The 57,223-nt window shown below is 63.0% G+C and carries 48 protein-coding genes, 1 other RNA gene and 3 pseudogenes (1 of these 52 cut by a window edge); 18 read left to right on the top strand and 34 right to left on the bottom strand.

What is annotated here, in order from left to right:
- Positions 1-137 (top strand): annotated as a pseudogene (locus tag FFY45_RS17060) (XVIPCD domain-containing protein) (its annotated part extends 163 nt beyond the left edge of the window); the annotation flags it as partial.
- A gap of 68 nt (positions 138-205) precedes the next feature.
- Here the strand turns inward: FFY45_RS17060 and FFY45_RS17055 are convergent.
- From FFY45_RS17055 to FFY45_RS17035, 5 genes and pseudogenes are all read right to left on the bottom strand, one after another.
- A pseudogene (locus FFY45_RS17055) lies at positions 206-385 on the bottom strand (SymE family type I addiction module toxin); the annotation flags it as partial.
- A 97-nt stretch (positions 386-482) separates the two neighbouring features.
- A complete protein-coding gene (locus FFY45_RS17050) occupies positions 483-893 on the bottom strand; it encodes a DUF4279 domain-containing protein (protein ID WP_176341322.1) in 411 nt (136 codons plus the stop codon).
- Between the two features lie 58 nt (positions 894-951).
- A complete protein-coding gene (locus FFY45_RS17045; RefSeq protein WP_176341321.1) occupies positions 952-1,422 on the bottom strand; it encodes a hypothetical protein in 471 nt (156 codons plus the stop codon).
- A 267-nt stretch (positions 1,423-1,689) separates the two neighbouring features.
- Positions 1,690-1,938, bottom strand: a complete 249-nt coding sequence (locus tag FFY45_RS17040) for a hypothetical protein (protein ID WP_176341320.1) — start codon at positions 1,936-1,938, stop codon at positions 1,690-1,692.
- Between the two features lie 110 nt (positions 1,939-2,048).
- The gene (locus FFY45_RS17035; protein ID WP_176341319.1) at positions 2,049-2,399 is read right to left on the bottom strand and encodes a SymE family type I addiction module toxin; all 351 of its coding nucleotides are present in this window, start codon (positions 2,397-2,399) and stop codon (positions 2,049-2,051) included.
- Positions 2,400-2,918: 519 nt separating this feature from the next.
- Here FFY45_RS17035 and FFY45_RS17030 point away from each other — a divergent pair.
- Positions 2,919-3,608: a hypothetical protein gene (locus FFY45_RS17030; RefSeq protein WP_168959226.1), complete on the top strand. Its 690-nt coding sequence runs from the start codon at positions 2,919-2,921 to the stop codon at positions 3,606-3,608.
- Positions 3,605-5,056 (top strand): XVIPCD domain-containing protein, encoded by a 1,452-nt coding sequence (locus FFY45_RS17025; RefSeq protein WP_168959225.1) that lies wholly within the window; start codon positions 3,605-3,607, stop codon positions 5,054-5,056. Before FFY45_RS17030 ends, FFY45_RS17025 begins: the two co-directional genes overlap by 4 nt.
- A gap of 296 nt (positions 5,057-5,352) precedes the next feature.
- Here FFY45_RS17025 and FFY45_RS17020 read toward each other — a convergent pair whose 3' ends face one another.
- The 12 genes from FFY45_RS17020 to FFY45_RS16965 all read right to left on the bottom strand — a co-directional run bounded on the left by FFY45_RS17020 (position 5,353) and on the right by FFY45_RS16965 (position 22,004).
- Positions 5,353-6,063, bottom strand: coding sequence for a hypothetical protein (locus FFY45_RS17020; protein ID WP_168959224.1), 711 nt, complete (start codon positions 6,061-6,063; stop codon positions 5,353-5,355).
- Positions 6,064-6,130: 67 nt separating this feature from the next.
- Positions 6,131-6,874 (bottom strand): abortive infection family protein, encoded by a 744-nt coding sequence (locus FFY45_RS17015; protein ID WP_168959223.1) that lies wholly within the window; start codon positions 6,872-6,874, stop codon positions 6,131-6,133.
- A 76-nt stretch (positions 6,875-6,950) separates the two neighbouring features.
- Positions 6,951-7,646, bottom strand: coding sequence for a toll/interleukin-1 receptor domain-containing protein (locus tag FFY45_RS17010; protein WP_176341318.1), 696 nt, complete (start codon positions 7,644-7,646; stop codon positions 6,951-6,953).
- Between the two features lie 121 nt (positions 7,647-7,767).
- Positions 7,768-8,292, bottom strand: a complete 525-nt coding sequence (locus FFY45_RS17005) for a pYEATS domain-containing protein (protein ID WP_168959222.1) — start codon at positions 8,290-8,292, stop codon at positions 7,768-7,770.
- A 347-nt stretch (positions 8,293-8,639) separates the two neighbouring features.
- Positions 8,640-8,840, bottom strand: a complete 201-nt coding sequence (locus FFY45_RS17000; protein WP_059030905.1) for a KTSC domain-containing protein — start codon at positions 8,838-8,840, stop codon at positions 8,640-8,642.
- Positions 8,841-8,893: 53 nt separating this feature from the next.
- Positions 8,894-9,277, bottom strand: coding sequence for a hypothetical protein (locus tag FFY45_RS22205; RefSeq protein ID WP_233366597.1), 384 nt, complete (start codon positions 9,275-9,277; stop codon positions 8,894-8,896).
- Between the two features lie 60 nt (positions 9,278-9,337).
- Positions 9,338-9,547, bottom strand: a complete 210-nt coding sequence (locus tag FFY45_RS16990; RefSeq protein WP_168959220.1) for a hypothetical protein — start codon at positions 9,545-9,547, stop codon at positions 9,338-9,340.
- Positions 9,548-9,734: 187 nt separating this feature from the next.
- Positions 9,735-13,598, bottom strand: coding sequence for a LamG-like jellyroll fold domain-containing protein (locus FFY45_RS16985; protein ID WP_176341361.1), 3,864 nt, complete (start codon positions 13,596-13,598; stop codon positions 9,735-9,737).
- 207 nt (positions 13,599-13,805) lie between these two features.
- Complete coding sequence (gene pelA, locus FFY45_RS16980; protein ID WP_176341317.1) at positions 13,806-14,834, bottom strand: pectate lyase; 1,029 nt, start codon at positions 14,832-14,834, stop codon at positions 13,806-13,808.
- Entirely contained in the window at positions 14,834-15,811 is a 978-nt protein-coding gene (locus FFY45_RS16975) for a pectinesterase family protein (RefSeq protein ID WP_176341316.1), read from the bottom strand. Before FFY45_RS16975 ends, pelA begins: the two co-directional genes overlap by 1 nt.
- 12 nt (positions 15,812-15,823) lie before the next feature.
- Complete coding sequence (locus FFY45_RS16970) at positions 15,824-19,024, bottom strand: TonB-dependent receptor (protein WP_176341315.1); 3,201 nt, start codon at positions 19,022-19,024, stop codon at positions 15,824-15,826.
- Between the two features lie 232 nt (positions 19,025-19,256).
- A complete protein-coding gene (locus tag FFY45_RS16965) occupies positions 19,257-22,004 on the bottom strand; it encodes a TonB-dependent receptor (RefSeq protein WP_176341314.1) in 2,748 nt (915 codons plus the stop codon).
- Between the two features lie 287 nt (positions 22,005-22,291).
- Between FFY45_RS16965 and FFY45_RS16960 the strand changes: the two genes are divergently transcribed.
- Positions 22,292-23,314, top strand: a complete 1,023-nt coding sequence (locus FFY45_RS16960; RefSeq protein ID WP_176341313.1) for a sugar kinase — start codon at positions 22,292-22,294, stop codon at positions 23,312-23,314.
- A gap of 193 nt (positions 23,315-23,507) precedes the next feature.
- Here the strand turns inward: FFY45_RS16960 and FFY45_RS16955 are convergent, their stop codons facing one another.
- Positions 23,508-23,795 carry a hypothetical protein gene (locus FFY45_RS16955; RefSeq protein ID WP_176341312.1) on the bottom strand — a complete coding sequence of 96 codons (288 nt, stop codon included), beginning with the start codon at positions 23,793-23,795 and terminating at the stop codon, positions 23,508-23,510.
- 233 nt (positions 23,796-24,028) lie between these two features.
- The gene (gene fabV / locus FFY45_RS16950; protein ID WP_176341311.1) at positions 24,029-25,237 is read right to left on the bottom strand and encodes an enoyl-ACP reductase FabV; all 1,209 of its coding nucleotides are present in this window, start codon (positions 25,235-25,237) and stop codon (positions 24,029-24,031) included.
- A 293-nt stretch (positions 25,238-25,530) separates the two neighbouring features.
- On the opposite strand from fabV, the gene FFY45_RS16945 reads away from it, so the two are divergent.
- Entirely contained in the window at positions 25,531-28,881 is a 3,351-nt protein-coding gene (locus FFY45_RS16945; RefSeq protein WP_176341310.1) for an nSTAND1 domain-containing NTPase, read from the top strand.
- Positions 28,878-29,270 (top strand): hypothetical protein, encoded by a 393-nt coding sequence (locus tag FFY45_RS16940; RefSeq protein WP_104551557.1) that lies wholly within the window; start codon positions 28,878-28,880, stop codon positions 29,268-29,270. Before FFY45_RS16945 ends, FFY45_RS16940 begins: the two co-directional genes overlap by 4 nt.
- 230 nt (positions 29,271-29,500) lie before the next feature.
- Here the strand turns inward: FFY45_RS16940 and FFY45_RS22330 are convergent, their stop codons facing one another.
- The 3 genes from FFY45_RS22330 to FFY45_RS16930 form a co-directional block, all read right to left on the bottom strand.
- Positions 29,501-29,866, bottom strand: a complete 366-nt coding sequence (locus FFY45_RS22330) for a hypothetical protein (RefSeq protein WP_306432093.1) — start codon at positions 29,864-29,866, stop codon at positions 29,501-29,503.
- A gap of 699 nt (positions 29,867-30,565) precedes the next feature.
- A complete protein-coding gene (locus tag FFY45_RS16935) occupies positions 30,566-31,198 on the bottom strand; it encodes a response regulator transcription factor (RefSeq protein WP_176341309.1) in 633 nt (210 codons plus the stop codon).
- Positions 31,195-32,421, bottom strand: coding sequence for a sensor histidine kinase (locus FFY45_RS16930; RefSeq protein ID WP_176341308.1), 1,227 nt, complete (start codon positions 32,419-32,421; stop codon positions 31,195-31,197). The genes FFY45_RS16935 and FFY45_RS16930 overlap by 4 nt, the downstream gene beginning before the upstream one ends.
- A gap of 33 nt (positions 32,422-32,454) precedes the next feature.
- Here FFY45_RS16930 and FFY45_RS16925 point away from each other — a divergent pair, with 33 nt between their 5' ends.
- The 4 genes from FFY45_RS16925 (at position 32,455) to lldD (ending at position 36,598) form a co-directional block, all read left to right on the top strand.
- A complete protein-coding gene (locus tag FFY45_RS16925) occupies positions 32,455-33,021 on the top strand; it encodes a methyltransferase family protein (RefSeq protein ID WP_176341307.1) in 567 nt (188 codons plus the stop codon).
- A 214-nt stretch (positions 33,022-33,235) separates the two neighbouring features.
- On the top strand, positions 33,236-33,658 hold the full coding sequence (locus FFY45_RS16920; RefSeq protein WP_176341306.1) for a DUF2141 domain-containing protein: 423 nt from the start codon (positions 33,236-33,238) through the stop codon (positions 33,656-33,658).
- 28 nt (positions 33,659-33,686) lie between these two features.
- On the top strand, positions 33,687-35,204 hold the full coding sequence (locus FFY45_RS16915; RefSeq protein WP_176341305.1) for a carotenoid oxygenase family protein: 1,518 nt from the start codon (positions 33,687-33,689) through the stop codon (positions 35,202-35,204).
- A gap of 233 nt (positions 35,205-35,437) precedes the next feature.
- Positions 35,438-36,598 (top strand): FMN-dependent L-lactate dehydrogenase LldD, encoded by a 1,161-nt coding sequence (gene lldD, locus FFY45_RS16910; protein WP_176341304.1) that lies wholly within the window; start codon positions 35,438-35,440, stop codon positions 36,596-36,598.
- A 420-nt stretch (positions 36,599-37,018) separates the two neighbouring features.
- Here lldD and FFY45_RS16905 read toward each other — a convergent pair whose 3' ends face one another.
- From FFY45_RS16905 to ku, 4 genes are all read right to left on the bottom strand, one after another.
- A complete protein-coding gene (locus FFY45_RS16905) occupies positions 37,019-37,942 on the bottom strand; it encodes an IS110 family RNA-guided transposase (protein WP_176341303.1) in 924 nt (307 codons plus the stop codon).
- Positions 37,943-38,411: 469 nt separating this feature from the next.
- Positions 38,412-38,488, bottom strand: a non-coding RNA gene (locus FFY45_RS16900) — sX9 sRNA.
- Between the two features lie 44 nt (positions 38,489-38,532).
- Entirely contained in the window at positions 38,533-41,292 is a 2,760-nt protein-coding gene (gene ligD, locus FFY45_RS16895; protein WP_176341302.1) for a DNA ligase D, read from the bottom strand.
- A 9-nt stretch (positions 41,293-41,301) separates the two neighbouring features.
- A complete protein-coding gene (ku, locus tag FFY45_RS16890) occupies positions 41,302-42,249 on the bottom strand; it encodes a non-homologous end joining protein Ku (protein ID WP_176341301.1) in 948 nt (315 codons plus the stop codon).
- Between the two features lie 150 nt (positions 42,250-42,399).
- On the opposite strand from ku, the gene FFY45_RS16885 reads away from it, so the two are divergent.
- On the top strand, positions 42,400-42,579 hold the full coding sequence (locus FFY45_RS16885) for a hypothetical protein (protein ID WP_176341300.1): 180 nt from the start codon (positions 42,400-42,402) through the stop codon (positions 42,577-42,579).
- A gap of 42 nt (positions 42,580-42,621) precedes the next feature.
- Here the strand turns inward: FFY45_RS16885 and FFY45_RS16880 are convergent, their stop codons facing one another.
- The 4 genes from FFY45_RS16880 to FFY45_RS16865 all read right to left on the bottom strand — a co-directional run bounded on the left by FFY45_RS16880 (position 42,622) and on the right by FFY45_RS16865 (position 44,808).
- Positions 42,622-43,026 carry a DUF779 domain-containing protein gene (locus FFY45_RS16880; protein WP_176341299.1) on the bottom strand — a complete coding sequence of 135 codons (405 nt, stop codon included), beginning with the start codon at positions 43,024-43,026 and terminating at the stop codon, positions 42,622-42,624.
- 223 nt (positions 43,027-43,249) lie between these two features.
- Positions 43,250-43,894: an NADPH-dependent F420 reductase gene (locus FFY45_RS16875; RefSeq protein WP_176341298.1), complete on the bottom strand. Its 645-nt coding sequence runs from the start codon at positions 43,892-43,894 to the stop codon at positions 43,250-43,252.
- A gap of 143 nt (positions 43,895-44,037) precedes the next feature.
- Positions 44,038-44,484 carry an Rrf2 family transcriptional regulator gene (locus tag FFY45_RS16870; protein WP_168959197.1) on the bottom strand — a complete coding sequence of 149 codons (447 nt, stop codon included), beginning with the start codon at positions 44,482-44,484 and terminating at the stop codon, positions 44,038-44,040.
- 102 nt (positions 44,485-44,586) lie between these two features.
- The gene (locus FFY45_RS16865; RefSeq protein ID WP_176341297.1) at positions 44,587-44,808 is read right to left on the bottom strand and encodes a hypothetical protein; all 222 of its coding nucleotides are present in this window, start codon (positions 44,806-44,808) and stop codon (positions 44,587-44,589) included.
- Positions 44,809-45,081: 273 nt separating this feature from the next.
- Between FFY45_RS16865 and FFY45_RS16860 the strand changes: the two genes are divergently transcribed.
- On the top strand, positions 45,082-45,498 hold the full coding sequence (locus FFY45_RS16860) for a nuclear transport factor 2 family protein (RefSeq protein WP_176341296.1): 417 nt from the start codon (positions 45,082-45,084) through the stop codon (positions 45,496-45,498).
- Between the two features lie 307 nt (positions 45,499-45,805).
- Here FFY45_RS16860 and adh read toward each other — a convergent pair whose 3' ends face one another.
- On the bottom strand, positions 45,806-47,335 hold the full coding sequence (gene adh / locus FFY45_RS16855) for an aldehyde dehydrogenase (protein ID WP_176341295.1): 1,530 nt from the start codon (positions 47,333-47,335) through the stop codon (positions 45,806-45,808).
- A gap of 371 nt (positions 47,336-47,706) precedes the next feature.
- Between adh and FFY45_RS16850 the strand changes: the two genes are divergently transcribed.
- From FFY45_RS16850 to FFY45_RS16840, 3 genes are all read left to right on the top strand, one after another.
- Positions 47,707-47,886 carry a Hint domain-containing protein gene (locus FFY45_RS16850; RefSeq protein WP_176341294.1) on the top strand — a complete coding sequence of 60 codons (180 nt, stop codon included), beginning with the start codon at positions 47,707-47,709 and terminating at the stop codon, positions 47,884-47,886.
- On the top strand, positions 47,887-48,363 hold the full coding sequence (locus FFY45_RS16845; protein ID WP_176341293.1) for a hypothetical protein: 477 nt from the start codon (positions 47,887-47,889) through the stop codon (positions 48,361-48,363).
- 346 nt (positions 48,364-48,709) lie between these two features.
- Positions 48,710-50,035 (top strand): RCC1 domain-containing protein, encoded by a 1,326-nt coding sequence (locus FFY45_RS16840; RefSeq protein WP_176341292.1) that lies wholly within the window; start codon positions 48,710-48,712, stop codon positions 50,033-50,035.
- A gap of 286 nt (positions 50,036-50,321) precedes the next feature.
- Here the strand turns inward: FFY45_RS16840 and FFY45_RS16835 are convergent, their stop codons facing one another.
- From FFY45_RS16835 to FFY45_RS16825, 3 genes and pseudogenes are all read right to left on the bottom strand, one after another.
- Complete coding sequence (locus tag FFY45_RS16835; RefSeq protein ID WP_255172014.1) at positions 50,322-50,951, bottom strand: hypothetical protein; 630 nt, start codon at positions 50,949-50,951, stop codon at positions 50,322-50,324.
- Positions 50,914-51,208: pseudogene (locus FFY45_RS16830) on the bottom strand (hypothetical protein). The gene FFY45_RS16835 and the pseudogene FFY45_RS16830 overlap by 38 nt, the downstream one beginning before the upstream one ends.
- A 149-nt stretch (positions 51,209-51,357) precedes the next feature.
- On the bottom strand, positions 51,358-53,493 hold the full coding sequence (locus FFY45_RS16825) for a TonB-dependent receptor family protein (protein ID WP_176341290.1): 2,136 nt from the start codon (positions 53,491-53,493) through the stop codon (positions 51,358-51,360).
- 156 nt (positions 53,494-53,649) lie between these two features.
- Here FFY45_RS16825 and FFY45_RS16820 point away from each other — a divergent pair, with 156 nt between their 5' ends.
- The 3 genes from FFY45_RS16820 (at position 53,650) to FFY45_RS16810 (ending at position 56,895) form a co-directional block, all read left to right on the top strand.
- Positions 53,650-54,852, top strand: a complete 1,203-nt coding sequence (locus FFY45_RS16820; protein ID WP_176341289.1) for an aromatic amino acid transaminase — start codon at positions 53,650-53,652, stop codon at positions 54,850-54,852.
- 250 nt (positions 54,853-55,102) lie between these two features.
- Positions 55,103-56,119, top strand: coding sequence for a class 1 fructose-bisphosphatase (locus FFY45_RS16815; RefSeq protein ID WP_176341288.1), 1,017 nt, complete (start codon positions 55,103-55,105; stop codon positions 56,117-56,119).
- 308 nt (positions 56,120-56,427) lie between these two features.
- The gene (locus FFY45_RS16810; RefSeq protein WP_176341360.1) at positions 56,428-56,895 is read left to right on the top strand and encodes a LuxR family transcriptional regulator; all 468 of its coding nucleotides are present in this window, start codon (positions 56,428-56,430) and stop codon (positions 56,893-56,895) included.
- Positions 56,896-57,223: the final 328 nt, after the last annotated feature.

The raw sequence follows: 57,223 nt of genomic DNA, 5'->3' as shown, positions 1-57,223 counted from the left end.
AAACAGGCGACGTCATCGCACGGCCAGTAGAGCAGTCATTGAGCCAGTTGCAGGCGCTTGGCCAGATGTACCGGCAACAGCAGGAACAGCAACAGCAACAGAAACCTTCGATTACTCCACCCCATCGAATGGTGTGAGGCCGCAGCCCCGCTCACCGGCGGCACACCAGACCAGACCCAACGAATGTGTACGCGTAGCCCACACGTTAGTCCGCGGGCGCCACACTGACGACCAGCTCGCCGTTGCGCATGCGGATGTGGAGTTTAATGCCGATGGTGAAGCCGAGTTGTTCCAGCCAGCGGCCGCGTAGGCACAGGGTGGGGATGCGTTGGTGGCTGGTGAGGTAATAGCCCTGGCCGACGGTGCAGTGTTACGGGGCACGTGGGTGAGTGGCGGCACCTTGGGGCAGATCTGGCGTTTGAGTTCAGCCGCCCCCAAGGAAGGTTTGCCTTGAAAGAATTTTTTGACGCGATATTGGATCTCTAGCGGGTTGGGTCATAGATATCCAAGCCTAAGGAAATACCTCTTTGTCCGAGCGCCAGCAGGGCTTTAGCGGAAAGTGGTAGACCATCATTCCTCCCGGCCATGAAGATGCCGCAGAACAGGTCGGGCTCATAGCGATTGCTCAAGTGGGCCCACACACTCAAGTCTTGGGTGAGCTGGTCCAGGATTTCGAAGATCTGTGCCTCAAGATCCTCAGGCTCGCGTCGCGTTGAAGTCAGTCTCCAGCTACCAGTCTTGGCAATACTCACTACGCCGCTCTTCGACTTAAGTTCTTGCCCCTTATGCTTGGAGGCTGTTGGGCTGCCCAAAAGCAACGCGCTGATCTCGTCAGGCACCAGATCGTCTCCAAAGAATCGGAGTGTTGCTACGGAATACTCGAGTGCTCCCATTGGGCTCCAATGTATGAGTTAAGCCGCACCGCGAAGCGGCGTCGGCTTGGATGAACTGTTAGGCGATGACCGCTTCATGCTTTAGCTGCCAGAACGCAATCTCGTAGTCTTCGATGCCACCGCCCGGGGCGGCCTTGTAGAACTCCACCACACATGGCGAGTTCGGGAACTGCAACGCGAGCTTGAATTGGTAGATCTCTTTTAGCGACTCACCCAGCAAGATCACCTTGTCTTCTGCGAGGTGCTCGTTGTCGTTGTAGTGAATATCGGCGATATGCAGATGGTTCATTACCCACTCAACGGACTTCCGCGTCGATCCGCTAGCGGCTTCCCAGGCGCGCAGGGACTCAATTGAGAAGCCTTCTCTAAAGATGTAACCCTCAAATTCCACGAAGCGCGGCCAGAACAGAGTCAAGTAGCCAGTAGCGAGGGCAAAATTTCCCATGCAGCCAACCCAGCTCTCCAGATCAATTCCCCGGCCGTCATTCCAGAGGCCAAGCTCGCTCTTCATGCTATCTGGAATGTTCATTGGCAGTGTCTGACCATCATTGAATCGCCTAAGCGCGGCACAACACGATCCTCGCTGAGTCGCTGAGGGCAGTCAATCGTTGCAAGCCTGTGAAACATGCTGCCTTTGCAGCAGTCCAGCTGCCCATCGCCATGTGCCATGGCCGCATCTTTGCAGCGACCTCCCCGTTACAACCAAGGACATGTGGCCTAACGATGCAAGCCGCTGGAATCTCAGAATGCCAACACTCGAAGGCAACTGGTGCGCGATCACTAGCTTCAAACCAACCTAACCGTCATCTTCGGCGGGCAGATACGACCTGCCCGGCTTTCGCTCCACCCGCTGCTCAAGCATCTCGCGCAAGGCATAGGCGGCATCGAAGATGGCTTGCCCCAACGTGGGCAGGGTCTGCGCCTCCAGGCACTCCGGTTTGCTCATGGCGATGACGTCGCCATGAGCGATGAGGGTGCGTAGCAGGCGGTCGAGCTGGTCGCGTTGGTCCAGCGTGAGATGCAAGACGACGGCGGGGTGCTCCATCTGTGTCCTCCTCTGCGCGGTGAGCGGGGAGCGCGCACGGTGTGGCGATTGGCGCGTTGCGCTCGGCGCGGGGCGTGCGGGTGCGTGCTGCACGTACGCGGCGCACCTGGTTAGTCCGTAGGTGCGACGCTGACGACCAGCTCGCCATCGCGCAGGCGGATGTGGAGTTTGCTGCCGATGGTGAAGCCCAGTTGTTCCAGCCAGCGGCCGCGTAGGCGTAGCGTGGGGATGCGTTGGTCGCTGGCGGGGTAGTAGCCGTAGCCGACGGTGCAGTGGTGCGGGGCACGCGGGTGGCCGGGACGCGGGGGGCGGGCTTCGGTGCGGGGTTGGGGGATGGGGGTGCGCTCAACGTAGGGCCGCGGCTTGATCGAGGGGTCGAGCGAGTGCCAGCCGATCTCGCGGGGTGGCGGCTCCGTGGCGCGCTTGCGTGCGGATGTGGGACGGGACGCGGGTCGACGCATGGCAAAGCCCTCCTTGACGAACAGGCCCCGCCGCCGGGTGGCGACGGGATGTCGGGAGGTTAGAAACCGAAGACAGACGGCGGGCGTATTTCCCCGAAGGGTGTTGTATTAGCCACCCTCCCGACGCAGGCAACGCGTCGGCTGCGCCCGCAGGAAGCTGCAGGCACAAAAAACCCACCGGGATTTCGGAGGTGGGTACCGCTGTCTTAGGAGTTTCTACGCTCCGTGGCCAAAAGACTGCTACGCGCTGCGTGACATGTCAACTGGCTGACGCTGGCAATCTGGAAAGCGTTGGTGGAAGATCCTTGCGTCAACGTTTGAAGCAGCAGGGTCAGAGTTGGATTGAACCTAGAGAGATTGCTACTCCAAGCGCATCCCCACCTTCCCGCAAATAGCTTTACGTTCCCTCGCTATCCATCACTATCGCGCCACTCAGATTCGGGCGCGGTAGTGCATGACACAGACGGCACGGGTGACAATTGACCAGCAGCGCGATGCCGCGTGAGTCGCAGGATCCCAATGACAAAAATTAGCTTCCGAAACCTGTTTCCCTTGCTGCTGCTTTCACTAGCGCTGCCAAGTGCATGTGCTCGCACACCCCATGAAGCAAAGCGGGATGCAGCCACGTCATCTGCTGCGACAGCGACGCCGCCCCCTCAAGAGAAGAGCAGAGGTACCGACAACGGTGCCGACATCGTCTCTGCGAATACTACTCTGCAAGAATTGCAGCGCCGGCTGCTGCGCTTCATTGATGGACTGACAGTGCCAGCGGATCTGGACTATCCCCAGATGGAGTCAGCACTTGGCATCAAGCTTGGACCACCGTCTGATCCGGCATACCCGTGGCGTGAAGTAAAGGAAGTTCCTCTGGTCGATGGCTATGAGCTCTACGCGACGCATCGCCCAACGAAAGATGGATTCTCGCGGATAGAGGTTGCAGTGACTCTACCTGACCATAGCAACCCCACGCGCGTGCCTACGTCGACCTGCATTTGGCAAGCAGAAGCACTCTCCAAAGCGCTCGAAGGGATGGGATACACGCGCGGCGGGCAGCGGCCTTTTCAGGGTGGATGGCTACGCCAGCATTGGCGCGCGATCAACGGCGGAAGTCAGATTTTTTCGGTCTCATTGCTTCTTTATCGAACCAATGAACAAGGCAGTCAACAAGAGTGCGTTTATAGCGTCAAGATCGATGGAGGCAAGCCATGAACCGGGTTGACCCACGTATCGAGCCTCTACTTGCCCAGATGGCAAAAGACCCTGCACTTCCTGCTGGTGCAGAGAACAGCATTCGCCAGACAATCGCCGAATCACCCTATCTGTCGAACCTGCTAGGTGATGCCATTGAGAAAGGTCGAATTGGCGCGATTGCTGTTTCGCATGGACAGAACAACGGCGGCCACTTCCAGGACGGCAAGGACGGCAAGGCGGGCACACTCAATATCAGTGAAGCAGCGTTCAAAGATTTCACAGGATCAGAGCGCATCGACTATCTGACTGAGGTCATGGGCCACGAAACAATGCATGGCGTGTTGGCCCAGCATCGTGCCGACGCCCTTGCCGAGTTCGGCAAGAGTATGGGTAACCGCATGCAGGAAGCCTACGACAATCGGGAGCATCAGGTCGACCTGACTGGCCCTACCCGTGTTTACCTGGATTCGACTCGCGCAGATGAAGCACTGTCGGAAATCTCGGGAATGCGTGCCCTGCATGATCGAATCAAACATCTGAACCCTGAGATGCCCGACAGTGTGGTTGAGAAGGAGTTGCTCGACCGGTCGAGTAATCGGTGTGTCGTGCGACAACCGAACGGCGCTCCGCAGTTTGCAGACGGACTGACCTACGATGCACTCACCAAGCACCCTTTTACCCGCAACGATGCGCTGACCAAATCGGTTGAGCACTGTTTTTACGACAGCAGTGGCACGCTAGGCCCACATGGCGATTCCGACTACCGCAACTACTATGGCGTCAATCCGATCAGTCACATCGCGCAAAACTACGCGCATCTGGCGCATGACCGCCAGCCTCCGGAAGTCCGCATCGATCTCAAATCCTTGGGCCTGGACCCAAGACAGCTGGAGCGCAACGGGCTGGACCTCGGGTCTGCGAAGACCTTCAACGTCGTTGACCTGGGCAAGGACGGCTATGGCATGGTCCAGCTGAAGGACACTGGCGCACGCGGCGTTATCTCTCCCAATCTTGCGACACAGAATGAGCCAAGCCGCACATTGAGCCCTGCAGAAGCGGGGCACCCGGACCATGCCATGCATCAGCAGATCCGAAGCAAAGTGGAACAGCTGGACGCCGCCAACGGCCGCACGTTTGACGCCACCAGTGAACGAATGACAGCCAGTCTGCTGACGCTAGCCAAAGACAATGGGCTAACCCGGGTGGATCACGTGCTGCTCAGCGAAAAGACCGAAGACTCGCCCGCTGCGCAGACCTTGTTTGTAGTGCAAGGCGATCCAAAGGATCCGGCCATGCTGCGCGCTCATATGCCGACGGCCGATGCAGCGCAGCGGCCTGTTCAAGAGAGCTTTACGCAATTGGAATCTGTCAACCAGCGGCTAGCGCACGAGCGCACGCAAGAAATAGCGATGGAACAGCAGCGCTCGCAGGAGCAACAACAGCGCGGCCCCGTTCCGTCGCTTTGAAGCGATGACGTGCCCGCACTTGTCATCATCAAAGGCCAGCAGCTCTTGATCAACAAGGAACGGCGCTGATTCCTAAGTGAATCTGACCCCGTTCTTCAAATTCAACTTACCTCATCTCCACTTATTAAAAAAATACTTTGATCCCTTACCTTTCTTCTCATCTGGTCGATTTATCTCAGGAAGTGAACCTGACCCCGCTTGTGCCCGACCCCACATCTAAACCCCGTTTCTGGCACTAACGTTTGAGATTAGAGGCGTCGTCCAGCTTGCCAGGCGACGTCGTCTCGATTGAACGGTTAGGCCTCAACCAGCGTGGCGATGACCTCTTGAATGAGAACTTCAAAAGCCGCTTTATATGGCTCCAACTGATTTTTTGTTGGCAAATATTCACTGCGGCGCATAACCAGATGTGTATGAAGATCGGCAATTGGACGCGCATCGTCGTTGAGGCGCGTCAGGATCGCTTTGATGCTGCGTCCTGATTGAGCAACGACCTGAGAAAATGTGTCGACACCAAATACGGTCGGAACGTGGTTGATACATGCGCGAATCAATAGTGCAGCGGAGATGAAGTTTGCTCGTGCGTAGGCATCATTGAGCTCTTCACAAATGCGCACCAACTTTGCCGGATCGAGGTTCGTGGCCGGGATTGCTTTGAGACGAAGTAGTACCTCTGGGCTTAGGAATGCACCATTCGTGGCAGCAATTGCCGAGTAGTTTGGGTCCCGCGCAGCCTCTCGAAGTGCGTCGATAGCGACGTATAGATCAGCCCGCAAGTCGTGCGCTTCCGAGATGTAGCTTGGTGAGGTGTTTAGCTCAGAGACCAAAAGTGAAAGATCTGGGTCACCGATTCGCTTCACCGCTGCAACGAACCTCTTCGCAGTATCTCGGAACGCCGCGCAGTACGCGTACTGTTTGTCTGGGTCATCGCTCGGACCGCACTCACCAAGAGGGAACTGATCGATCTGATCGGCAAGCTGGACAGCAAGTTCGAAAGCGGTAGTCATGAGGATTTCTGAGGCCTAACGCCTGAGTTAAGCCAACCCGCCAAGCGGGTTCGCCTTGGACAAATTGTTAGGCGGCCGCTTCATTGCGCGCCTCCCATGTGGCGAGAAGAAATGTTGCCATGGCACCCGAAAGGTTGACCGCCAGCTCCGCGTGCCTCGGGGCCGGCTTAGAACCTACCTTGCCCTTTCCGTGTGCATCGCTGAGACGATTTCGGAGCGAGCCAAGGCCCTCAACAACGGAAGTGCACCCTCCGAGCACTTGCTTGAAGACAGCCTCGGTATGCTGAGAAGGCGCCAGTTGGAGTGTCTCCGCCGTTAGCTTGTAAAGCTTCGGCAGATCTGTGCCATCGTCGTACGTAGTGCCAGCGGCATCAAGGATGTGCTTACACACTGACTCGATGAGTGTCCGGGCCGACGTGATAGCCCCCTCGGGGTCTGCTGCCCGCCGTTCGAGCGCCTTTGACCAGGCAGCCTGAACATGCGACGCATCAAACTTTTCTAGCTTTTCAGAAACAATTTGATCCGCTGGCGACAGCGGACCTCGCTCCAAAGTTTCAAGCAGCGGGTGGAACTCTCCCCAGATGAAGTCGCGGCGCTCGGCATAGGTCGAATACTTGAACTTTATAAACTGCCAGAATTGCGACAGGTTCCTGCAGGTTCGTATGAAACGCGGAATTAGAGGATCCAGAGCCTGGTTAGAGAGCAGCATCTGGCGCAGCCGAACAAACTCTGCATCGTCTTCGCTACCGCCTGTAGCCTGCGAGATAAGCAGGTTCTGAAGCGCTTCTGTTTGATTGAGTAGTTCGTGCACTGGTTCGGCCGCCTAACGTCTGAATTAAGCCGCGCCGCGAAGCGGCGTGGGCTTGAATGAATTGTTAGGGTGCGCCCTAGAACGTAACGAGCTCAGCGATTTTTGCAGCTACTTCGGACATCGAGTCTTCTGCAGTGTCAAGACCCGTTCTTGAAGCGAGCATTGGACTCACCTCGCGAAGCGCCCCGTATGTTGTCTTGTGAACGATAGGCACAAGTCGATTTCCAGCAAGCAGCGTTGAGAGCTCCTTGTCTGCGACACTTTCTTTTGGAAGACGTGCCAAAAGTGCCGGTGTCACAAGCACGAGGCCGACTTTGGAGTTGGCTAGGCCCTTATCAATTGCGCGCATCATAGGGACGCCAAGTCCAAGGTCCTTCTCACTGAACCAGACTTTTACCCCTGCAGCTTCGAGAAGGTCATGCAGTTCTTTCGCAGCTCCCTGACGATCATCCCAGGCGTGGCAAAGAAACACATCTCGTTTGTCTGGGTGCCGCGCGACCTGGACCTCCACAGCCTCGCGGACCGGTGTAAGTGATTGCACCTCGGTCGGTGTGTAGAGAATAGTCGATCCCGTCTTTGACCAGCGCGGCTTTGAGTTCTTGCGCCCACTGCCGCTGCTTGAGCTGGTATAGCTAGGGCTACTCGTTGACGGGTAGTAAGAACCGCCACTTCCGCTACTGTAACGCGAGCTGCTGCGGTAGCGACAGGCAGGACAAGCGGCTGCTGCCGCTGCTGAACTGTGACCACGAACTGGTGCCGTGCATCTAGCCATGAATCAGCCTTCCTTTTTTGTATAATATTCATCTACAGGACAATATTATTAAAGTCGCTCCGACACTTAATCAATCCTACATACAAATCATTTTCGGCTTGAATAAAATTTAGAGCACACCTTAGAAATTTAAGTACCGCTCAATGCGCCAGACGGTTCCGTCTTTAAAGCTTACATCGGCGAAGAGCAGGAACGACCCCCAGGCTCCCGTGTCTAATGCGAATGCTGTCAAATGATCTGAGACGACGCGAACAGGATTTTCAAAGGTCTCATGAAGGTGGTAGGTAATAGAATTAACCGTTCCTAGATCGATACCATCCGACTCGACCCAAATATTGAGTCGATAGTATATGCGACCATTTTTGTCCAGGGATTTTGCGCGGGTGTATCTGTGCAGCAAATAAATCTCATGAGGCGCGCCCGGGTCAGCTTGCGCCGGTGGGCTGGACGCAGGAAGTGCAGCAGCGGATGTGTCGGGAGGTAGTTTCGGTTGCGAAGAGCCAAGCTTTACCCCAAAAGCTTCAGCTGAGTCGCCCTTTTCCACGCGGTCGACCAAGGCGCCAAAAAGACGTGGAATATCTTTGCGCAGCCACCATAGAACAGCGCCTATGAAGACAGGCCAGATAAGTGCGGCGATGAGATCCATGGAACCTCCCTGTGCAGCCTAATGCTTGGATTAAATCACATTGCGAAACAACGTCGACTTGGATGAATTGTTAGGCACCTGATGCATCTGATACCTTTCTGTTCCAGTTAAAGCCCTCCTTTTCCTCTCCGCACTGTGTACAAACATACTCGCCGGTGTTGGAGCCAAGGCGATACTCCTTCTCAATGTGCGAGTGGTCGCAAGGCTTGTCTCCCCATGCCTGACGAAATTTTATGCGGCCAACATCTGCATACATACCCCGTCGATGCCTAACGCTGGAATTAAGCCGACTGGCGATGCCATCTCGGTGTGAATTAATTGCTAGGCCACGTCCCAAAGCCAGGCAGTTAACACTGATAGCGGTCACGGATATGATCGTTGTAGTAACTGCCTTTTGAGCCCGCATTGAGAAGCCCCTGAAACACGTGCGAGGGCACACCGCAGAAGTCGTATGTGTGGCCCTGCACGAATTGAATTTTCATACGCATACCAGCCGGGTCGTAGCCAATAGCGCTGATGGCTGACGAGGCTACGCGAATCATATCCATCGATTTTCCTATCGCTTGAATTAAGTGGGACCACATCGGGGCTGCTGTTTGAATCAATTGTCAGTACTAAGCTTCGTCATCTTGCTGCGGCGAGCTAGAAGCAACCGGAACATCAAGAGCAACGGAAACGCAAGTACAGCGGCTCGCAGGTGTAGCGTCGGCGTAACGCCCTCCTTCGGCCAGAAGCAAAGCCAGATCGCGAGTGCGGCAAGGCAGCACAGTGTCAGCATCAGCAATCGCTTGGCAGCGCGTAAGGAAAACGGCATTGCCAGCGCAGGAGCGGCCACCACCAGAAATCCAATTCCGCTGATCAATGCGCCCGTCTGTCCCTCACGTACCTGGCCTGCTGCAACCAGCGCCACCAGCAGTGCGCCTGTCGCCGCGAGCATGACGCCGGCAAGGCCGGCGAGCAGCTTCAGGAGTTTTTGATAGCGCATTCTTTGCGTCCTAGTTCTTGCATTACGCAGCACTTCCGAGTGGCGTTGGCTTGAGGCCTGCTAGGACTTGTGACGCCGATAGTGGTTGTTGGTACTGGTGCTGCGGTAGCTGCCACCCTTGTGCGAAGCACCGTGGCCTGCGCTGTAGTGACCGCCGTGACTGGTGGTGTGGTGCGTGCCGGCGGCCCTGACGCGCGCTTGCGCTGTTGGAGTAAACACACCGAGTGCGGCCACAGTCAGTGCCACGATGCTCCATGCCTTGCTCAACATTGTTTCTTCCCCCTGAAGAAATGTGTGGCTTTGCGGCTGCATTAAGTACTGCGTGCCTTGATCCTCGCCGAGTTTTTGGGTTGCGTCAATGTGCTTGCGCGGCTGATTGCTGGCTTTATCGGGTTTGCCCTCATCCGCCCTGCGGGCACCTTCTCCCGTGCGCGGGAGAAGGGCTTGGTTTATCGAGTTATTGGCTGTTTTTTGCGGTTGCCGGCGTAACCGGTGCGGGCAGAGCGAGATTATTGTTGAGTTCGGTAATCTCCGGCGCCTTGCTTTCGGCAACCACACGCAAATGCGCGGTTTTTAGATTTGCTGCGTTGGTCAGCGGCAGGCGTACCTGCGTGGTGATCGGATGCAGATCGCGTGGTGCCGCGAGTGCCGGGAACGCGGCTCTTGCCAGCTCCTTCCCACGCCCATCCTCCAACACCACAAATCCGGCCGGTGCATCGGCATGGCCGAGGCTGTGCACGGTCACTTCGATGGCATCGGCAGTCACACGCACGTCGCCGTGGCCGATGCCCAGGTCCGGGCGCAGTTCGACCGGGGTGGCGGCGGCGATGCGTTCGAGCCGCAGGACGGTGGTGCGGCCTGCGGGGAAGTCGACGTCGATGGCCGCGCTTTTTTCGAAAGCGACCTCTTGCGTCTTGGCGTTGCTGTCGAGCTTGCCGTCATTGGCTTTACTTACGCCTTGGGTGATGCGCCATTGGCCTGGAGCGACGTTCCAGCCGGTCATGCTGGCGCGCTGGTTTTTATTCGATGTATTGTAGGCGATGACGGTGAAGCGGTCTTGCTGGGGTGCGGGGATGGCGATGGCCACTTGGGTTGCGGCCTCTGGATCGTTGAAGCGCCAGCTGACGGTGTGGCCGGGGTAGGTCTGGTTGCGCTTGAGCGCCACGCCGCCCAGGCGTGCGCGTTGCAGGTTGACCGTTGGGGATTCCACGCGGTCGCTCCACCAGTGGCCTTCGGTGTTCATGTAGAAGTTCTGCAGTTTCTCGCGTGCCTCGCTGCGGTAAATGGCGGCGAGATACTCGAGGTTGCCGGTCTGCTCCCAGGCCACATGGTGCGGGAAGTCCGGGGCGCTGCCGTCTTCCTTGTTGGCGGCATCGATGAGCTTGCCGCTCCAGTCGCTGCGCTTGCCCATGACGTCGAGGAAGTTTTCGTTGAGCAGGGACAGGCCGTTGGGGCCGCTGTTGGCGACGCGGTAGTTCATCGGCTTGAGATAACGCGCTTCGCCGGTGAAGCGGTAGGCGGCCCAGAAGGTGTGCAAGGTATCGGCGCCGCCGCTGCCTTCGAACAGTTCGCCGCCGCGGGTTTTGCCGGTTTGCCAGTTGATCTCGTTGGGCAGGGCCCAGTTGCCCTTGGCGTTGGTGTAGGCGTGGGCGAGATAGCCGTCGGCTAATCCTGTGACGATGCGGCGGCTGTTGGGGTCGGCGTTATAGCCGCCCAGCAGGATGGCCGGGTGCACGATGGGGAAGGAGTACGGTTTTTGCCATTGCCAGTTGGGCTCGCGGTAGACCTTGCGGCCGCCGAACCAGTTGCTGGCAAACAGCAGGTGGCCTTGCGGGTTGACCTGGATGATGGTGTCGAAGGCCTTGACGGTTTGCATCAGGCGCTCGACGGTGCGCGGGTCGCCCCAGTTGAGGTACAGCAGGGCGCTGTTGAGGTTGATGCCCTCCTCGTAGGCATGCAGCTCGTCGGTCTCGATGGTGGACAGGCCGTTGGTGAACATGCCGTTGCGGTAGTTTGCATCGGACAGCGCCAGCATGGAGGCGTTGAGCATGTCCGGGTCCACGCCCATCAGGGCGACGCCGGGCCATTGCTGCACCAGGTCCGAATCGTCGGAGATGCCACCGCCGAAATCGCCGTAGGCCACCTGGCGCTGCTCGATCCACCAGCGGATGTAGCGGCGGGTGGCGCTGAGGTCTTGCAGCTGCCAGAACGCCCAGGCGGGCACACCCTTGGGCACAGCCGGCATGTCTACGGGCAGCGCGCCCTGGTTGGCGTAGCTGATGTCGTTCCAGTACTGGCGGCCGAGGGCGTGGTCCGGGTCGACGCGCAGCAGGTCGGTGATGTCGGCGTCCAGGCGCTTGTAGAGCAGCTGGCGCTTGGAGGTGGTGTGTTCTTCCACCAGGAAGCCCCAGTTGTCCTTGACCTGATTGAAGCGGTCGGCAACGTGCTCTTTGATGGCCTCGTTGCGCGGCTTGAACACCAGCTGCAGCTGGGTGCCGTCGAGTGCGTTGGCGTTGAAGCCGGGCGCGGCGGCGGCGATGCTGAGCATCAGGCTGTCGTTGCTGAGGATTCTGTCGCGCAGGTCCAGCCACAGGGTGCGGGCCTGGCCGGGGGCGACCGCGACCGAGACATCGATCATGTCGCGCGCGGGCCAGATGGGGTCCTTGATGCGGATGTTGAGCGGGATGCTGCCGTTGTGGGTGGCCGGCAGGTTGAGCGCGGGCAGGGTGATGGCGATGCCGTCCAGGCCGTCGTGCATATTCTCCCAGCCGTAGGACCAGCTGCGCATCAGCGCCTGGTCCGGCGGCGGGTTGCCCAGGCTGGACGGCACCAGGATGTGCACGATGGGCTGCTGCGCGGTGCCGGCGGTCTTGTCGCTGGGGCGCTTGCGCGCCGGTGCCTTGGTGGGCAGGGCGACAACGGTCTGGCGCTCGCCTGGCGGGTAGCGGCCGGCGATGACATCGCGCAAGGGCGCGAGGTTGTCGTAGTCGGGCTGGATGTCGCTGCGCACGGTGTAGCTGAGTTGCGCGCTGCCTTTGGGTACCTCGCCCGGTTGCACGTTGTAGGCCCAGATTTCCTGGATGGGGGTTTCCTGCGCGGTGTTGGCAAAGCGCAGCGTGCCGCCGCGGCGCTCGGGGAACTGGTCCACGCTGCGCACCACGCCTTGCTTGCGGTCGAACAGTGGCTGCGCCTGCGCGGTGCTTGCACCGGCGGCAGCGGGCGCGGCGTAGCTGGCCTGCCCGTAGGCGGCGCCGCGTAGCTCGATGCGGTTGACCGGTTCGTCCGGCAGGGTGAGGTCCAGCGCCTTGCCGCCTTCGACGTAGGTGTTCCAGTCCGGCAGCTGGAAGTAGTCGTCGCGCCCGGGCAGGCGCGAGCGGTTGTAGACGCCGGGCCAGGTGGTTTCGGCGATGCCGTCGGTGGCCTTCCACATCCATTGTTTGAGATCGCGCGCATCGGCGAACTCCACCTTGCGGATGCGGGTGATGGGTGCGCTCAGCAGCGGCGGTGCGTGGCCGTTGTCCCAGCCAAAGCGGTGCAGGAAGGCGGCGTGTTGCGATGCAGATGTGGCCGGCTCGGCGCTGGCGGGCTCCTGCAGGCGCGCCAGTGCGGCGGCGCCGCTGGCGTCGAGCATGCGGTCGTAGATGCGGATCTCGTCGAAGTCGCTGCCGCGCAAAAAGTTGTAGCGGCTCTGCACCTGGTGCGGCGACATCACACGGCCGGCCAGGCCGAACTGGTCCAGCGCGGCGTCGAAGTCGAGTGCGCCGCCGTTGACGCAGGGCGCACCGCAGTCCACGCGTGCGGCTTCCTTGCCATCGACATACAGGCGCACGCCGCGGGTTTCGTCCCAGGCAAAGGCGATATGGGTCCAGTCACTGGCGGCCGGATTCTTGTCGAGCTTGAAGGAGACGCGGGTGCGCGCGAGGTTGGCGTCGGTAACGAAGGCATCGAAGCCATGGCCGTTCCAGTCGATGCGCAGCCAGGCCATGTCCCAGCTGGTGTGGTCGGCATAGCCGACGCGGAAGATCACGAACGGCGCCTCGCCCACCGGGTAGCGCGCGCGCCAGAAGAAGCTCAGCGTGCCGCGCTGGGTATAGAGATTGCCGGGCGCATTCCACGACAGCACGCCGTCGTCGGCCCATTCGATGGCGTTGCCGCGTTTGCCGGTGGGCACCAGCGCGATCTTGTCGCGGAAGTTGGGCACGCGATCACCGCGGGCCACATCGGCCTCCAGGCTGCGATCGGCCGAGACCCGGAACAACAACTCCGGGGCCGTGGGGGTCGCCGCACTTGCCGGCAGCGCGATCAGACACAACAAACCCATCCAAACCTTCAGCACACGCACCTCGTCTGTTTCAAACCCACTGCCGCACCGCATGGGCGACAGACACTGCAACGTGCCACCGCAACGCGGCACGCGGTGCACGGTGGGCAGCGAGCAAGCGGGCCGGCACATACGAGAGTACATGCCGTGCCTGCGTGCTGCGCGCGCCAGCATGCGCCGCGTGCGGTGGTGCGATGGCTGCGTCCACTACAGCCCGTTTGCGGCCTTCCACTTGGGGATCTCATCCTTCAACAACTTGTCCGGCCAGGTGCCATGCCAGGCATAGCCCACGCGGCGTTCGTTGGGCACCTGCATGTAGTCGGTCAAGGCCTTGCCGTCGCGGTTGGCATACAAGGGGCGTTGATTCTGCAGGTCGTAGAAGCGGGCCCACAGCGATGCACCGGGTTGCGCAATCAGGATCACGTCCTTGCCGGTTTCCTGGGTGGGGTCGTCGATTTTCTTGGTGGCCAGATCGCGCATGCGGTGGGTGTCGAACCAGACACCGGCCGCTTGCACCGCGGTCTTGATCTTGGCCGAGGGGTTGGGCTGGCGCATCAGAAACCGCACGATGCTCACCGACTCGCTGGACGACAACGAGGCCAGTTCATACGCACGCGCCTTGGCCGGCTTGAGCGTGACCTCGTCGTATTGCGCGCCCCACACAGTGAGCGTGCCGCCGATCTTGACCTGGGTGGCGAGCACGCATTCCAGACCCTTGGCCACTGCCTGCACTGCGCGTGCGCCGTGGCTGCTGCGCAGTTGCGCGCCGGTGTCGCCCTTGCCCTCGCCGATGTCCTGCAGCAGGTTGAGCACGCGCACCATGGCATCGTCGTTGTAGGTGATCTGATGGTGGTAGGACGACAGGTCCGGATAGAACTGCGGCCAGCCGCCGTTGGCGTATTGCGCCTTGAGCAGGTAGTCCACGCCACGGCGTGCGGCGGCGATGTACTTGGCGTTCTTTTCGTTCTTGAAGGCGGTGGACAGGTACGTGATTTCGTACGTGGTCGCCTTGTTGTCGATGGTGGCGTCGTCCTTGCGCCCGGGCTGTTGCAGCTCGGCGATTTCGGCAGCGGTAAAGGTGCGCGTGTAATCCACCGCCACGCCCTTGTACTGTTTGGACCAACCGCCGGAGGCGGTCTGCAGCAGCAACATGTTGTCGGCGATCTTGTCGGCCATGGCCGACAGCGGTGCGAGCAGCAACGCGGTGGTGAATGCGATTGTCGATAAGCGGATCATCAGAACGGCCTCCAGCTGCCCAGGATGGTGTTGCGGTCCAGCGCGGCGGCCTGCGCAGCGGTGAGCTGGCGCGACCACTTCACGCGGCGCGACGGGTTGGCGCCGTTGCCGCTGCTCTGGTATTCGCTGTAGCGGGCAGTGGCCTCGTTGGCGGCGTTGCCCCAGTTGTTCCAGCCCTCGGGCAGGATGTGTGCGCCCAGCTGGCTGCTGATGAAGCTGACGCTGGCATACGGCCGCCACGGGCGCCCCAGGTGCACGCGCGAGACGCCGCTGGCAGCGGTGACGCGGGCATTGCGGAATACGAAGCCGCGCGCGCTTTCCTGCGGGGTGGAGGCGGCGGTGAGATAGCCATCGCCCAGCGAGTGCAGTTGCACGTTTTCGAACAAGGCGGTGCCGGCGCCGAACACGAAGTCCACAGTGCCTTCGACATAGCAGTCGAGGAAATACGACAGCTTGGCGCCGCGCAGATACAGCGTGTCTTGATAACCGAGGAAGCGCACATTGCGGAACGCCGCGCGATCGCCATCCACGCGCACCGCCACCGCCTGCCCGACCGGGCCTGCGTGATTGCCGAGGGCAAGTTTTTCGGCAGTGAAGTCGTTGCCGGCGATGATGACGCTGGACGAGCCGGAGGTGCCGTACTCGGTGCCGGTGGCCGGATTGATGCGCGAGGCGTAGTTGTCGTAAGTGATGATGGTCTGGGTGGGGCCGGCGCCGGTGAGCTTGAGCGCCGGTGCGTTGGACGGCACTACGATCAGTTCCTGGTAGGTGCCGGCGCCGATGTTGATCTGCGCGCGTTTGCCGCCCTGTACTGCGGCGTCGATGGCGGCCTGTACGGTGCGGTAGCCGGCGCTGCCCTGCTTGGCCACGGTGTAGACCGGGTCGGCGGCGATGGCGGCGTTGCTGCCGAGCGAGAGGCCCGCCAGCAAGGCGGCGGCAGCGAGAGTACGTAACACGATCCTGCGATGCGGTTGCATGCGTTGCTCCTGTCAGAACTTGTAGCGCGCGCCGATGTAGTACTGGCGCCCGGTGACGGTGTACTTGTCGGGCAGTTCCAGCGTGGAATCGACGTAGCGGCGGTCGGGGGTGTCGAGCAGGTTGATGGCCTCAAACGTCAGCGACAGGTGGTCGTTGAGCTTGTAGGACATGTTGAAATCCACGTTTTCCACGCTGTATTTGCCGGTCACATCGGCCGTGACCAGACGCCTGCCGTCCAGGTCGTAGACGTCTTCCTGGGCGAGGATGTTGTTGATGTAGCCATCGCGATAACTGGTGGACACGCGCGCACTGAAGCGGCCGTCGTCGTAATAGACGGTGGCGTTGTAGGACTGCGGCGAGAGGTTGAGCAGATCGCGCTCGGTGGCGGTAGTGGTGATGCTGGTGTTGCTGCTGCCTGCGGTACTGAACAGGTAATTGATCTTGGAATCGACCTGGGTGTAGTTGAGCTGGATGCCGAAGTTGCGCCAGAAGCCGGGCAAAAAATCGAAGGCCTGCTGGTAGGTCAGCTCGAAGCCCTTGAGCGGGCCGCCGGGCGTGTTGAAGTAGCTCTGCACATTGAAGATGGTGTCTGGGGTAAAGCCGGCGGGCAGCAGATCCAGCGAGTAGCCCATCGCCTCCCAGGTGCTGAGCACGCGGGTGCGCTGCACGTAGCTGTCGATGTCCTTGTAGAACACCGCCGCCGACAACAGCGAGCCTTCGCGGAAATACCATTCGGCGCTGAGGTCGTAGTTGGTGGAGCGGAACGGGTCGAGCTTGGGGTTGCCCAGATTGATCGAGAAAAACCGCCCGTCGTCGAAGAACTGGGTGGGCCCGCCGCTGACGCTGGGCGACAGATACGCCAGCGTGGGGCGCGCCATGGTCTTGGCCGCACCGAAGCGCAGCACCACCTCGTCGCTGACATCCCAGGACAGATTCAACGAGGGCAGGATGTCGCGGTAATTGTGGTTGACAGTGGTGGGCACCAGCAGGCGCTCGCCGGCCGCAGCGGTAGCGCTGGCCACACCGAAGAACGACTCGCACGCAGGCGAAATCGCACCGGCCGCAGTGGCCGTGCACGGCGCATAACCGCTGGCGGCGATCTGCGTCTGCACATAGCGCACGCCCAGGTTGCCGCGCAGCGCGCGGCCCCACAGGTCGGTATTGAAATCGAGCTGCAGGTAGGTGCCCAGGCTCTTTTCGTTGACCGCAAAATTGTTGTTGGACGAGCCGAAATGGCCGACATCGGCCAGGCGGTAATCGCCACCGGGCACGCCGGTATCGCAATTGCAATTGATGTTGAGCAGGTCGGCGACTTTCTGGAAATCCGGAATCACCCAGGTGGTGGGGAAGCTGCCGTTCAAGCTGCGGCCGAAGCCATCCAGATTGGTGCTCAGCTCATTCACACCGACGCCGGCCGGCAGTGCCTGCGCCAGTCGCCCGTAGGAGATGTTGCGCGACTCCGACGTGTCCATGTCGTAGTTCTTGTAGGCCAGCCCGGTGCGGAAGGTGAAGGTGGGGCTGATGTTGAATTCCAGATCCACCTTGGCGGTGTCGAAGGTGTTGTTCACCGACTGCGGGTTGAGCCGCACCTCGCTGATGTTGGTGCCGCGCGCGGTGCCGTTGCTGTTGACCGGCACTGCGCCATAGCCCAGCCATTGCCAGTTGTTGGGGTTACCCGCATCGAACGGGAAACTCATGCTCGGGTAGTCGCCACCGTTGCGCCGGTCGAGCACAAAACCATCGAGATTGGTGTTGTCGAAACTCACCATCGAGAACTCGGGGCGCTCGTAGTCCGAGGTCGAGTGGCCGACCAACGCGTTGACGCGCACCTGGTCGTTGAAGCGGTGCTGCAGGTCCAGACTGAATTGCTTGAACTCGGTGGATTCTTCGATGTTGCTGGATTCGGTGCGGAAGTCGACGTTGTCGAACACGCCGTAGGTGAGGCGGTTCTGGTCGTCAACCTGCGCCTCGCGCACGGCGATCTGGGTCTTGCCGCCGAAGTTGGCGGTGCGGTGCAGGTTGGCGCCGACCGAGTCTTCGCGCTGGTCCTTGTCCAGCTTGGAATACAGCATGTCGAAGTTCAGCAGGGTGTCGTCGCTGACCTTGAATTGCAGCGCGCCGGTAACGCCCAGCCGTTTGATCTCGTGATCGGTGCGGATATAGCGCGGGTAGCGCGGAATCCACGCGTCGGTGGCGGTTTCGTAGGCCTGAATGTTCTCCGGCGTGTTGGCCGGGCGTGCGATGCCGGTGCCGCAATTGGCGGCGCTGATGCCGTAGCTGCCCCAGCCGTTGTTGCGGTCCTGGTTGGCCTGCGAGCCGACCCCAGCCGGGGTTTCGTTGGCCAGCGGGTTGCGCGGGGTCTGCGGGTTGTAGCCCACTGGCGAACAGAAGCCGTAGGTGCCGTTGTTGGTGGCGGTGCTCTGGTTGGAGTTGCGGTAGTTGCCGTGCTCCCAGCGCACCGGGTTGTAGCCTTCTTCGCGCAAGTGGCGCTCGCTGTAGGACACCGACATCAATGCGCCAACGCGGCCATCGGCCCAGATGTTGCTGATCAGGCCGGAGAAACGCGGGTCCTTTTCGCGCGAGAGGTCGTTGTAGCCGTATTGCGTGGAGGCGGCCGCTTCGAAGCCGTCGAAGTCGAACGGGCGCGAGCCGCGCAGATCGACGGTGGCGCCGAGCGAGCCTTCATCCATCTGCGCCGATTGGGTCTTGCTGATGGTGACGCGGCTGAAGAGTTCGGAGGCAAAGGTATTGAAGTCGAAGCCGCGGCTGCGGTTGACGCCATCGCTGCCGCTGCCGGCGGTGGCCAACGCCTCAAGGCCGTTGATGCGCACGCGGGTGAAGTCCGAGCCCAGGCCGCGCACGGAGATCTGCTTGCCCTCGCCGCCCTCGCGGTCGATGGAGACGCCGGCGATGCGCTGCATCGATTCGGCCAGGTTCAGATCGGGAAACTTGCCGATGTCTTCGGCATAGATCGCATCCACCTGCTCCACGCTGTAGCGCTTGGCATCCAGCGATTGCTGCAGGCTTTCGCGGTAGGTGGCCTTGACCTGCACGCGGTCCAGGTCGACCGCATCGGTGGGCGTGGCCGGCGGGCCGACGGTTTGCGCGGTAGCGCTCACACCGTGCAAGGCCAGGACGATGGCCACCGACAGACGCGCGGCGGACAGGCAGGCGCCTGCCGCATGGGCAGGACGACACGAACGGGCTTGCATGAGGCGGCTCTCTCCCTGGCACTGGCTGCAATGACGCGCTCAGCCCCCCAAGGCCATGGCGTCGCAATGAGCGACCAACACACCTGATGCGCAACCGCGCACTACAGCGTTGCTGGAGGCTTTCAAACATCACGCCCACCGCGTTGCATGCGTGCACCAGTGCACCGCATACAAGGCGATCAAGCGTTGGAATAAAGGCCCGCTGCGCGCGTGCGCAGCGGGCGGACAGCGGTTAGAACTTGTAGCGCACGCCCAGCAGGAACTGCCGGCCGGTCTCGCTGTATTGCAGCGGCAACTGCGCGGCCGCACCGACCCACTCGTCGGCCACTTCGTTGGTCAGGTTGATGCCTTCCAGGCTCAGCTCGATCTTGTCGTCGAACTTGTAGCGCAGCGAGGCGTCGATCATCGTGGTGGCCTTCATACCGTGCACATCGAAACCGGTTTCGGTTGCCGGCACCTGGGTCAGATAATCGTCGCGATGCGTGGCCGACACGCGCCCGGCGAACTTTTCGCCTTCGTAGAACAGCGTGGCGTTGTACGCATTCTTCGACAGACCGGTGAGATCGGTTTCCAGCGACGCCGCGCCGCTGGTGGTCAGATACTGGATCTGCGAATCGACGTAGGTGTAGTTGAGCTGGATACCCAGATTGCTCCAGACGCCCGGCAACCAGCTGAAAGGCTGGGTGTAATTGGCTTCCAGACCCTTGAGATCGCCACCGGGCGTATTGAGCGGCACGCTGAAGACGAAGTCGTCGTTGACGCCGGCGCCGGTACCGTCGAGCAGGCTCACCGGCAGGCCGCTGGAGGAGTACGGACGTACCTCGCGTGCGGTCTGCACGAAGCTTTCGATGTCCTTGTAGAACAGCCCAAGGCCCAGCAATGCGCCTTCCTGGAAGTACCACTCGAAGCCCAGGTCGTAGGTGTCGGCCAGAATCGGGTCCAGATTCGGGTTGCCGCCACTCACGGTGCGCGCACCGCCGCTGACGTTGACCGTGACACCCGGCGTCAGGCTACCCAGGCCCGGACGCGACATCACCTTGGCCGCACCGAAGCGCACCAGAAAATCCGGGCTGACTTCGGCCACCAGGTTCATCGAGGGCAGCGTGTTGTTGTACTCGCGCTCGGCGGTGGTCTGCACGAGTGCGGAGCCGACAGTGGCAAAGCCGGTGGACTCCTGCTTGGTGCGCACATAACGCACGCCCAGGTTGCCGGAGAACGGGATCGCGCCGATATCGAAGGAGAAATCGCCCTGCAGATACGCGCCGCGATCCTGCTCGGTGACGCTGCGGGTGTTCACCGCACGCTCGGCCAGCGCAAAGGTGCCGGTGCCGCTATAGATGCCCAGCGCATCGGCCACCGCATCCAGATTCGGCACCACCCAGGTGTTGGGCGAGCCCTTGATGGCGCTCAATCCGGTTTGCTCGGTCAAGTCGGCCGGCACGATGCGGGTGCCATCGGCGAAGGTGGGCACCGCCACTTCGGAAGCGCGGCGGAATTCCTTGGTGGAGAAGGTGTAGTTCTTGGCCAGCACGCCACCCTTCAGACGGAACCCGGGGCTCACGCTCCAGTCGAAATCCAGGCTGCCGGTGTCGAAGTCGTTTTGCACCTGTTGCGGACGCAGGCGCAGTTCGGCCAGGGTCCAGCCATTGGGGTCGGTGGGGTTGATGCCGTAATTGAACACCGGCTTGCGGCTGTTGCCGCGGTAGTCGTAGGAGTACCCATCGACGTTGAGCTTGTCCATGATCACCGTGGTCTGGATCGGGTTCTCGTGCTTTGAGCTCGAGGTGCCGACCATGCCGCTGATCTTGAACACGTCGCTGAAGCGATGCTCGCCGGTCAACGAGAGCTGCTTGAAGACGGTGTTCCATTCGTCGTAACGGTTTTCAGAGCGCACGTCGACGTTGTCGAAGTTGCCGTACAACATCGCACCGGTAGCCGGGTCGATGAAGCCATCATTGACGATGGTCTGCGGCTTGCCGCCCTGTGCGGCGCCACGGCTGAAGGAGATCGCTTCGATATAGTTTTCGCTACGCTTGGCGTCGATCTTGGAATACAGACCGTCCAGCGAGAACTCGGTGGAATCGCTCGGCGCCCATTGCAGCGAGCTGGTCACGCCGATGCGCTCCTGCTTGTGCTCCATCAAGGTGTAGCGCGGGAAGCGCGGATGGAACACGTTGGCGTCGCGCGCCTGCGGGAACGCCGGGCTGGCGGCAAAGTTGCCGTTGCTCGGGCCATTGGCCCAGCGACCGCTGTTGCTGCCTTCTTCCAGCAGCTCGCGCTCGGTGTAGGCCACCGACACCAGCGCGCCGAAGGTGTTGTCGGCCCAGGTGTTGGAGATCAGGCCGGCCACGCGCGGGTTGGCCTTCTCGGACATCGCGTTGTAGGCGGCTTGGCCGCTGGCGGCGATGGTGAGGCCTTCGTAGTCGAACGGGCGCGCGGTACGCAGGTCGACCGTGGCGCCCAGCGAGCCTTCTTCCACATCGGCCTGCGCGGTCTTGCGCACGATCAACTGGGTGAACAGGTCCGAGGCGAACACGTTGAAGTCGAAGCCGCGGCCACGGTTGGAGCCGCCGGACTGGTCCGAACCGCCCACGGTGGTGAGCGCTTCCATGCCGTTGACGCGCACGCGGGTGAAGTCCGGCCCTAAGCCGCGCACGGAGATATTGCGGCCTTCGCCGGCATCGCGGGTGATCACCACGCCGGGGATGCGCTGAAGCGATTCGGCCAGGTTGAGGTCGGGGAACTTGCCAATGTCCTCAGCGACAATGGCATCGACCACGCCGGCTTCGCCGCGCTTGATGTCCAGGGCCTTTTCCACCGAGGCGCGATAGCCGGTGACGGTGACAGCGTCGAGGTCGACCGTTGGCTCGGCGGGTGCCTGGGCGGCGTCCTGTGCAGCCGCATGGCCGCTCAGCGCAAGGCCGATCGACAGTGCAAGCAAGGTAACCGGTGTCTTCCGGTTGGTGGTCCGAAATTGCATGTCCTCCCCTCCCAAGGGTCCATGAACAACGTGAAATAGCGGGGGTGTGCGCGGCAATGACACCGCTGGTCAAAACGACGTTACCAGCTGAATCGCCGTTCAACATCTTGCAGCGCAGCAGAAAACCTCACCTAATTTGCACAAAAGGGGTGCAACCAGCCCCTGCACGTCGCATTATTCTTGTGATTGGCCGTCTATCGCGACGGCTAGAATGACACCGATGGTCATCCTGACGCGTCCCGGTCTCCCCACCCCGTGACGCACCACACAGCCGAGGTAATTGCCGCATGAGTCGTGCCCGTATCCTGTGCTTTGGAGAGTTGTTGTTGCGCCTGGGGGCGCCTGGCCATGCGCTGCTGTTGCAGCAGCCTCGGCTGGATGTGCATTGCGGTGGGGCCGAGGCCAATGTTGGCGTGTCGCTGGCGCATTTCGGCCATGAGGTGGCCATGGTCAGCACGGTGGCGGACAACCCGCTGGGTGCGGCGGTGCTGGGCGAACTACGGCGGCACGACGTAGACACGCGGCATGTGCGGCGCGTGGACGGCCGTATGGGTCTGTACTTTTTGACCACCGGTGCGATCCATCGCCCCAGCGAAGTGGTCTACGACCGCGCTGATTCGGCGTTTGCGCTGGCGCCGGCCGATGCCTACGACTGGCCGCGCCTGCTTGAGGGCGCGCAGTGGCTGCACTTGTCCGGGGTGAGCCCGGCGCTTGGCGCCGAGGTGGCGCAGGCCACGCTGACGGCGGCGCGCGCCGCACGTGCAGCCGGGGTCAAGGTCTCGTTCGACGGCAACTACCGGCCCAAGTTATGGCAGCGCTGGCAGGGCGATGCGCGCGGCATCCTGCACCAGCTGTTCGACTGTGCGGATGTGGTGTTTGCCGATTACCGCGACATCGGTGTGGTGCTCGGTGGCGAGTTCCCGCAGGACACGCTGGAAGCGCGCGTGGAAGCGGCCGCGCAGCAGGCCTTCGCGGCGTTCCCGCGACTGCAGTTGATGGCCTGCACGCAGCGCGTGGCGCACAACGTGGACCACCACAGCCTGGGCGCGATGCTGGTGCCGCGCAGCGGTGAAGTGGCACGTGCGCCCAGCGAAGAACTGACCCCGATCATCGACCGCATCGGCGGCGGCGACGCGTTTGCGGCCGGCGTGCTGCACGGCCTGATCGAGGGCTGGTCGCTGGAGGACACGGTGCGCTTCGGCCTGGCGGCGGGGTGTTTGAAGCATTCGATTCCCGGCGATTTCAATCCGCTGTCGGTGGCCGATGTGCAGGCCTGTGTGGGCGATGCGCGGTTTGATGTGAGGCGGTGAAAAGCTGGGATTGGGGAATCGGGATTGGGGAATCGTAAGAGCATTCAAGAGCGCTGGCTTTCAGCGCTTTAGCCAGGTTTGTTGCTAACAGCGCGCGGTGCGCTCGGAGCTGACGCGCGATTGTGCGATGTGATGCGCGATCGCGGGCGGCGAGTAGATGCTTGCTACGTGTTGCTCGCTGCACTCACGCGTTTCAGGCGGGCGCAGGTGCGCGGCGTTTGTTGATGATCCATTTCAGCGCTGCGCTCAGCAGGACTACGCACAGCGAGGCCGGTACGCTAAAGAACAGCGTGAGCATCAGTGCGAACTGCAAATCTGGCGCCGAGCCGTCCTGCATGACCACGGCACAGACGACGGCCGTGGTGATCACCACATTGACGATTGCTTTCAGCGCGCCGTGCAGCTTGACGAAGCGCAGCAGCACGGCAGAGGTAACGCTGACCAGGACGGCCAACACCAGGATAGCGATCAGTTTGTCCATGACGTCGTGCGCTCCATGCAGTGTGGATGTGGTTCACCAATCAAGCCACGTCCCTGCCGATCCAGTGATCGCCATGAAAGCCTGCGATTCATAGCGGCGTCTCGACCTTTAGCGCCGGGATTTGGCATTGGGATGGAGTCGGGAGTCGGAAACAGTCAAAGCACTGCGTACTGCACAACCAGCGTGCCAAGCCGCCACGGCTTTTCCGATTCCCCACTCCCGATTCCCGATTCTCAGCCCAACTCGATGCAATCGAACCTCACGTCCGTCTCCACCTCGGCGTCGTAATCCACGTCGCTGCGCTCGAAGCCGAACAGCTTGAGGAACTCGTGCTTGTAGCCGGCGTAATCGGTGAGTTCGAACAGGTTCTCGGTGGTGACCTGCGGCCATAGCGCCTTGCAGGCGTCCTGCACGTCGTCGCGCAGTTCCCAGTCGTCCAGGCGCAGGCGGTTTTCGTCGTCCAGTTCGGCAGGCTGGCCGTCTTCGCGATACAGGCGCTCGCGGAACAGGCGGTCGAGCTGCTCGATGGTGCCTTCGTGCAGGCCCTTTTCCTTCATGATCTTGTAGACCATGGAGATATACAGCGGCATCACCGGAATGGCCGCACTGGCCTGGGTGACCACCGACTTGAGCACCGCCACGTTGGCAGTGCCACCGTGCTTGCCCAGGCGCGCATTCAAGCGCTGCGCGGTGTGGTCCAGATCGACCTTGGCCTTGCCCAACGCGCCGTGCCAGTAGATCGGCCAGGTGATCTCGGTGCCGATATAGCTGAAGGCCACGCTGCGCGCGCCATCGGCGAGCACGCCGGCACCTTCCAGCGCGTCGATCCACAATTCCCAATCCTGCCCGCCCATCACGGTGATGGTGTCTTCGATCTCCTGCTCTGTCGCCGGCTCGATCGAGGCCTGGATGATGGCGTCCTTGTTGGTGTCGATGGCGGTGGCGGTATAGGTCTGCCCGATCGGCTTGAGCGCCGAGCGCTTCACTTCGCCAGTGCCCGGCAACTTGCGCACCGGCGAGGCCAGCGAATACACCACCAGGTCGACCTGGCCGCCCATCTCGCTCTTGATCAGCTCGATCACCTGCGCACGCGCCGCATCGGAGAACGCATCGCCATTGATCGACTTGCTGTACAGACCCGCGGCCTTGGCATGCTTGTCGAACGCAGCCGAGTTGTACCAGCCGGCGGTACCGGCCTTGGTGGCGCTGCCGGGTTTTTCGAAGAACACGCCCAGCGTGTCGGCGCCGAATCCGAAGGCAGAGGTGATGCGCGAAGCCAGGCCGTAGCCGCTGGACGCGCCGATCACCAGCACCTTCTTCGGACCGTCGCTACGCACGCCGTGCGCGCGCGTGGCGGCGATCTGCTCGAGCACATTGCGCTCGCAGCCAAGCGGATGCGTGGTGGTGCAGATGAAGCCGCGCACTTTGGGATGGATGATCAACGTGTACTCCTCGTCAGCAAGATGCTGGCGGCATCTTAATCGGTGGGCTGCGCGCGAAACAGCCTGATGCGCAACACACGCTACTGTATGGATACGTGTGAAGACGCCGGTATCGCCTCACGGTGTGGCGTGCAACGCATGCATCTTCAGCTCACAGGCGCGAACGAACAGCGATCACCATCGATTTCCTGCCGGGCCGCCTGTGCTATTTTTTGCGCCTGCCGTGCCGTGCCTGGCTGCGCCTGTTGGCGATCGTCGAGGTCCCTTCCAGCTGTGCGACCGGTATCCGAGCGATGTCTCTTCGAAGCGAGCGCGTCACGCAGCTGAGCTCTGTCCCACGGTTTCGGCTTGGGCCATTGCTGGTCGAGCCGGAACGGCTGGCGCTGATCGACGACGGCCAGACCATCACGCTGGAACCGCGCATGATGGAAGTGCTGATCGCGCTGGCCGAGCGCGCTGGCGAGGTCATCAGCGCCGAGCAGTTGCTGATCGAGGTGTGGCACGGCAGCTTTTACGGCGACAACCCGGTGCACAAGACCATCGCTCAGCTGCGCCGCAAGCTCGGCGACGACAGCCGCCAACCGCGCTACATCGAAACCATCCGCAAGCGCGGTTACCGGCTGCTGCCGAAGGTGATCTTTCCCGAGGATTACCGCGGTGCGGTGATCGGCACGCAGGTGTGGGGACACGGCAACCCGTATGTGGGGCTGCAGCCGTTCGACCCCGCACACGCCGCGGTGTTTTTCGGCCGAAGCCATGCGATTGCACAGGTGCTGGGCGCGCTGCGCGCGCAATTGCACAGCCAACGCGGGCTGGTGCTGGTGAGCGGTGCCAGCGGCTGCGGCAAGACCTCGTTGCTGCGCGCCGGCGTGGTGCCGCTGCTGTCGCAGCCCGGTGGACTGGATGGCCTGGAAGCGGTGGCGGTGGCGTATTGCAACCTGGCGCAATGCCGCGGCGACGATGTACGCGACACGCTGGCACGCGCACTCGGCCAATGGGCACCGAACGCGCGCGCGGTGTTTTCGCCGGCGCAGATGGCAACGCTGCCCGATTGGTTGCAACGCCCTGCACCGCTGCATGCGGCCATCAGTGAGGCGATGCGTCAGAGCGCCCCAGCGCGCGACAGCCTGCAGACCCAACGCCATCTGCTGTTGGTGATCGACCATGCCGAAGCGATGGTGGCCACCCCCGGCATCACCGATGCCGACCGCGCCGCTTTGGCTGCCGCATTGCAATCGTTGTGCAGCAGCGCGCAGGTGGCGGTGTTGATGCTCACCCGCAGCGATTTCTATCCGCGCCTGATCGATGCCTTGCCACAGATCGTGGAGCTCAAACGTGGCGACGGGCATGTGGATCTGCTGCCACCGCGCGATGGCGAGATTGGCCAGATCATCCGCGTGCCTGCAGCGATGGCCGGGCTGCGCTTCGAAGAAGACCGCGACAGCGCCAGCCGCCTGGACGATGTGCTGCGCGACGCCACCGCGCGCCAGCCCGATGCCTTGCCGTTGCTGCAGCACTTGTTGCATGCACTGCACGCGCAACGCAGCGACGATGGCCTGCTGACCTTTGCGGCCTACCGCGCATTGGGCGGGCTGGAAGGCGCGTTGGCGCACCATGCCGAACAGACCTTTCGTGCCTTGCCGGCCACCGCGCAGGCCGCGCTGGGCGAGGTGCTGACGTTGCTGAGCGTGATCCATCCCGACAGCGATGCAGTGACCGCGCGGCGTGCGCTGTGGTCGGCATTGCCCCAGAACAGCGCTGCACGCGTGCTGGTGAATGCCTTCGTGCATGCGCGATTGTTCGTCAGCGAACTGGTCGCAGGCGAGCCGGGGTTTGCGGTTGCGCACGAAGCCTTGCTGCGGCAATGGCCGCGCGCGGCCGAGTGGATCCATGAAAACCGCCGCCTGCTGCAGGCCCACAAACGCCTGCAACTGGCCGCACAGCGCTGGGCCGCCGAAGGCCGGCGCACCGATCATCTGCTCAACAGCGGGCGCCCGTTGAGCGAAGCGCGCGAGGCGGCGCGGCGCATGCCGCAGGAGTTGGGCGCGGTGGATCACGCGTTCCTGCATGCCTGCGAGCGCTCGCAGCGGCAACGCCGCGGGATGTATGCGGTGGCGGCGACGTTGCTGGTGGTGCTGGCAAGCGCCTCGATGCTGCTGGGCTGGCAAGCGCGGCAGGCGCAGCAAGTGGCCGAACAACGCCGCGACCAGGCGCAGCAACTGGTGAGCTACATGCTGGGCGATCTTGCCGAGCAATTGCGCACGGTGGGCAACCTCAAACTGCTCGACAGCGTGGGCAGCCGCGCGCTGCATTATCTGGAAGGCCTGCCCAACGCCAGCATGCAGCCCGGCGATCTGATCAACCACGCACGTGCCCTGCGCACCACCGGCGAAGTGCTGATGAATCAGGGCAAATTGGACGAGGCGCATGCGGCATTCGCGCGTGCCGCTGCCACGGCCGAACAGGCGCGTGTGCGTGCACCCACGTCGTTGGAGGCGCACGCCGAAACCGGGCAAACCGCGTACTGGCTGGGAGACCTTGCCTACAAAGGCAAGCAGTTGCCTGTAGCGCACCGGTATTGGTCGCAGTATCTGGCGGCCTGCGAATGGCTGGTGCGCGCCGCGCCGCAGGACCCGCGCTGGCAACTGGAGCTGTCCTACGCACTCAACAACCTGGGCACGCTGGCCAAGGACCAAGGCCAGACCAACGCCGCGATCGGTTTCTTCGCGCGCTCGATCGCACTCAAACGCCAGTTGCTGGCACGCACGCCGGACAACGCATCGCTGCGCTACGAACTGGTCGACAGCTTGTCCTGGCTCAGCCTGACCCAGGAGATGCAGGGCTTGCTGGCACCCGCCGAGCAGGGCTACCGCGAGCAGATCGCCATGCTGGACGCACTGGTCGAACAAGATCCCGACGCGCATGCCTGGCGGCGGCGTCTGGCCGGATCGCTGATCCGCACCTCCAACCTGGCACTGGCGCGCGGCCATCTGGTGCAGGCGCAGGCCGATGCGCAGAACAGCGTGCGCATGCTGCAGGCACTGGTGGCGTTGCAACCGGACAATGTCGCCTGGCGCCGCGATCTGGCGCACGCCGACGCACAGGTCGGCTGGATGGCCGCTCTGGACGGGCATCCCGATCTGGCCGAGCGCCACCTCGACCGGGCCCGCCAGACCATGGCCGATGTGCTGAAACAGGCGCAACCGTTGCCGGAATGGCAATGGCTGGACGCCATCATCGCGCTGCGCTTGCAGCGGGTGCACACCGCGCGCTCGGACACGAATGCCGACAGCCTTGCACCGATCGTTGCGCAGCTGGATGCGTTGCATCGCGCCAGGCCCGACGATCTGCTCGGCCTGTCGGCCCTGGCCCAGGCGCTGGTCTGGCACGGCGAACAGCAGGCCGCTGCCGGCGACAGCGCCGGTGCACGCGCGGCGTGGCAACGCGCGGTGGCGGTGCTGGGCAAGGACATCGCCAACAGCCGCGACAAGAACCTGCTGGACCCCTGGATTCGCGCGCAGGTGCACCTGGGCCAACGCAGCGCCGTTACGCAACAGCTCGGATGGCTGTATCACGCGGGCTACCGCCACCCGGGATTCGTCTCCCTCTATGCCCCGCTTTTCAAGGAACAGGACAAGTCATGACGGAATCGAATGAGAACGCGAGCATCATCATCACTCTCACCGTGGCGCGTGTGGATTTTGGCGGCAACACCGGGAAAGGCGAGTATTTCTACAGCTTCTCGCCGGACCTGCTGCTGGTAGGCAAGGGGCAACAAGATGTGACCTTGGTCTACCGTTTCGATGTAGACGTGCCCTATCAGTTTCGCATTCGCAGCCTGCTGAGTTCGGACGCGCACGACCAGCTTGAGGAGCCGAAGATCGCCGACGATGGGCGCAGCGTGTCGGTCGTCAATCGCAATAACAAGGCGACGCTGATTTTCTTGACCGTGATCATCGAAGACGAGAAGCGCAAACTCTTGTTCAGCTGCGACCCGCAGGTCGGCAACGATCCGCAAATCTCACCGCAATAATCCCCACGCCGGCATCTGCCTGGCGGTTCGCCGCCAGGCAGTCAGCGTGCTGGACCAGGCAGTTGGGCCTCGCCCCACGACGACGCCGGCCGCCAGGTCGCAAGCGGACTGGATAACGGCAGGCGCTCAGCCCAGAGAGTGACGCCGCCGTGGTTGGGTGCTTGCCGGTGCGTCTGTCAGTACGGTGCCGCATTCCGACTGTCGCATTCGACTTCGGCAGCTGCGCGCCGTCATCCCCGATCAGAAAGATTGCTGAAAGCCACATTGATCTGGCTGCGTATTGCCAGCACGCTTGGCATGCGGTCGCGGTCGTTAAGGCCAGCTCCACGCCCTGCCCCTTGCCGACACGCCAGGCCCTGTACGCAACCGCGCTGATCGGAGTGGGCGGCCGCTCTATCGCATGCCCCGGCCGCGGGTCCCTGCACTGCCAGATCACAGCGACCCACGGCCACCCGCAGGTCACGCTCGGCCGTGGCGGGTTGGGTCAACAGCGCGGCCCGGGGCCAACTGCCCGGCAATTCGGGCTGGGTAGGTGCCGTCCAGGCGCTGGTGGACAGCACGACGATCAACACGAACAGATATCGGACCAGGCGCATGACGGACTCCGCGGCAGACCGGAGCGCGGCGCGTCCCCGAGCGGCATTGGTGGCCGCCAGACGACCTTCGCGCCTGGCCGCTGGTGCGACCTGACGGCAACCTTACGGTTGTTGGCTGATTCTGCCGAAGCTGGGAAATTCTTTGGAAAACAACAGCATGCACAATAGCGAGATATCGTCATGTAAATGAGGTGGCGATGTGTCTGGGCGCCGAGCTGGCTCTTGCGTGTGGTGGTAGTAGCTCAGTAGAGCTTCGCCCTTCGGCCGAGATGAATGGGCCAGTGCCACCGTCGACGAGAGCGAACCTCGGGGGACTGGGACTGGGACTGGGACTGGGACTGGGACTGGGACCGGGACCGGGACCGGGACTAGGGGCAGGCGGCGGGCGCCAAGCCCGCTGACCAAGGGCTGTTCCTTCTCCCCTCGGGAGAAGGTGCCCCGCAGGGGCGGATGAGGGTACGGGCGAAGCCTCGTGTCATCTCGTTCCAAGTGTGGCTTCGCCCCGTACCCTCACCCCAACCCCTCTCCCGGAGGGAGAGGGGCTTCCGGCTCCCGATTGCGGTTCGACTTCTACGCCGGTCTCACCCTGCCAGCGCCTGCTCCAGCCCCGCTCTTACGACTCCCTAATCCCTAATCCCTAATCCCTAATTCCTAATCCCCATTCCCCATTCCCCATTCCCGATTCCCGATTCCCAATCCTCAAATCACCCGCAACGTGATCGCCTTCAACACCGCGCGCGTGCGGTCGCGGGTGCCGAGCTTTTCCAGGATGGTGGAGACGTAGTTCTTTACCGTGCCTTCGGCCAGGAACAGGGTGCGGGCGATCTCCTTGTTGGAATAGCCGCCGGCGAGCAGGCGCAGGATCGCCACCTCGCGCTCGCTGAAGGTCTCGCGCGGGGGCTGCTGGTCGCGGAACTGGTAGCGCGCGCGCACCGGGTCGGTGCTGACCGGCTGCAGCAGGGTCTCGCCGTTGGCCACCCGCTCGATCGCCTCGCGCAGGTCTTCCGGGGCGGCGTCCTTGAGCAGGAAACCCTGTGCGCCGGCCTCGGTCGCCCGCAGCAGCAGGTCGCTGTCGTCGAAGGTGGTGAGCAGCAGCACCGGCGTGCGGTCGCCCCGGTCGCGCAATTGCTGCAGCGCCTGGATGCCGTCCAGGCCGGGCATGCGGATGTCGCTGAGCACCACGTCCACCGTGTTGATGAGAAGCACGTCCAGCAGGCTCTGGCCGTCGTCGGCCTCGCAAACCACCTCCACGCCCTGTTGCTGCAACAAGGCGCGCAAGCCGGCGCGCACCAGGATCTGGTCGTCAGCCAATGCAATACGGCGCATACTCATGCCGGCAACCTCGCGGTCAACTGCATGCCGCCGTGCGCGGCGCGGCCGAGTTGCAACTGGCCATGCAAGGCCGCCAGCCGCTCGCGCATGCCGGCGATGCCGTTGCCCTCGCGGATTTGCTCGGCGCAGTGGCCATCGTCCTGGATGTCGATGTGCAGCTGGCCGTCATGGGTGTGCAGCGACACCTGCACGGTGTCGGCTTCGCCGTGGCGTGCGGCATTGGTCAGCGCTTCCTGTACCAGCCGCAGCAGGGCTTCGGCGATTTGCGGGTCGCTCACGCGTACGGCCGGGTCGATCTGCAGCTGCAGCACCGGTTTGGGAAACGGCGCGGCCAGGGCATGCAGCGCGGTGTGCAGATCCAGCCCGGCATCGTCGCGCAACGACTGCACCACGCTGCGGATGTCGCCAAGCAACTCACGCGCAAGGCCTTCCAGCATCGCCAGCTCCTGGCGCGGCGCCAGCATGGGGTCGGCACGCAGCAAGCGCAGATGGATGCTCATCGCGGTGAGTTTGTGCCCGGCCACGTCGTGCAGCTCGCGCGCCAGGCGCAGGCGCTCGGCATCGCGCGCGCTGTCGGCCAGCAGCGCGCGGGTGGCCAGCAGATCGGCATTGACATAGGCCAGCGCATCGCGGGCACGCTCGGCAGTGCGCGCGTAATGCGCGGTGAGCGCGGCGAAGGCCTGGAAGCCGGCGTAGATGCTGACGATCAACAAGGCGCGATCGAACCCGGCCTGCACTAGCAGCGCATACATGCCGGCGTTCAACGCCAGCGCCAACAGCAGCACGCGCAACGGCGGCCAGGTCATCCCCGCCTGCGCCACCAACATGACCAGCAGCACCGGGGCAGTGCCGGCGCGCGGCTCCATCCAGACCAGCAGCAACGCCATGACCGCCTGCAGCAGCGTTGCGACAGTGCGCAACGCATGCAGCGACGGCAACACGGTGTGCAGCAGAAATAACGCGGTGAAGCCGGCCAGCACACCCCAGCGCCAGGCGCCGTGCGCTGACGCATCGGGCATAAACGACAACGCCACCGCCGCAATGGTGAACGCGCCGGCCAGGCGCAGGGGATGCAAAAGATGCGGCAGGGAAGAGTTCATGCGGCGATGCTGACGGCCGCGCGGCCACTCGGCAATGGTGCGCATGCAGAAAGTGACTTCCGGCAGGTGGGATCGATGACCTGCGGCCCCTGTCGTGGATGCGGTGCGTGCGCACACTGGCATGACCAACCCACCCTATCGCCACGGAGTCACGCCATGTCTGCTTCCAGTCTGTTTCTTGCGCTCAATCTGTTCTGGGGCGGCTACGAACTGCTGCTCAGCCGCCGCCGCCGCGCCAGCGATGGTGGCGCGCACGATCAAGGCACGCTGCAACACTTGTGGCGGGTGCTGTCTGCAGCGGTGGCCGTTGCAGTGGTGCTGGCCTACAGCGGCCTGGCCCATTGGCCGCAGGGCTGGGCCGCGCCGCTGCAGTGGGCCGGCTGCGCCTTGATCGGCAGCGGGCTGGCGTTGCGCGTGTGGGCCATCCAGGTGCTGGCACGCTGGTTCACGGTGGATGTGACCATCCAGCCCGATCATCAGCTGGTGCGCAGCGGCCCGTATCGCTGGCTACGCCATCCCTCCTACACCGGCGCGCTGCTGGCCTTTTACGGGCTGGCGCTGGGCATGGGCAATGCGTTGTCGGTGGCGGCGATCGTGGTGCCGGTGACCTGGGTCTTCCTGCACCGCATCCGGATCGAAGAAGCCGCATTGCAGCGCGCGTTTCCGGTTGCGTACCCGGCGTATGCGAAGCAGAGCCATCGGTTGCTGCCGCTGGTGTGGTGAGGGTTGAGAAGGTAGCGGGGTGGCGCCAGCGATGAGGAGCGCTTCGCCTGCTTGCACACGGGTTCGGCCCACGTGGCGTGCAGGCAGACGTGTTGCCGCACTGTGGTCAGCCACGCGTGGGGCGATCTGCGACGGCCACCACCGCCGCCGGGTCGTGGCGCTGCGTACCATCGCCCCAAACGCGTCGCATCCCCACCCGTGTCAGGAGACTTGCATGCTTGCCCGCACCTACGTCGTTGTCGCACTCTTCGGCCTGCTCGGCAGAGCCGGCATCCAGGCCGCCGATCTGGACGTGGGCGTCAGTGGCCTGCGTTCGCAACAAGGCAAGTTGCGCATTGCAGTGATCGCCTCACCCGCGCAGCTGGAGAGCGCACAGCCGCCGGTGCAGGCGCAAACGGTGCCGATCACCAGCGCTACGCCGCACATCCAGTTCAAGAACCTTGCCCCCGGCCGCTACGCAGTGATGATCAATCACGACGAAAACGCCAACGGTAAGCTCGATACAAATCTGATCGGCATGCCGGTGGAAGGCTACGGCTTCAGCAACAATCCGCGCGCGATGCGCAAGCCGACCTTCGACGAGGCGGCGTTCGAGCTGCCGGCCGGCGGCAAGCGCATCAGCATCGAGATGCGCTGACAGCCCGCCCAAACGCGAGGACATCCGGATGCAACGACGCCGCTTCCTGCAATCCCTGTTGGCCGCCACCGGCAGTGCCGCGCTGGCCAGTTGGTCGCTGCGCAGCCTGCCGGCGCAGGCCATGGAGGCGGCGCAGTTCCATGCCGGCCTGCAGCGCGCGCCGTGGCTGCTGGGCTGGCGCAGCGTCACCCAGGCGAGCCTGGGCCCTACCCGCGTGGCGGTGCAAGGCACGCTGCCCGAGGGACTGGCCGGCAGCTTGTACCGCAACGGCCCGGCCTGGACCGAGCGCGCCGGCTTCCGCTACGACCACTGGTTCGACGGCGACGGCATGGTGCACCGCTGGCGGCTGGATGGCGGCCAGGTGCAGCACCACGCGCGCATGGTGGCCACCCACAAATTCACCCAGGAACAGCAGGCAGGCCGCTTCCTCTACCGCGCGGCCGGCACCGCGGTGCCGGACCAGCAACCGGCGCGCAACAACGACGACGTCAACACCGCCAACACTTCGGTGGCGATGCTCAATGGGCGCCTGTTCGCGTTATGGGAAGCCGGCTCGGCGATCGAACTGGATCCGGATGCGCTGGGCACGCTCGGCCCGGTAACCTGGCGCGACGACCTGGCCGCGATGCCGTTCTCGGCGCACCCGCTGATCGACCGCGATGGCGGCGCCTGGAACTTCGGCTCGATCGGCGTGATCGGCGCCACCGGCGTGCTGATCTGGCACATCGGCGCCGATGCGGTGCTGCGCAGCGCGCAACTGCTGCAGACCGACACGCCGGGCTACCTGCACAGCTTTGCGATGACGCAGCGGCATCTGATCTTCGTGCTGGCGCCCTACCGCCGGCTGGATGGCGAAGGCCCGTTCTTCGAGCAGATGCGCTTCACCCCCGAGGCGCCGTGCCGGATTGCGGTGGTGCCCAAGGATGCGCTGGATCAACCGCGCTGGTTCGAGGCCGACTTCGCGGTGGCCTATCACTTCGCCGATGCCTACGAACACCGCAACCGTATCGTGGTGCGCGCGCTGGTCCACACCGACCCGGAGGAGGCGCGCTCGCCATTGCGGGCGGCGATGCACGGCGACCCGGCGGCCACGCCTTCACCGGTGCAGCTGCGCAGCCTGCACCTGGATCTACGCAACGGCCGCGCGCACTGGCAGGCGCATGCGGTGGACAACCTGGAACTGCCGACCTTCGATGCGCGCACGCCCGGCACGCGCGGCGCGCGGCTGTATGCGCCGTGCATCGACGGGCCGACCGCATCGCCGGTTCTCAACGCGGTGGCCAGCTACGACCTGGACCGCGACCGCCGCCAGGTGCACCGCTACGGGCCGGACATGCTGGCCGAAGAACACGTGTTCGTGCCGCGCCCCGGCAGCGACCGCCCAGACGATGGCTGGCTAGTCGGCACCGTGCTGGACACCACCCGTGCGCGCACCGGCCTGATGGTGCTGGATGCAGGCCACGTGGATGCCGGGCCGATCGCACAGGCCTGGTTGCCGTATGCGGTGCCGCTAGGATTTCATGGGCACTTTGCTGCTGCCGGGTGAGCCGGTGCGCTGCCTCCCGTGATGCGGCAAGCTGAGCTGGCGCCTGTTATCGCTTTGCCCGCAGCCGCAATGCGTGCGCCGCTGGCGCAGTACGCCGAACTTGCCGCATTGGTCCATCTCGCCAGTCACCCGGCATCGGCCTGCTGCTGCGCCAGGCACGCTGTAGCGCGGTCCACCCGCCACACCGATGGTCTTACACTCAGCGGCTACCCCGCAGCTGCCGTGCGTCTTCGATGATCATTTCTGCCGCTTCCGATTACCGCGCCGCCGCGCAGGCGCGCTTGCCGCCGTTCCTGTTTCACTATATCGATGGCGGTGCGTACGCCGAGCACACCTTGCGGCGCAATGTCGCCGATCTGGCTGATATCGCGCTGCGCCAACGGGTGCTGCGCAATATGTCGGACCTGAGCCTGAGCACCGAGTTGTTCGGCGAGACGCTGGCGATGCCGGTGGCGTTGGCGCCGGTGGGGCTGACCGGCATGTACGCGCGCCGTGGCGAGGTGCAGGCGGCGCGTGCGGCGGCGGCGCGGGGGATCCCGTTTACGTTGTCCACGGTGTCGGTGTGCCCGATCGAAGAAGTGGCGCCGGCGATCGAGCGGCCGATGTGGTTCCAGCTCTACGTGCTCAAGGACCGCGGCTTCATGCGCAATGCGCTGGAGCGCGCCAAGGCAGCTGGCGTCACCACGCTGGTGTTCACCGTGGACATGCCCACGCCGGGCGCGCGTTACCGCGATGCGCACTCGGGCATGAGCGGGCCCAACGCAGCGCTGCGGCGCATGCTGCAGGCGGTGACGCATCCGCGCTGGGCCTGGGATGTGGGCTTGCTCGGTAAGCCGCACGATCTGGGCAACATCTCGGCGTATCGCGGCAGCCCGACGGGGTTGCAGGATTACATCGGCTGGCTGGGCGCCAATTTTGACCCGTCGATTTCGTGGAAGGATCTGGAATGGATCCGCGAATTCTGGACCGGGCCGATGGTGATCAAGGGCATCCTGGACCCGCACGATGCGCGCGATGCGGTGCGCTTCGGGGCCGACGGCATCGTGGTGTCCAACCATGGTGGGCGCCAGCTCGACGGCGTGCTGTCCAGCGCGCGCGCATTGCCGGCGATTGCCGATGCGGTGAAGGGGCAGCTGAAGATCCTGGCCGACTCGGGCATCCGCAGCGGGCTGGATGTGGTGCGCATGCTGGCGCTGGGCGCCGATGCGGTGCTGCTGGGGCGTGCGTTCGTCTATGCGCTGGCAGCCGGTGGTCAGGCCGGTGTGGAGAATCTGCTGACCCTGATCGAGCGCGAGATGCGTGTGGCGATGACCTTGACCGGCACCCATTCGATTGCCGAGATCAGTGGCGATGCGTTGAGCCGGGTGACGCGGGAGAGTGCGGTTTCGCTTTGATGGGTTTCGCATCGGGAATCAGGATGCGTTTGTAGTAGAGCGGATGAGCTGCTGCTTGGCTGCGGGGCCCTTGCCCGCCCACCATCGCGGGACACGCCGCAAGTACGTCCGTGTAGGCTCTGACGCGGCATCCATGCCGCGTAAGGTCCCGCGCCGGTGGGCGGACAAGGACCAATCGAGATGCTCGGTGCGCATAGTTTCAAAACAGCCAGCAAACTGTCGGGTGCGGTGTCCTCGCTGCGACCTCGACGCTGTGGGTTTGCTGCAGGGCCCTTGCCCGCCCACCATCGCAGGACACGCCGCAAGTACGTCCTTGTAGCAACTGTGTTGTTGGAGGGGGGCTGACCGTTCTGGAAGCTGGGCACGGGAGCGCCGGCCGCTGGTCAGCAGCCGGCGGCTCAATCTAGAGCGTAGACACACTCAGGTCGGGACGGTTTGGACGTCTGCGGCTTGAGCGTCTCGTGCTCGCGCGTTGAGGATGACGAGCATCTTTCTCATCGCCGCCACGACGGCGACCTTGCCGGGCTTTCCGCGTGCCCGCAGAGACCTATAAAACTCCCGGATCCGCGGCTCGTGCTGGATGGCAGACAGGCACGCCATGTACAGCACGTTGCGGACCTCGATCCGCCCGCCGCGGATCCGGCGCAGGCCGCGCATCTGTCCGCTGTCATGGGCGATGGGAGCCACGCCGACCAGCTTGGCAATCGCCTTCCCCTCGAAGGTTCCCAGCTCCGGCAGGTAGCTGGCGATCACCGCCTGCAAGGTGGCTCCGACGCCTTTGAACGAGCGCATCGCCTCCAGCTGCGGTTGTTGGCGGACCTGTTCGGCAATCTGCTGTTCCAATCGCACGCAGGTCTTTTTCATCTGCGCGATATTGGCCTGCAGCACGCGGCGCAAGCGCGTGTCCGTTACCTGCTCCAACTGGTTGTGTGCGCTTGTTGTCAGCTCCACGAGCTGCTGTCGCGCGCGTACGAACTCGCGCAGCCGTCGCCGCCAAGGCTCCATCGGTTGATACGGGCGCAGCTCCAGCTTCTCAGCCATGCAGGCGAGATTGATCGCGTCCAGACGATCTGTTTTTGCCGGCAGACCGGTGGCAGCAGCGAAGGCATGGCAGCGGCGCGCATCCGCCCGCACAACCCGGTGACCGGCGTCGAACAAAGCATCCAGTACCCGCTGTTCATAGCCGCCGGAGGCCTCCAGGACGATCTGGCCAGCCTGCTGCGTTGTCAGCCAGGCCACCAACTTGCGACAGCCCGCTGGTGTGTTGTGGAACCGCATGCAAGCGCCGTGGTGGACGGCCACATCCAACATGGCCTTGCACACATCAATCCCGATGCCGTTCATGGGCGAACTCCGTTAGGCTTGAAGGGTCGAGAGCTCCCCTGCCTGCCCAGCCTTACGTCTACGAGTGGCAACTCTGGCAACTGTTCGGGCGACACAGGGGAGGAACCGGCGTGGGCACCCAGCTACAAGACGATCGGTAACGATCCAGGCTCTCACGGTGGCCCACGCCGGCTCTCGACGCCCAAACTGCCAGATTCCGAACAGATAAGGCTCTTACGCGGCATCCATGCCGCGTAAGGTCCCGCGACGCTAGGCGGGCAAGGACCAGTCGAGATGGTCGGTGCGCATGGTTTTTAACAAAGCAGCCAGCAAACTTTCTGGTGCGGTGTCCTCACCGCTTGCGGGACCGTGTGGCGGCATGGATGCCGCCACCGAGCCTACAGGGACGTACTTGCGGCGTGTCCCGCGAGCGGTGAGGGCACCGCGCGCTCGACCACCAGGCTTTTGACCTCAGCTTCCGACTAAGAGCGGCTAACAAAACGTAGCGAGCGGTCGTTAGGTAGGTGGGGACGGCGCGCTCAGAACCAGAGTGTACGAGTGATACATGCCGATTCTGGGCACCCGCCGCAACCTATGTTTGTTGGCTGCTCTTAGTTCTTATCGTCGCCGGTGGGCAAGTATTGCTGCAACGCCAGCACCGATTCCCAAGGGTCTGCGCGTTGGCGCTTGGCACGTTGCAATGCCTTGTCCATCGGAAACGCATCCGGGCCGCTGATCTTGCCGAGTTCTTCCCAGCGCAGCGGCACGGCGACGGTGGCTTTTTCGCGGGCGCGTAGCGACCACGAACACACGCTGGTATTGCCGCGCCCGTTGCGTAGCCAGTCGACGAAGATCACGCCGTGGCGCTTGGCCTTGCTCATGGTCGCCACGTAGCGGTCCGGCGTGTGCGTTGCCAGTGCCTGTGCGAACGCTTCGCAGAAATCGCGCGCTTGCTCCCAGCCTGCTTCCGGCACGATCGGCACCACCACGTGCAGGCCCTTGCCGCCGGACAGGCGCACCGCGCTTTCCAACCCGGCGCTGCGCAGCTTGGCGCGGATGTCGCGCGCGGCGGCGACCACATCGGCCCAGGACACGTCGTCGCCGGGATCCAGGTCGAACACCAGGCGATCCGGATGCTCCGGGTCGTCCACCTGCGCACCCCAGGGATGCAGCTCGAGGGTGTTCATCTGCACCAGCTCGAGCAGGCCGGCGGCATCTTCGACGTAGATGTAGTCCTCGGTGCCGCTTTTTTGCTTTAGCGCAATCGCCTTGATATGCGCGCCCAGATGGCGGCCTTCGTGTTTCTGGAAGAAGCACTCGCCGCCGGCGCCGTCGGGGCAACGCAACAGCGATAACGGGCGGCGTGCGATCTCCGCCAGCACCAGCGGCGCCACTGCGCGGTAGTAGTCAGCCACATCGCCCTTGCTGATACCGACCGCAGGAAACACTACGCGTTCGGGGTGAGTGATGGTGATGCCGTCCGTCGACGTGGACTTGGACGCTGCGGATTTCGATGCCCTGGATTCGGACGCTGCAGTCTTCGATATGGCGGTCGTCTTCGATGCCGTTGAACGCACGCGTTTGCTGGTTGTCTTGGTGGATGCTTCCACTGTCGTTTTGGCTGCTTTTTTCGTCGCCGTCTTGCGCGCAGGCGCAATGGCCGTCGTCGCGCCGCCACGTTTGCTCGCAGCACGCGCCTTAACCGGCGCGGCGCGATCGCCGCCCAACTCGCTCATGGGTTTGTCCTCACGCAAACGCTTGAACGCGGCTTGCCGCAGCAGCCCTTCCTTGGCCCAACCGCGAAAGGCCACCTCGGCGATCAACACCGGTCGCACCCAATGCACATCGCGTGGCCGCCCCGGAATATGCGTGGGCAATTCCAGCGTGGCGGTGTCGCTATGCAGCGCCTGCAACAGTGTGGTGATCTTGCCGAGCAAGGCATCGTCGAAACCGGTGCCTACACGCCCGACATAGCGCAGCGTCTTGCCGTCGCGTTGCGCCATCAGCAATGCGCCAAAACCACTGCGTGCGCCCTTGGGGTCGGTGTAGCCCACCACCACGAACTCGTCACTGTTTGCGTGCTTGGTCTTGACCCAATCGGCGATGCGTCCTTCGCGATAACGCGCTTCGGCCAGCTTGCTGACGATGCCTTCCCAACCAGTGCCGGCGCTGGCCGCGAACACTTCCGGGCCGTGACCGATCACATGGTCGCTAAATGCCAGCGTGCCCGGTTGATCGCCCAGCAACTCGCGCAGCAATTGCTTGCGTTGCAGCAACGGGGTGCCGCGCAGATCCACCCCGGCGACCCCGAGCAGGTCGAACACGATATAGCGCAGCGGCTGCGTGACGCTGCCATCGAGCGCGCGTTGCAGCGCCGAGAAATCGCTGCGCCCTTGCGCGTCCAGCACCACCAGCTCGCCATCCAGCCGCGCATCGCGCACTGGCAATGCCTGCAACGCGCGCACCACGTCCGGAAAGCGCTGCGTCCAGGCCTGGTCGTTGCGTGAGCGCAACTGCACGTTGCCATCGACCAGATCGGCCAGCAGGCGATAGCCATCCCACTTGATCTCGTGCAACCAGCGCTCGCCCTCCGGCGCGTGCTCGCGCAGCAAGGTCAGTTGCGCGCGCAGCTCGGTTGGGCATGGCGTATCGCGCGCGCCATCCAGCGCCAGGGCGCGGGTGCGCCACTGTTTGGACCCTGCACGCCCTGAGCGCACACGTTTGCTTGTCACTGTCGATGTCTCGGCGATTGCTTCTGGCGGCACACGTTGCGCACGGCTAGCCTTGCCGCGCGTTGTCACCGACGCTGTCTTGGCACGCGTTGCCGAAGTTGCCACACCCGATGCGCCGGCTGACTGCTGCGCCACCAGCGCATCGGCATCCAGATCGGCCGCATAGGCATCGGTGCGCTTGAACAGCAGCCACTGCGGTTTGCCGCCACGCATTTGCGTGCGCACCAACGCAAAGCCACCGCGCAGCAGCGTGCCCTGCAACTCGAATTCCAGCTTGCCCGCCTCCAGCGCCGCCAACGCATCGCCTTCGCAATGCCAATGCCCGTGGTCGAAGACATCCACATGCCCGGCGCCGTAATGCCCTTGCGGGATATCGCCTTTGAAGCTGGCGTACGACAACGGATGATCTTCCACCTGCAACGCAAGGCGTTTTTCGCCGGCGCGCAACGACGGCCCCTTCGGCACGGCCCAACTCTTGAGCACGCCATCGGCTTCCAGACGGAAGTCGTAATGGCGCGAGCTGGCGTGGTGCAGCTGCACGACGAAAATCGGCTGCTTGCTGGCACGCGCAGGCGTCTCGCCGGTCGGTTCCGGTGTCTGGTCGAAGCGGCGCTTGGCGTTGTAGTCGTGCAGTGACATGGGCTGGGCCTATCCGGCCTTGCGGCGCGGCGGTGCTTTCGCAGCCGCTGTTTTGGTCGGCTTGCTCGCGGTCTTTTTGGTGGCCTTCTTGGCCGCCTTCTTGGTTGCGGTTTTCTTGGCAGGCGCTGCCGGCGCACTGCTTTTCTTGGCCGGCGTGCGTGTATTGGCTTGCAGGCTCTTCTGCAGCAGCGACATGAAATCGACCACGTTCGTGGTGGCGTCTTCGTGCTGCGGCGGCTCGATGTCCACGGTGGTGGTACCGCCCTTTTCCTGGATGCGCTTGCGTAGCAGCTGCTCCAGCTTGCCGCGGAATTCGTCGTGGTAATCCTCCGGCTGCCAGGTGCCGGACATCGACTCGATCAGCTGTTTGGCCATCTCCTGTTCCTTGGGCGTGATGCGGTACTCGCCCACCGCGCCGGCTGGCAGCTTGAAGTCCTGCGGGTCAACCACTTCCTGCTGGTAGCGCAGCAGCAGCAGGATCAGCGCATCGCCCTGCGGCATCACCGCGGCCAGGTACTCGCGGGTACGGATGACCACTTTTGCGATGCCCACCTTGCCGGTGTCGCGTAGCGTTTCGCGCAGCAACACATAGCCTTTTTCGGCTTTCTTGCCGGGCACCAGGATGTAGGGCTTTTCGAAATAGCGCGGGTCGATGTCGGCGGCGTCGACAAAGGTCTCCACCTCTACCGTTTCATGGCTTTCCGGCGAGGCCGAGCGGATGTCCTGCTCCTCGACGATGACATAGCTGCCCTTGTCGTACTCGAACGCCTTGACGATCTCCTTCCACGGCACCTCGTCGCCGGTGTCGGCATTGACGCGCTCGAAGCGGATCGGCTTCTTGTCACGCGAGTCGAGCATGCGGAAATGCAGATCCACCTTGCGCTCGCCCGACATCAGCGACACCGGCACATTGAGCAAGCCGAACGAGAGGGTTCCGGTCCAGATCGGTCGTGCCATCGGCGTGTGACTCCGGGTGCTGTTGGGGTAGCACATAGCTGTACCGCTGGCGCCGTGATCCATGCGTGAGCCATCCGCATGGCGCGACTGCATGCTCTTCACCCTGCGCGCGGTGAACTGCGCATCCATCTGGAATCTCAGGAGAACGCCATGTCCCGCGACCCACTACGCGAGCAACCCACCCACCCAGGCGAACAGCACGGCAAGCGCGATGCCGAACATTACGAAGACCGCGGTGCAGGCGATGCGCCAGACAAGCTGATTCCGGCCGATGACGACACCCCGGCCAAGACGCCGGGCACAGCTCCGTCGGCCGCGACAGACCGCTGAAACTGCAACAACGCGCAGGCGTGCCAGCCGCGCTGATCAGCCCTACGCCCGACCTGCCTCCTGCAGGCGGGCGAACTCGTCATCGGCAAACAGACGCGAGCGCACCAGAAAGCGCACGCCCTCGCCGTTTTCCAGCGAGAACATGCCGCCGCGCCCCGGCACCACATCGATGATCAATTGGGTGTGCTTCCAGTACTCGAACTGCGAGGCGCTGATATAGAACGGCGCACCGCCGATCTCGCCCAGCAGCACATCGCGGTCGCCGACGATGAAGTCGCCCACCGGAAAGCACATCGGCGAAGACCCATCGCAGCAGCCGCCGGATTGATGGAACAGCAACTCGCCATGCCGCGCGCGCAGCGTGTCGATCAACTGCAACGCCGCCAAGGTGGCCATGACCTGCAGCGGCATCTCCGATTGCGTGGTGGATTGCGTGGTGTGCTGCATCGTCGGCCTCCTGCAGCCGCATCAGGCCGCCCTGTCAGGCACGATACGCCTCTCACGCTGCTGCGCGCATGCGTTCTCCGCGGAGTGTCACGCGGCCGTGCTGCAAAGTGCAGCCCGACCTACGCGGCTGCGCCGATTGGACAACTGTCGTGCCGGGGACCTGCTGTCCGATGCGGCATGCTGCGGCGCTGCTTGAAGCGCCGCCTCATCAGAGGTTGCGGGCCTAGATCTTGATGAAGTTGTGCGTAGACAATGCACCGAACGGCAACGAGGCAAGCCGGCCGCCAACCTCCAGCGAGCCCAGATCCGCCGCGAAGAAGCCGGCAGCCTCGATGATCTTGCGAACCTCGGCCTTGGCGTCTGCGTCATCGCCCGAATAGAACAGCACACGCTTGCCGCCGGCAACCTCTGGCTCTGGCAGCACGTTGACGTCGAGATGGTTGAATGCCTTGACCACGCGTGCACCCGGAACGAACTGGCTCAACACTTCGCTGGAATGCTTGTCACCCAGATCGACCGCCTTGATGCCGTAGGCGGCAAGCGGACTGCTGGGGTCCTTCGCATCTTCCGAATTCGGGTCCAGGAATTCGACCGGATTGGTGCCGTCGACCACGATGCGGCCGTTCCATGCCGGCAAGCTACCCAGGACGCTCTCGATATCGCTCCAGCGGATCGCCGCGAAGACGATATCGGCACTCGCCGCTTCCGCCGTGGTACCCGCCGTGATCGACGGGCCCAGTTCCTGCACCAGCGCTGCCAGCGAGTCGGGGCCGCGGCGATTGGAAATGGTGGCCGAAATTCCGTGCTTGGCGAGCGCACGTGCAATGTTGGAGCCGAGGGCGCCGGAACCGATGATACCGATACTCATGATGTTCTCCTGATAAGACGTTGGGGTTGAAAGCAAAGGGCCGGCGGCGCCACATGGGCCGATCGGGTGTTGAGGCATCGAACGTACAAACAGCTCATTAATATACTTGTGTCATTTACTCTATTACATTTATTGGGAAAACTTCACCACACCAGCGGGATCGAAAACTTTCCAAGCCGCGCCACCTCTGCTGCGACCGACGCAATACTGGTTTTTGCCAGCTCCGCTTCAAGTGCTTTGCGTGCCCGCGCCAGCGGCGGGCCAAGCGCTTCGAGGATATTTCCGCCGACTGCGCAGTTCTCGCAAGGTGGCGTTCGATGCGTAGGGAACAACTCGGTATCCTCGACGGCCTGATAGACGTCCAGCAGCCGTATCGTCTTCGCCTGCCTGGCAAGCAGGGCGCCGCCGCCCGCCCCGAGCTGCGAGCGGGTCAGGCCAGCCTCGGCCAGACGCGACAACAACGAGCGCACCACGACTGGCCCGGTATTGGCCGAGTAGGCCAGATCTTCGGAGCGCAGCGGTTTGCCATCGCTGACGGCCAGTGCCGTCAGGATGTGGACCGCAACGACGAAGCGGGTGCTGGTGGGCATGTCGGCCTGCTTGTGAATGTGTGTAACCAACATTACAGCACACTTACTGGGCTGTCAACACGTTGGTGCGCCGCGTGCTTGCGCACTGCTTGAGCCGATCGATCATCCAACGGCCCGCAGGCCCGGGGGGTGCGGCATTGCGGTAGATCGCCACATTGGCAACTGCGCTCCACCAAGCGGCAGGCCCTGCACTGCAAGTTCGACCAGGCGCCCCTCGGCGAGGTCCTTGTCCACCGTCGAGAAACTTTCCTCTTCGGCTGCAGCGACAAATATTCGCAACTGATCCAGCGACAAACCATCAAACATACATCCCATGTGGTACATCAGTTAATCCGATGGATACCATCTGAAATAACAGGCTACTCCTGTCCATGAAATTCTGTAATCTTCGCCACACTTTCCAGACCGCCTAGAAACGTGCATGGCATTGGCGTTTTTCCATCTACTCAACGCGATGAGCAATAGCCGCGCTGTTTATCCCTACTACGATTGCAAGCAGCGAGGCTATCTTTTCGCTATTTCACATTGAGTACGCCGTGCCATGAGACCAACTGCAGCGCCCGGTGATCGATCACACAACTCCGAGGATTTCAACGAATGAGTAACACCTTGAACGTAGTTGATCTGTTGCGCCGCAGCCTGGACACCTTCCTGGCGAAGGACATGAAAGGCTGGGCGGACCTATGTGCCGATGATGTCGTTGCCGAGTTCCCCTTCGCACCGGAAGGTTCGCCGCGACGCCTCGAGGGCCGCACCGCACTCTATGAATATCTTCGCAATTATCCGGACGTCATCGATGTGCGCGAACTGCCGACCATGCGGATCTATGCGACCGACGATCCCAACGTGGCGATCGCCGAGTGGAGTGCGTCTGGCCGCGTCCTGTCCAACGGCAATCCTTACGAGATGAGCTACGCCACCTTTGCCACATTCAAAGATGGCCTGATGGTGCGTTACCGCGAGTACTGGAATCCGCAGGCGTTCATGGCGGCCATGAGCGGTGCCCAGTTCTAAGCCAACCAGGAGGCTATTGCAGTGTCGAAGCAATACAAGACAAGGTGTGCCTGATTACCGGCAGTAGCGGCAGCATCGGGTGCGGCCCTGCGGTTTGCGCGTGAGGGTGCGCTGGGGGTCGGCTGCGGCGCGGAGGCAGATAGTGCACAGAAAACTGTCGATCTTGGCGCCATGGCCGATTGTCACCGGCTCGTGGCCTTTGCAATTGCCGAATATGGACAAATCGATGTGCTGTTCAACAATGCCGCGGTCTGGTGAGTTGATGGTGCGGCAAGCGCAACCTGGGTCACGCTTGCCATGACAACACTCAGAAAAACCCAAGCGCTTTTGGCGAATAGCTCACCAGCAGATTCTTGGTCTGCTGATAATGGTCGAGCATCATCTTGTGATTCTCGCGGCCGATGCCCGACTGCTTGTAACCGCCGAACGCGGCATGCGCCGGATAGGCGTGGTAGCAATTGGTCCACACGCGCCCGGCCTGGATCGCGCGGCCCATGCGGTACAGGCGTGAGGCATCGCGACTCCACACACCGGCACCCAGGCCGTAGAGCGTGTCGTTGGCGATCGCCAGCGCCTCGGCCTCGTCCTTGAAGGTGGTCACCGACACCACCGGGCCGAAGATCTCTTCCTGGAACACGCGCATCTTGTTGTGGCCCTTGAACACGGTCGGCTTGACGTAGAAGCCATCGGCCAACTCGCCATCGAGCGTGTTGCGTTCGCCACCGATCAGCACTTCGGCGCCTTCCTGTCTGCCGATATCGATGTAGGCCAGAATCTTTTCCAGCTGCTCGCTGGAAGCCTGCGCGCCGACCATGGTGTTGGGATCGAGTGGGTTGCCTTGCTTGATCGCGGCCACGCGTGCAAGCGCTTTTTCCATGAACTTGTCGTAGATCGATTCCTGGATCAGCGCACGCGATGGGCAGGTACACACCTCGCCCTGATTGAAGGCGAACAGCACGAAGCCCTCCACCGCCTTGTCGAGAAAATCGTCGTCTTCGGCCATCACATCGGCGAAGAAGATGTTCGGCGATTTGCCGCCCAGCTCCAGCGTCACCGGAATCAGGTTCTGGCTGGCGTACTGCATGATCAGCCGGCCGGTAGTGGTTTCGCCGGTGAAGGCGATCTTGGCAATGCGCGGATTGCTGGCCAGCGGCTTGCCCGCTTCCAGACCGAAGCCATTGACCACATTGAGCACACCAGGCGGCAGCAGATCGTCGATCACTTCCATCAACACCAGGATCGATGCCGGGGTCTGCTCGGCCGGCTTCATCACCACGCAGTTGCCGGCGGCCAGTGCCGGTGCCAGTTTCCAGCAGGCCATCAGCAACGGAAAATTCCACGGAATGATCTGCCCGACCACGCCCAACGGTTCGTGGAAGTGATAGGCGATGGTGTCGCTGTCGATCTCGGAAATGCCGCCTTCCTGCGCGCGAATGGCGCCGGCGAAATAGCGGAAGTGATCCACGCACAACGGCACATCGGCGTTGAGCGTTTCGCGCACCGGCTTGCCGTTGTCCCAGGTCTCGGCATAGGCGAGCAGTTCCAGATTCTGCTCGATGCGGTCGGCGATCTTGAGCAACACGTTGGCGCGGTCGGTGGTGGAGGTCTTGCCCCAGGCGTCCTTGGCCGCATGCGCCGCATCCAGCGCCGCTTCGATGTCCAGCGCGTTGGAGCGCGCGATCGAGGTGAACACCTTGCCGCTGATCGGCGTGGTGTTGTCGAAGTACTGGCCGCTCGCCGGCGCCACCCACGCACCGCCGATAAAGTTGTCGTAGCGCGGTTTGAAAATCGAGGTCGGGTCGGTATTCAACGGCTTGGTGGAGGGAAGCGCATTCATCATGGTCTCCTGCTGCGATGGTCCGATGCGAACGTGTATACCCGCGCAAGTGCTAGCGCAATGTCAGTGCAACGCCTGTTGCGCTGCGTCATCGCAGAACCGTGAATCACAAGAGTTTTTCAGCCGAATCACGCTGCAACGCGTCATCGCAGATCCTAGATGAATGCTTTGCACAGATGGGATGTCAGGTGGCGTCGTCGCCTGCAACGTCCATTGTGTTGCCTGTTCAAAGGTCGGCAACCGACTTGGCAGTGCCGATCACCGTGCAAGTATCGCCAAACATGGCGATAGCAGGCTGATGTCGCCGTGATGGGCCGGCATAGGGCAAGCTAGGCGAAAAACCTCCAGGACCTTTGACGGGCGCCATCGATATGACTTCAATTGACCGCAACGCCCATGGTCATGATGGGGTGGCTTTCGACGGCACGCTTGCCTCGAAAGCCGGCTGCTTCATCGCCGGTACGTCTGTATGGACGGAAGCGGGCAAGGTCGCCATCGAGTCGATCAAGCCCGGCGACAAGGTGCTATCGCGACCGGAAGAAGGCGGTTAGTTGGCCTATCGCTCTGTGCTCAGAACGATAAAGCACCCCAATCAGCTGATTGTCGTGATTGCCTATGTCGACGCCAACCGCCCGGAATTTACGACCCCCACCTTCGTGACAGGCAATCATCCCTTCTGGGTGGAAGGCCGTGGATGGGTCGCCGCTGGCGCAATACGACCCGGTTACGACTTGCACGGTAGCGATGGCCGTAAGCTGCGCGTCATCAATGTGTCGCCGGTCTATCGCAGCAGAACTGAAGGTGTCGGTTGGTGCCAGCTAGCCCCCAGTTATCGCAAGCTTGGCCTTGACATCGACTTTAGCGGCCCATCGTGGCGTCTGGCCAAGTCAAAGGCTTATCGATCGACCAAAAAATTCGTCGACGGGCCATTGCTGGGCGTGGATGTCTACGGCCTTGAAATTGAGGAGTTCCACACTTACTACGTCGGGCCAGCCGGCGTCTGGTTACATCACGCCAACTGCGCCTGATACGGTGGCGATAGGCCTGATGGATCTCAGGCCGGGGAGCACGCGTGGTGGATGCCGACACCGAGCATCGGTTGCGCCGCTCTGACGGTGAACGGCGTCATTGGTTGGCTGCTCTTGGCCGCCTCCGAGTCACGGCTCCTGGCGGCGCGATGGTTCACCCGTGGTCTATGGCACTCTGGCATCAGCCTTCAACCAGCCGTGACGGGTCTTGTCCTCAGATGAGATAGGTGAGTTGCGTCCATCGCGTCTCGGCATAGGGGTCTGTGCATGGTTTGGGTATGCTGTTGTCCGCATGCAGCCGCGCATTATCTGCCGGCCATGCCTATTGAACAGAGGCGCTCTTTTCTTGGCACAGAGTACGAAACCTTATTGGGTCATCATCGCCTTGGTCGCTGCGACTCCCATCGTGCTCGGCGTCATCGTCGATAAGCAACGCGCACGCAAGGCCGAAGATGCCCGCACCGCGATGCGGAGCATCTTGGAGTGTCCAAGTACACGACAGGAAGCCTGGCAGATCCCTGGGCTTGAGCATGTCGTGTCGATCGCTTACCAACTGGATAGGCTGACTGCCATTGATACCGAAGGGAAACTATGGTCGTACTTCGCCTTTCCCACGGCCGATTGTATTGGCGCGCCCGAACACATTTATCCAGGGCGAAGCGCCGGTGGCGAAAACCCTGGCGCCCCCCGAATGGGGCACATCACATCGTCACTGAGAGAGGGCATCGGCCTCACCGATGACGGCCGTCTGGTCAATTGGGGCGTCCCCGCTGTGAGTGCTGCAAGTCAGCTGAGCGGCCGGCCGGACATTCACACCCGAGAGGCCTCGAATGTCCGTTCAAATATTGTCGACGCGTCCAAGAGCAGGGAACATTTGCTTGCCGTTGATCGTCAGGGCGATGTCTGGAGCGAGGGCTGGGACGATTGTGGTCAACTGGGCCGGCCCGGCCTGTGGGATGGCAGGTCGGATTCTCCGTATGGTCGTGTTCCGGATCTGGCAAACATCAAGGCAGTGGCTACCGGCATGCGTTACAGCTTGGCGCTGGATAAGGCCGGCACGGTCTGGGGTTGGGGAAGCCTATCGAACTCGAACACCTTGGCTGGAGGCATTTATCACCCTGGATCGAAAGCGCCCCTGTGTCGACCTAACGGGAAAGGGGCGCTCGACGTCGATGAGGCGCCACACCCGACTCCGGAGAAAATTCCCGGACTGCCAGCAATCACATCCATCAGCATATTGAATGGGTTTGCGCTCGCTCTTTCCCGCGATGGACACGTATGGGCCTGGGGCAATAACGAATGCGGCGTGACCGGCCGCGAACCACCTCCGGGGGGAGTCAGCCCCTTCCAGGCCAAACCATATCGCGTCGAAGGTCTCCCACGCATCGTCGCCATCAGTGCCGGCGTGCGTCATGCCTTATTCCTTGACGCAGACGGTGGCGTGTGGGCAACAGGAAACGACGACGCTCACCAGCTCGGCTCATTACCGCCGTTGACCAACGCCATCTCACGCTGCGCATCAAGTAGGGATTCTGCGGGTACAGAACCTTATTCCGCCATTCCTCTCAAGGTGCCGGGACTTCCACCCGCCATTGCGATCGCTGCGGGTCGCGATCGCAGCGCCGCCGTGGATCGCGATGGGCATGTGTGGATCTGGGGCCGGTTTCCGTAGCAGCCATCGCCAAATCGATATAGAGCTATCGCTATCGTTTCCGCACTGCGCATCGATGTAAACCGGCAGCGATACCGACTATCACCGGCATCGGCAGGTCGAGCGGGCCCATGGTTTGCCAAAAGCTCTACGGTTTCGCAGCCAGCGATCAACATCGATGACCGCTGCTGATATTTCGCATTGAGGCCACCGCGCCTCACAGAGATCGCTACGTCGCACGCGGTGGCAAGCCTCCGCGATGGCCTGCACGTGTATTGGCACTCGACCTTTGATGGTCCCTTGCGCTTTACGTGGATTCCCTGGGGCCATCCGCCTTGGAGGCCATTGGCTCCTCCGGCGCCAGTTGGCAGTCGGTCACCGTTTGTAGCCGGTAAGAGCGCAGCTGCCATGCAGCGCTGGCGCCGGACTGTTCCCAGGCGTAGACCCAGCGATAGCGTTTGCCTGTATTACAGGCGTCGATGCTGATCTCGTCGCGCGGCCTGCCACGTACCGGCAGCGGTGCTGCATTGCTTGCGGTATCGGCGCGCGTATTCAATGGACGATCGAAGATGGCGGTGCTGATGCGTACGGTGCCCAGCGCGGCGGCATCGGCCGGCGGCGGTGAACGCCTGGGCTGCGTAGTCAGCCGGGATTGCTGCTGCAACCAGGCGTGTATCTGTGCGATGGCCGGCGTGCCAGCGGGGTAGTCGCGCACGATGCGAATGTCCACGTGGTCAGCCCATGCTGCGTTGCAGACCAGCAGGCCGGCCACCATCGCCGACACAATCAACGTTTGCTTCCAGGCTGTCATCGTCGCGCTCCATGCAGTGAATGAATGACCAACGCTATCACGCACCTTGGGAGAGACGACAGCCTTCTTCGCATGGCGCGACGCGGCTTCAAACCGCCGTCGTAGATCCTGCGGCGCGCCATGCATGCACCGCCGCAAGCACGCGGTTGCCATGCAGCGCGCTGCAATCACGCACGGCATAGGCGTGTGGTTTGACTTGTACCTGCGCCGCCAGCCGCGCGCAGGCGGCATGCGCGTCTACCAGCACATCAGCGCTCGGTCGCGCTCAACGGCAACAGGAGCGAGAAGCCGGTGGCCGAGATTGTGCAGTTGATGTCCAGCCAGTAGCGGTTGTCCTCGTGCAGGAGAAACCAGTCTGCGGGGGCGTGATCGATGACGAGCATGGTGTGGCCTGGCGTTTTGCTGGAGATGCATCTGCGCGCTGCTGTGGCGGCCGCGTGGCGGTAAGTGTTGTCGGGACAGCTTCGTCGCGCCCGGGTGCGCTCCTACGGGGCAGCGGCGCGTTGTTGGACGCGCGCCGCCTGCGGGTAGCTCAGCCTCCGAAATCCCACTGCAGCCCCACCGTATAGGTGCGGTCCGGACCCGGCTCGTAATAGCGCCCATTGCCGTCGTTGACGATGACCGAGCCCACGTATTGCCGATCCAGCACGTTGTCGATGCGGGCGAAGGTGCGCAGCGCGCCGACACTCGTAGTCCAGCGCCTGGAGGCTTCCAGATTGACCAGCGCATAGCCCGGTGCGCGTTCGGTAGCCAGGTCGTTGACCACGGTGGCGTCGGAGGCCACCGTTTCGGCGGCGAACTGCCATTGCATCGGCTGCCATTGCCAGCGTGCGAACAACTGCTGACGCGGCACACCCGGCAGGCGCGCGCCGCTGGCCACTGGCGCGGTGGGTGTGGCGCAGCCGCTGCTGGCGCAGGTGAGATAGCCATCGCGCACGGTGGCATCGACGAAGGTATAGGCCAGCTGCACTTGTTGAGTGTCACCCACCGGTTGATTCCAGCTCACCTCAGCGCCCTGGCGCCGGGTGGCGCCGATGTTGCGATAGGTGCTGCGGCCATTGGTGTTGCTGGCCACCGCCAGTTCGTCGTCGGTGTCGGCGCGGAACAGCGCGAATTCCACCGCGGCACCGCTTTGCGCGCGCCACTTGCTGCCGACTTCATAGTTGCGGCTTGTCGCCGCGCCCAGATCCAGCGCCAGGCCGGCGCCGCCATCGTTGCGATAGCCCAACTCGTTGAAGGTGGGCGTTTCGAAACCGCGCCCGACCGAAGCGTAAAAGCGTAGGTCGTCGGCGGCACGGAACACGATGCCGGCCACCGGCGTGGTCGCCGAATAATCGCGCTGTCCGCTGTCGTCGGGATTGCGGCCGACGATGTAATGGTCGTCGGAGTCGAAGCGCACCTCGCTATGCCGCACGCCGAGCAGTGCCGACCAGCGATCGCTCCACTGCCACCACAGCTGCGCGAACTGGTCCACGTTCTCGACCTGATCGCGCTGATTGCGGCGCAGTGCGCCTTTGACGCCGAGCGTGTCGCCGACGAAGTTTTCGTAACCGGTGCGGTGCTGACGCTGGCGATCGACATTGGCGCCCACGGTCAGCTGCAGCGGCCGGCCCAACGCGTCGCCCTGCCAGGCCCAACGTGCATCTGCACCTTCGTAATTGCTGTCAAGATCGATCACCCCGCCCGAATGCAGCGGGTTGCGCTGCACCGCCACCGGGATCGCCAGATACTGCTCCACGCTGCGCTGCCCGCCGTAGGCCATCAAGCGCAGCGTCTGGCTGTCGAACTGCTGGGTGAAGATCGCCCCGGCCTGCGATTGGCGCACCGATTTGCGGGTGTTGAACTGGGTGGCCACCGCCGTGGCCTGCGCCGGGTCGGCGTTGAACTGCGCGCGGGTCAGGCCGAGCGGGTCCTGCGCGTCGGGTGCGTCCAGATAGTTGAGCACCAGGTCCAGCCGGCGGCCCTCGGCCAGATCGAAGCCGAGCTTGGCGTTGACCGAGTCGCGCTTGGCGCGGCTATGGTCGCGAAAGCCGTCGGTTTCGAAGTGATTGGCGGCCAGGTTGTAGTGCACCGCGCCCTGCTGGCCGAGCAGTTGCGCGCCCACGTTGACGGTGGCATTGCTGCCATAGGTGGCACGCAGCCGCCACGGGTCGCCCGGCTTGCCGTCGGCGCTCCACAGCTGCAGCACCCCGCCCGAAGAGTTGCCGTACAGCGCCGAGAACGGCCCGCGCAGCACTTCCACCCGCTCGGCGCCCAGCACGTTGAAGTGCGAGAGCTGGCCCTGGCCATCGGGCATGCTGGCCGGGATGCCGTCGACCAGCAGGCGCACGCCGCGCACGCCGAAGGTGGAGCGCGCGCCGAAGCCGCGGATCGAGAGCTGGGTGTCTTGCGCGTAGTTCTGGCGGTCGCGCGCCACCAGGCCGGGGATGCCGTCGAGCAGCTCGGACACCTGCGCGCCGCGGCGGTTGTCGTCGTCGGCCGACACCACGGTGAACGAGGCCGGCAGGTCGAAGTCGTCCACCCCGTGCACGCGCGCGGCGTCCACCTGCACGGTGGGCAAGCGCTGGATCGGTGTAGACGACGGCGCCGTGTCGGCGGCCAGGGCGAGCGGCGCGGCGCTCGTGGCGAACAGGCCGCACGCGGCGGCCAACAAGGTGAGTCTGGGCATGGGCGTAGTGTCCCTCATCCGTACTGCGGGCGCATTGTTGCGTACGGAACGAAGCATGCTACGCCCGCCATGGGCTGCTACGATGAAGTGGTTTGGCCCAGCCGCGGTCAAGCACCCGGAAGTCCCTCACTCTTTCGTCCTTCAGCGAGTCATGCCGTGTCCTTCTTTGCAAACGTGGAACAGGTTCCAGGCGACCCCATCCTGGGCCTGACCGAGGCGTATAACGCCGATAGCCGCCCCAATAAGGTCAACCTGGGTGTGGGCATCTATTACGACGAAAACGGGCGCATCCCGCTGTTGCGCGCCGTGCACAAGATCGAGCAGCAGCTCGCGCTGGACGCCAAACCGCGCGGCTATCTTCCGATCGACGGCCTGGCCGCTTACGACAAGGCCACCCAGGAGCTGCTGTTCGGCGCCGAGTCGGCGCTGGTGGCCTCCGGCCGCGTGGCGACCTCGCAGACCGTTGGCGGCAGCGGCGCGTTGCGCGTGGGCGCGGACCTGCTCAAGAAGCTGCTGCCCACCTCCACCATCGCCATCAGCAACCCGAGCTGGGAAAACCACCGCGCGGTGTTCGGCGCGGCCGGCTTCGAGGTTGTCGACTACACCTATTTCGACGCCGCCAGCCACGGCCTGAATTTCGACGGCATGCTGGCCGATCTGGCCAAGCTCGAACCGGGCACGGTGGTGCTGCTGCACGCCTGCTGCCACAACCCGACCGGCGCCGACCTGACCAAGGAGCAGTGGAAGCAGGTCGCCGGCGTGTTGAAGGAGCGCAACCTGTTCCCGTTCGTCGACATCGCCTACCAGGGCTTCGACAAGGGCATCGAGGCCGATGCGTACGCGGTGCGCCTGCTGGCCGCCGAAGGCATCGACAGCTACGTGGTCGCCAGCTCGTATTCCAAGTCGTTCTCGCTGTATGGCGAGCGCGTGGGTGCGTTGTCGGTGGTCTCGGCTACCGCCGCCGAAGCCAAGGCCGTGCAGTCGCAGGTCAAGCGCATCATCCGCACCATCTACTCCAGCCCGTCCACGCACGGCGCCGCCCTCGTCGCTGGCGTGCTGACCAGCCCGGAGCTGCGCGATCTGTGGGAGCAGGAACTCACCGAAATGCGCGAGCGCATCCACGCCCTGCGCGCGGGCCTGGTCGCCAAGCTGGCCACGCTGGGCGCGCCGGAGTTCGACTTCATCCAGCGCCAGGCCGGCATGTTCTCGTACTCGGGCCTGACCAGGACCCAGGTCGACCGCCTGCGCGACGAGTTCGCGATCTACGCCGTCGGCACCGGCCGCATCTGCGTGGCCGCATTGAGCCAGCGCAACCTGGAATACGTGGCACAAGCGGTGGCCACCGTCAGCCGCATGTGATTGCAGCGGTTGGGTGAAACGCACAAACCGGGAGCGCGCGAGCCTCCCGGTTTTTTTGTGCTTGTTCGCCGCCCTTGCCGCCGCGCATAGGCGCTCAAACTGCAGTGGTACCTGCCGGTAGCCCATGTCGTCGGCAACACATTCGCGCACGTTCGATCAGGTTTGCTGCAAAACGCGCATCAAGTGATCGAAATCTAACGGCGCAATGGCGACAATGGGCGACCACTTCCTACACAGGCTGTCCCTTCCCATGTCGCGTCCCTCGCTGACCCGCTTCCTGATCGAAGAGCAACACGCCGGCCGTATCGATGCGGAATTGCGCCAGCTGATCACCATCGTCTCGCGCGCCTGCAAGCGCATTTCCATCGCCGTGAGCAAGGGCGCCCTGGGCGGCGTGCTTGGCGATGCCGGCACCGGCAACGTGCAGGGCGAGGCGCAGAAAAAGCTCGACGTACTGAGCAACGACATCCTGCTCGAAGCCAACGCCTGGGGTGGCCATCTGGCCGCGTGCGCGTCCGAAGAGATGGATCACAGCCAGCCGGTGCCCGACCAGTACCCCAGCGGCGACTTCCTGCTGTTGTTCGACCCGCTCGATGGCAGCTCCAACATCGACGTCAACGTCTCGGTGGGCACCATCTTCTCGGTGCTGCGCGCTCCTGAGGGCACCGACAAGCCCGGCGACGAACACTTTCTGCAGCCGGGCACCAAGCAAGTGGCTGCCGGCTACTGCATCTACGGCCCCAGCACCATGCTGGTGCTCACGCTCGGCCACGGCACCCACGCCTTCACCCTGGAGCGCGAGGAAGGCAGCTTCCTGCTGACCCAGGCCAACATGCGCGTGCCCGAGGACACCGCCGAATACGCCATCAACATGTCCAACCAGCGCCACTGGGAACCGGCCATGCAGACCTACGTGGGCGATCTGCTCGCCGGCAAGGACGGCACGCGCGGCAAGGACTTCAACATGCGCTGGATCGCCAGCATGGTCGCCGACGTGCACCGCATCCTCACCCGCGGCGGCATCTTCATCTACCCCTGGGACAAGAAGGACGCATCCAAGCCGGGCAAGCTGCGCCTGATGTACGAAGCCAACCCGATGAGCATGCTGGTGGAACAGGCCGGCGGCGCAGCCACCACGGGACGCGAGCGCATTCTGGATATTCAACCCACGCAACTGCATCAGCGCGTGCCGGTGTTTTTGGGCTCGAAGAATGAAGTGGTTGAGGCGACGCGGTATCACCTGGATGCGGATAAGGCGCAGGGCTGAGGTTTTGGTTTAGCGACCAGCAATGCCGATTTACTCAAGACACCCGCCGAGTGCGGGTGTCTTTTTATGGAACGCATGCTGATTGCGCCGCTGGCGATGCGCTGGGACGCGAGACCCGCGCCAACGGCCACATCGTGCCGTCAGTTGACTCACCACCGGGCAGCGGGGAGTATCGCCCTCGGGCCGGAGTGGGACGGTCTACGGGAAGTCGATCTCTATGCGCAATGCCTTGCAAGCAGTCGCTTGACTGTCCGCAGGGATCACATATCGATAAGGGAATTCTCATGAAGACCGCATGCGTTGCACTGGTGGCTGCCGTCATGTTGCAAGCCACACCCGCCTTCTCCGCATCAACCGCGCCATCGCCACTGGTCGGAACCTGGCTGCTGGATACCAGCAGCCTCCCGATGCCAGCAGCGGTACGACCCAAACGTGTCGTCCTGGAGTTCAAACAGGTTCCAGGCAACAAATGGGCAACCGACGCCGAGATCATCGAACACGACAACAACAAGCTGCAGGCACAATCCACGCTGTTGCTGGACGGCACGCCGGGTAAGGCATCCGGCACTTACTTGGTAGATCGTGCTGCAGTCAAAATGCCTGCGCCGGATGTGCTGGTCATGCAGCTGATGTACCAGGGCGTCCCCGCGTCCACCCGCACCTACACGGTCAGCGCCGACGGCAAGGTCATGACCGAGATTGAAGCGTACTTCAAGGACGGCAACCCGGTAATGCGCACCGCGTATTTCAAACGCGCGGCAAGTCAGTCTAAGTGAACACTGGCGAGCGAGCGCCTGTCAGTGACTGCAGTGGTTTTGTCGGCCGTCTCTTGGTGGATGCAGTCAGAAGTCCAGATCAAACACTGAGTGGGTCGAATGCGCGGTGCCCTCACCGCTCGCGGGACACGCCGTGAACCCGTCCCTGGGGGCTCGGTGGCGGCATCCATGCCGCCACACGGTCCCGCAAGCAGTGAGGACACCGCACCAGACAGTTTTAGGTTGCTTGTTCAAAAGCATGCACACCGACCATCTTGACTGGTCTTTGCCCGCCCACCGTCGCGGGACCTTACGCGGCATGGATGCCGCGTAAGAGCCTACACGGACG

It is taken from the genome of Xanthomonas hortorum (assembly GCF_011305375.1).
GTDB classification, from domain to species: Bacteria; Pseudomonadota; Gammaproteobacteria; order Xanthomonadales; family Xanthomonadaceae; genus Xanthomonas; species Xanthomonas hortorum_E.
This window is presented reverse-complemented; position numbering and strand designations above follow the sequence as displayed.

Excerpts from the sequence above, each read along its gene's own strand:
- FFY45_RS16865 (WP_176341297.1), bottom strand. The coding sequence starts at position 44,808 with ATGTACCACATGGGATGTATGTTTGATGGTTTGTCGCTGGATCAGTTG.
- FFY45_RS16990 (WP_168959220.1), bottom strand. The coding sequence starts at position 9,547 with ATGTTGAGCAAGGCATGGAGCATCGTGGCACTGACTGTGGCCGCACTC.
- FFY45_RS16850 (WP_176341294.1), top strand. The coding sequence starts at position 47,707 with ATGACTTCAATTGACCGCAACGCCCATGGTCATGATGGGGTGGCTTTC.
- FFY45_RS17035 (WP_176341319.1), bottom strand. The coding sequence starts at position 2,399 with ATGCGTCGACCCGCGTCCCGTCCCACATCCGCACGCAAGCGCGCCACG.
- FFY45_RS17010 (WP_176341318.1), bottom strand. The coding sequence starts at position 7,646 with ATGGCTAGATGCACGGCACCAGTTCGTGGTCACAGTTCAGCAGCGGCA.
- FFY45_RS16940 (WP_104551557.1), top strand. The coding sequence starts at position 28,878 with ATGACGGAATCGAATGAGAACGCGAGCATCATCATCACTCTCACCGTG.
- FFY45_RS17005 (WP_168959222.1), bottom strand. The coding sequence starts at position 8,292 with ATGGATCTCATCGCCGCACTTATCTGGCCTGTCTTCATAGGCGCTGTT.
- FFY45_RS16905 (WP_176341303.1), bottom strand. The coding sequence starts at position 37,942 with ATGAACGGCATCGGGATTGATGTGTGCAAGGCCATGTTGGATGTGGCC.
- FFY45_RS22330 (WP_306432093.1), bottom strand. The coding sequence starts at position 29,866 with ATGCGCCTGGTCCGATATCTGTTCGTGTTGATCGTCGTGCTGTCCACC.
- FFY45_RS16945 (WP_176341310.1), top strand. The coding sequence starts at position 25,531 with ATGTCTCTTCGAAGCGAGCGCGTCACGCAGCTGAGCTCTGTCCCACGG.
- FFY45_RS16880 (WP_176341299.1), bottom strand. The coding sequence starts at position 43,026 with ATGCAGCACACCACGCAATCCACCACGCAATCGGAGATGCCGCTGCAG.
- FFY45_RS17030 (WP_168959226.1), top strand. The coding sequence starts at position 2,919 with ATGACAAAAATTAGCTTCCGAAACCTGTTTCCCTTGCTGCTGCTTTCA.
- FFY45_RS17020 (WP_168959224.1), bottom strand. The coding sequence starts at position 6,063 with ATGACTACCGCTTTCGAACTTGCTGTCCAGCTTGCCGATCAGATCGAT.
- FFY45_RS16925 (WP_176341307.1), top strand. The coding sequence starts at position 32,455 with ATGTCTGCTTCCAGTCTGTTTCTTGCGCTCAATCTGTTCTGGGGCGGC.
- FFY45_RS16825 (WP_176341290.1), bottom strand. The coding sequence starts at position 53,493 with ATGCCCAGACTCACCTTGTTGGCCGCCGCGTGCGGCCTGTTCGCCACG.
- FFY45_RS17045 (WP_176341321.1), bottom strand. The coding sequence starts at position 1,422 with ATGAACATTCCAGATAGCATGAAGAGCGAGCTTGGCCTCTGGAATGAC.
- FFY45_RS16975 (WP_176341316.1), bottom strand. The coding sequence starts at position 15,811 with ATGCAACCGCATCGCAGGATCGTGTTACGTACTCTCGCTGCCGCCGCC.
- FFY45_RS16985 (WP_176341361.1), bottom strand. The coding sequence starts at position 13,598 with ATGGGTTTGTTGTGTCTGATCGCGCTGCCGGCAAGTGCGGCGACCCCC.
- FFY45_RS16960 (WP_176341313.1), top strand. The coding sequence starts at position 22,292 with ATGAGTCGTGCCCGTATCCTGTGCTTTGGAGAGTTGTTGTTGCGCCTG.
- ku (WP_176341301.1), bottom strand. The coding sequence starts at position 42,249 with ATGGCACGACCGATCTGGACCGGAACCCTCTCGTTCGGCTTGCTCAAT.
- lldD (WP_176341304.1), top strand. The coding sequence starts at position 35,438 with ATGATCATTTCTGCCGCTTCCGATTACCGCGCCGCCGCGCAGGCGCGC.
- ligD (WP_176341302.1), bottom strand. The coding sequence starts at position 41,292 with ATGTCACTGCACGACTACAACGCCAAGCGCCGCTTCGACCAGACACCG.
- adh (WP_176341295.1), bottom strand. The coding sequence starts at position 47,335 with ATGAATGCGCTTCCCTCCACCAAGCCGTTGAATACCGACCCGACCTCG.
- FFY45_RS17040 (WP_176341320.1), bottom strand. The coding sequence starts at position 1,938 with ATGGAGCACCCCGCCGTCGTCTTGCATCTCACGCTGGACCAACGCGAC.
- FFY45_RS16930 (WP_176341308.1), bottom strand. The coding sequence starts at position 32,421 with ATGCCAGTGTGCGCACGCACCGCATCCACGACAGGGGCCGCAGGTCAT.
- FFY45_RS16920 (WP_176341306.1), top strand. The coding sequence starts at position 33,236 with ATGCTTGCCCGCACCTACGTCGTTGTCGCACTCTTCGGCCTGCTCGGC.
- FFY45_RS17050 (WP_176341322.1), bottom strand. The coding sequence starts at position 893 with ATGGGAGCACTCGAGTATTCCGTAGCAACACTCCGATTCTTTGGAGAC.
- FFY45_RS16835 (WP_255172014.1), bottom strand. The coding sequence starts at position 50,951 with ATGCATGGCGCGCCGCAGGATCTACGACGGCGGTTTGAAGCCGCGTCG.
- FFY45_RS16860 (WP_176341296.1), top strand. The coding sequence starts at position 45,082 with ATGAGTAACACCTTGAACGTAGTTGATCTGTTGCGCCGCAGCCTGGAC.
- FFY45_RS16965 (WP_176341314.1), bottom strand. The coding sequence starts at position 22,004 with ATGCAATTTCGGACCACCAACCGGAAGACACCGGTTACCTTGCTTGCA.
- FFY45_RS16875 (WP_176341298.1), bottom strand. The coding sequence starts at position 43,894 with ATGAGTATCGGTATCATCGGTTCCGGCGCCCTCGGCTCCAACATTGCA.
- FFY45_RS16815 (WP_176341288.1), top strand. The coding sequence starts at position 55,103 with ATGTCGCGTCCCTCGCTGACCCGCTTCCTGATCGAAGAGCAACACGCC.
- FFY45_RS16885 (WP_176341300.1), top strand. The coding sequence starts at position 42,400 with ATGTCCCGCGACCCACTACGCGAGCAACCCACCCACCCAGGCGAACAG.
- FFY45_RS16935 (WP_176341309.1), bottom strand. The coding sequence starts at position 31,198 with ATGAGTATGCGCCGTATTGCATTGGCTGACGACCAGATCCTGGTGCGC.
- FFY45_RS16955 (WP_176341312.1), bottom strand. The coding sequence starts at position 23,795 with ATGGACAAACTGATCGCTATCCTGGTGTTGGCCGTCCTGGTCAGCGTT.
- FFY45_RS16915 (WP_176341305.1), top strand. The coding sequence starts at position 33,687 with ATGCAACGACGCCGCTTCCTGCAATCCCTGTTGGCCGCCACCGGCAGT.
- pelA (WP_176341317.1), bottom strand. The coding sequence starts at position 14,834 with ATGATCCGCTTATCGACAATCGCATTCACCACCGCGTTGCTGCTCGCA.
- FFY45_RS16970 (WP_176341315.1), bottom strand. The coding sequence starts at position 19,024 with ATGCAAGCCCGTTCGTGTCGTCCTGCCCATGCGGCAGGCGCCTGCCTG.
- FFY45_RS16870 (WP_168959197.1), bottom strand. The coding sequence starts at position 44,484 with ATGCCCACCAGCACCCGCTTCGTCGTTGCGGTCCACATCCTGACGGCA.
- FFY45_RS22205 (WP_233366597.1), bottom strand. The coding sequence starts at position 9,277 with ATGCGCTATCAAAAACTCCTGAAGCTGCTCGCCGGCCTTGCCGGCGTC.
- FFY45_RS17000 (WP_059030905.1), bottom strand. The coding sequence starts at position 8,840 with ATGGATATGATTCGCGTAGCCTCGTCAGCCATCAGCGCTATTGGCTAC.
- FFY45_RS17025 (WP_168959225.1), top strand. The coding sequence starts at position 3,605 with ATGAACCGGGTTGACCCACGTATCGAGCCTCTACTTGCCCAGATGGCA.